This window comes from Rhizobium bangladeshense, assembly GCF_001662075.1.
In the GTDB taxonomy this organism is placed as follows: domain Bacteria; phylum Pseudomonadota; class Alphaproteobacteria; order Rhizobiales; family Rhizobiaceae; genus Rhizobium; species Rhizobium bangladeshense_B.
Map to the genome: position 1 here is coordinate 1 of NZ_LYPL01000021.1, position 55,525 is coordinate 55,525.

Here is a 55,525-nt window from a genome sequence, read left to right on the forward strand (position 1 = left end):
CTGGTGCGCGCCAATCTCATGCACCGCCGCAGGATCGACCGCCTGCTGCAACCCACCGCCACTCCGCCACACCATCTCCACCAGATGAGCCTCCAATGGTGACGAATTTAAACCGGACAGCAGTGGCCTTGAGCCGAGGATCCATGCCTGCTGCTGATGGAGACCGGCGTGGATCCTCGGGTCAAGCCCGAGGATGACGGAGTGTGGGGCAATCTCCGCGGCAAGCACCGTGACGTTTGATGAAATAGCGGCGGAACTGCCAAGGCCCGACGCACCTCTGACATCAAAGAATGTTCACCCGCCGCAGCAGCCACCAGGCGAATGCGATCGAGGCGATGATGATGATGAAGGCGTATTCCGTGCCGTAGTCGCCGACGGCGAAGGGCAGGTTGGCGGTGTTCATGCCGAAAAAGCCGGTCACCAGCGTCGGCGGCAGCAGGAAGGCGGTCATGATCGACAGCAGATAGAGGTGGCGGTTGGTTTCGGAGGATTGTTTCGAATCGATTTCTTCGTGCAGCAGGCGCGCCCGGTCCTGCAGCGCATAGATATCGTGGTCGACCGTTTCCAGCCGGCTCGTCAGCCGCCGCGCCACGTCGTCGAAGCCGAAGGGCATCTCGTCTTCATCGGCCGCCGCCGCCCGGCGCATCAGCGCCAACACCGTGCGCAGATGGCGATGCAGCCGCACCACGGTTCGCCGCACCGGCGCCAGCCGGCGGCGCTCGTCGCGCGGGGCGTTGTCGTAGACGATATCCTCGATCTGGTTCAGCTCTTCGGTGAGTTCGATGACGATGGCGATCAGCGTGCGCTGAAACTCGATCACCAGCAGTTCGAAGAGATCGACCGGCCGCGCAAATTTGCCCGGATTCTTCTCGATCAGCCCGCGCGCCCGCTCGACGCTGCGCAGCGGCTGCAGCCGCGTGGTGATGATGAAGCGGTCGGACATGGCGAAATGCAGCCAGCCGAGATTGTTGGTGTCCTGGGCGAAATCGCGCTGGCAATCGACGAGCGTGCCGTAGAGCATCTGCTCGTCGACAGTCAGCGCCGCATGCGTGTCATGCGTCGTCAGCGCCGATTTGGCGTCCTCGGTCAGCCCGTCGAGCGTCTCGAGCAAGGCCGGCACGCGGGCATCGACCAGGTTGAGATGCAGCCAGTAGAAACAGTTGTCGGCGGTCAGCTCCGCCACCGTCGCGCTGTTGTTCAGCCGTACCGCCGTCTTGTCATCCGGCGAGAAACGATAGGCCCAGACGAAACCGGGGATGTTGACGGGCAATGTATCCATTGTTCGCCGGTCCTTTGCGAAGGCGATGTCATTCTAGAAATTCTCCATGACGTCCATTTGTGCAACTGTGCAAGAGCAAACCGCCATGTCGGGAAACTATCGCACGCAGGCCGGGAAATCGAAATTGACGTTTACGTAAAAATCAATTAGCCCTTGCCTCGGAAGGGCTTTGCGCGAGGTGCAGGCCGGTCCCCATGGAGGAGAAAGCATGTATAAGGCGCCCGTCGAGGAAATCGCGTTCACGTTGAAGCATGTAGCGGATATGGGGGAGGCGCTGTCGAACGGTCTTTTCGGCGATCTCGGCGAAGATCTGGTCGACGCCATCCTCTCCGAGGCGGGACGTTTTGCCACCGAGGAGGTGGCGCCGCTCGCCGACATCGGCGACCGCCAGGGCGCCCGCCTCATCGATGGCGAAGTCAGGTTGCCGGATGGCTGGCGCGATCTCTACCGCAACTGGATCGCCGGCGGCTGGAACGGCCTGACGGCGCCCGAAGCCTTCGGCGGTCAGGCCCTGCCCGACATGCTGAACGTCGCGGCGTTGGAAATGTGGAATTCCGGCTCCATGGCCTTTGCGCTCGCCCCGACGCTGACGATGGGCGCCATCGAGGCGGTCAGCGCCCATGGCAGTGCTGCGCTGAAAGACAAATATCTGGCAAAGATGGTGTCCGGCGAATGGACCGGCACGATGAACCTGACGGAGCCGCATGCCGGCTCCGATCTCGGCGTGCTGAAGGCCCGCGCCGAGCGGCGCGTCGACGGCAGCTATCGCATCTTTGGCCAGAAGATCTTCATCACCTGGGGCGAGCACGACGCGGCCGACAATATCATCCACCTGGTGCTGGCCCGGCTGCCGGATGCGCCGGCCGGCACACGCGGCATCTCGCTCTTTCTCGTGCCGAAATTCCTGGTGAACGACGACGGTTCGCTTGGTGCCCGCAACGATCTCTTCTGCCATTCGCTGGAGCACAAGCTCGGCATCCACGGTTCGCCGACCTGCACGATGATCTATGGCGACGGCCGGTTCGGCGGCGAGAAGGGCGCGATCGGCTGGCTGGTTGGCGAGGAGAACAAGGGCCTCGCCTGCATGTTCACGATGATGAACAATGCGCGTCTCGCCGTCGGCATGCAGGGCGTGGCGATCTCGGAGGCCGCCACCCAGAAGGCGCTCGCCTATGCCAGGGAACGCACGCAGGGCAGGGCGCCGGGTTCGACCGGCGCCGGCATGAGCCCGATCGTCGAACATCCCGACGTTGCCCGTATGCTTCTCACCATGAAGGCGCTGACCCAAGGTTCGCGCGCCATCTCCTATGCCTGCGCCCATGCGCTTGACATGTCGCGCCGGGCAGGCGATAGCCGCCACTGGCAGGAGCGCGCCGCGCTTTTGACGCCGATCGCCAAGTCGTTTTCAACCGATGCCGGCGTTGAGGTCGCCTCGCTCGGCATTCAGGTGCATGGCGGCATGGGCTTCATCGAGGAGACGGGGGCGGCGCGTTATCTGCGTGATGCCCGCATCGCCCCGATCTATGAGGGCACTAACGGCATCCAGGCGATCGACCTCGTCACCCGCAAGCTGCCGCTTTCCGGCGGCGATCAGGTCATGGGATTCGTCGCCGAATTGAAGGCGATCGCCGAGGCTGTCGGCCGCTCCAATCTCGACGGTTTCGGCGAGACTGCCGCCAGACTCGCCGCCGCGATTTCAGATCTCGAAGAGACGACCGCCTGGCTTCTGGCAGCACTTGCCGATGGGAGGGCTGGCGAGGCGCTGGCCGGCGCCACTCCCTATCAGCGCCTGTTCGGCCTCGTGCTCACCGGCTGTTATCTCGCCAAGGGTGCTCTGGCCGAAAGCGGCGACGGCAAAGGCGAGGGCCGCATCGCGCTCTGCCGCTTCGCCGCCGAAAACCTGCTTGCCGAGACCGCGGCCTTGCGCGATCGGGTCGTCAACGGCGCGGCAAGCCTCGCCGCCGCCCGCATCCTGCTTGCCTGACAGGCCCCATGAGTTCTGAGGAGATCCTATGACCGACCACATCATCGTCGAGCAGCCTTCCGCTCATCCCGGCGTTCAGCTCATTCGCTTCAACCGGCCGAAAAAGAAGAACGCTTTCACACGGGCGATGTATCGCACCATGACCGATGCGCTCACCGCCGCCAATGCGGACGCGAATATCAGAGTGACGGTCTTTCTCGGCACCGAAGGCAGCTTCTCGGCCGGCAACGACATCGGCGATTTTCTTGCCACTGCCATGGGCGGCAGCATGGGAGACGAGCTGATCGATTTCCTCTACGCGCTCGCCAGATCCGAAAAGCCGCTGGTGTCAGGGGTCGACGGCCTGGCGATCGGCATCGGCACCACCCTCAACCTGCATTGCGACCTGACGATCGCCTCCGACCGCAGCCAGTTCCGCACGCCTTTCGTTGACCTGGCTTTGGTGCCGGAAGCGGCTTCCAGCCTGATCGCGCCGCGCGTGATGGGCCACCAGCGCGCATTTGCCATGCTGGCCGCCGGCGAGGCCCTCAGCGCCGAGGAAGCCCGCGAGGCCGGCCTCATCTGGAAGGTAACGACGCCGGACGAGGTGGAGAATGCCGCACTTGCCGCGGCTGCGAAACTCGCCGCCAAGCCACCGGAAGCCTTGAAGATCGCCCGCGATCTCATTTGCGGCTCCCGGGAAGAGGTCATCGCCCGCATCGATGTCGAGGCCCGTCATTTCGCCGCGCGGCTGAAAAGCGCCGAGGCCCGGGCGGCCTTCGAAGCTTTCATGCGCCGCTGAACGGCGCCCCGGGAGCAAACGGACATCGATTAGACCATCGGCACATTGAACACTTCACCGGCTCTGAGCGGCCGGAACCGGTCCGAGGCAATATCATGCTCGCGTATCGCCTCTTGCAACGCTCTTACCGGCGCATCGACCGCTTCATTCGTCAGTTGGAACGTGGCGAAGTGATGCCCGGCCACATAGGCCGCATTCGCGAGCTTCATCCCCATAACCGCTTCCTCAGGATTCTGGTGCTGCCCTTTCATGAACCATCGCGGCTCATAGGCGCCGAAGGGTAAAATCGCCAGGCGAAAGCCGCCGTGTTTCCGTTGCGCCGCTTTGTAATTGATGCCGCGGTGAAAGCCCGTATCGCCGACGTGATAGATCTTGCCGGCTGGTGTCGACAAGACGAACGAGGCCCAGAGCGCCATCCGGCGATCGGCGCCGCCGCGGGCGGACCAATGATGGGCAGGCTCCGCATCGATGCTTATTCCGGCGTGAGAGATGCGCTCGCCCCAATCCATCGATATCGTCTGCAGATCGGGTACGGCGCGGCGGATGATCGTGTCGTTGCCGAGCGGCGTCACGACACGCGGCCGATGCTTCGCATGCAAGCGTTTGAGCGTCGCGATATCGAGATGATCATAATGATTGTGCGATACCAGCACGAGATCGATCGGCGGCAAATCATCGAACGCGATGCCCGGTTCGACGACGCGTCTGGGTCCGGCAAAAGTGAAGGGGCTGGCCCGCTCCGACCACACCGGGTCAGTGAGAATATTGAGACCGGCGACCTGCACCAGCATGGTTGCATGCCCAACCATGGTCACCCGCAGGCCTTCGCCGTCTACGCTTGGATCCGGTTTTGCCGCCGCAAATGGGCTTGGGACCGACCGCGGCCACCGTTCACGGCCGCCGCCGAATTGCCACCGCAAGAGTTCGCGGAAACCCAGCGGCTCGATACCTTCGGGATTGAAGAAGTACGTGCCGTCGAAATGATCGGACACCGGGCCCGCATAGTAAGGATTGCGTCTTTTGGTCTTGCGCATTCGGAATCGGTTTCCCTGGTCGAGGATAGGATGACCATAAGCCTGTCGGCTTGAAATCTGAATCCTATCCTCGATTAACGCGTCAGGCTGAGACCGGAAACTCATTGACCTTACGCAGGAGGCTGTCGACCAGCCGCTCCGGCAGGTAGCGGCGAAGCGAGCGGACCTGAGTTTGCGGCTGGTCCCGAACACGCGGTAGCCGGCCCTCACCAGCGACCCCGCCGTTGCAAGGCCGATGCCTGAGGATGCACCGGTGACCAGTGTCGCGATTTTCTGCCTGTGCTGATGATGATCGGGGCTTGGGCGCACCGCCATTGCGATGGCGAACTCGCCCGCTATATCGACGTCGAGGCACGAGCCGGTCGCAAGCGATGCCGTGACCGGCGCAAAGCTCGGAACGCGACCAATGCGCATGAGTTTGCAGCGGGAAAGCGAGCCGGGCGACCGATAAGGCGGTTTTAACGCTGTGGATATCGCGATCGCATTCACCGCGAAGCGTGAGGCAGCCGCCTATTTCTCCAGCGTCGCCACCACCTCGACATGCGAGCTCCAGAGGAACTGGTCGATCGGCGTCACTCTGGTGATGCGGTAGCCGCCCTCGACGAGAATCTGAAGGTCGCGGGCCAGCGTCAGCGGATTGCAGCTGACGGCTGCGATCTTCTTCACGCCTGAGCGGGCAAGCTCCTTGCACTGAAACTCCGCGCCGGCGCGTGGCGGGTCGAAGACGACCATGTCAAAGGGCTTGAACTCCTGCGTCATCAACGGTCGGCGGAAGAGATCGCGTTTTTCGACGCTCACCGGCTTCAGCCCTTGTGTTTTGCGGGCGGCCTGGTCGAGGGCGGCGAGCGCCGTTGCCTCGGCCTCGACCGCATGCACGCGGCCGATCCGCGCTAGCCGCAGCGTAAACGTGCCGGCGCCGGCGAAGAGATCGGCGATCCGCTTGGCCTTGCCGGCATGGGCAAGCACCAGCTCCGCCATCGCCTCTTCTGCCGGCTTGGTTGCCTGGGCAAAGCCGCCGGGCGGCGGCGAAACCTCGACGCCGCCGAAATCGATAAGCGGCTTGGTCGGCTCGACGAGGATTTCGCCGTTCACGGTCACACGGGCGATGCCGCGCAGGCCGAGCACCGTCTCGATCGCCTTGCGCCGCTGCGGGTCGGGGAGTTTCTTGATGTCGTCGGCTGCTATATCGAGGCCGGAAAGCGTCTCGAGCACCGCGACCCGGAAGGGTTCGGCGCTGGTCGCGAGCGAGGCGGCAATCGCCTTGATCGCCGGCAGCCGGGCGACGATCCCTGCCGACGAGATCGGACATTCCTCGATGGCGACGATATGATGGCTTTCGGCCTGGTTGAAGCCGATCAACATATCCTTCTCGGTCTTGCGCGCCGCAAACACCACGCGCCGGCGCTCGCCCGGCCGAGCCGGAACGATCTCGCCGACCTCAGGCGTCAGCCCCTTGGATTTGAGTGCATCGACCACCAGCTGCCGCTTGAAAGCGCGGTAGGGGGCATCCGCCAGATGCTGCAGCGTGCAGCCGCCGCAGGTGCCGTTGACGCCGTCGGGACCGAAATGCCGGCAAGGCGGCTCCTGCCGGTCGGGCGAGGGCGTCGTGATCGACATGATCGTGCCCTGGCTTTTGACGCGGGCGATCGCCACCGTTTCCCCGGGTAGGGAAAAGGGCACATAGATCGGGCCGGCGGCGCTGCCGGCAATGCCGTCGCCCTGGGCGCCGAGCTTCTCGATGGTGACGGTTTCGGTGCTCACGGTTTCAATCCTGCCAGAAGGAATTCCTGATTGCCGTCGCCGCCGGCAATCGGGGAGGGGATGAGGCCGAGGCTGTTCCAGCCCATGTCCTCGGTGAACCAGCGCTCCAATTCCGCAGCGACGGCGGGCGCAGACGAGGGGTCCTTCAGCAGTCCGCCCTTGCCGATCGCCTCGCGTCCGGCTTCGAACTGCGGCTTGACCAGCAGCACGGCGATGGCGCCCGGCGCGGCGAGATCAAGCGCCGGCGCCAGCGCCAGCTTCAGTGAGATGAAGGAGACGTCGGAGACAATGAAGCTGGCGGGTTGGCCGATATCGTCAGCCGTCAGGTTGCGGGCATTGAGGCCTTCCCGGTTTGTCACCCGCGGGTCGCCTGAGATGCGCGGATGCATCTGCCCATGGCCGACATCGATCGCCGTGACATGCGCCGCACCCCGCTCCAGCAGCACCTCGGTGAAGCCGCCCGTGGACGCGCCGATATCGAGACAGTGATGGCCGGCCGGGTCGAGCCGGAAATGGTCGAGGGCGCTAGCAAGCTTCAATGCGGCGCGCGAGACGTAATCCTGCGCCGGATCGTCGATGGCAATATCGGCGTCGGGGCCGAAGAGCGCGCCGGCCTTCGTCACCACCTGGCCGGCGATCCGCACCGTGCCGCGCTGCACGGCGTCGCGCGCCCGCGAGCGGCTGGCAAAGAGGCCGCGGGAGACGAGCAGCTGGTCAAGGCGTTGGCTGTTTTGATCGGACATCGGCTGTGAATGACCGGCAAAGCCGCCGGTTGCAAGCATTTTGTTCCGAAGGCCGTTATTGTCCTGCAAAACTGTCCGGCCGCCCGAAACGCGATAATCCTTCTCGCTGACAGTTCTTGTGGTGCGCGGTTTAAACAAATTTAAAGCCTGCCCGCATAGGTTCGTCTCGATTGCAGCGGTCGCCCGAACCGCTTGGCGCCATGATGGCGCAGGGCGTCTCTCCGCCGATCATGTTCCCGATTCAAATCCCTCAAGGTTGCGCATTCTGGCGCGACCTGTCTCTCGCCGCGTCGATTGTCGCCAGGAGAAATTCACCGATGTCTGCTAAAAACATATCCTTGAACGGGAAGCTTGCGGCCACGTTCGCAGCCCTCATCCTCATCTTCATGTCCGTCTCGGCCTTCGTCTATTCCAAGGCGACAGCGTCGGCGGCCGCTTCCGCCGAGCAGGAAAAATCGGAGCTGCTCGTCAATCAGATCGACGATGCATTGCAGGCAATGCTCGAGCAGGCGGTCAACCTGCGCGGCTTCATTCTCTTCCGCAGCGACAGCACCTATGGCGACGTCTTCGCCAATCGCGAGCGCATGCTGAAGGCGATCGCCGCCGCCAAGCAGACGGCCGCCGGCGAGCCGCAGCTGGTCGAGATGATCGACGGCATGCAGAAGGCCGCCGACCTCTATTTCCATGAGCTTGCCGAGCCGCAGACCAAGGCGCGCAAGGAGACCGATATGCCGATCGAAGAGGTCGTCAAGATCGGCGTCAACGCCACCAAGGGTCAGCTCGACGGTTTCCGCCAGGCCTCCGCCAAGATCAAGGCCACCGCCCGCGAAAAGTCGAATGCGCTCGCCGCCATCCGCGCCGATGCCAATAGCGAACTGACGATGACGCTGATTGCCGGCGGCATCGTCGCCTCGCTTGCCGCCGCCGTACTCGCCTGGTTGATGTCGCGCACCATCGTTCGCCCGGTCGTCGGCATGACCGCGGCCATGGATCGCCTTGCTGGCGGTCAGAACGATATCGAGGTGCCGGCTGTCGAGCGCGGCGACGAAATCGGCCGCATGGCCCAGTCCGTCCTGGTCTTCAAGCAGGCGGCGATCGAGAAGCTGCGCCTTGCCGGCGAGACCGATCGCATGCGCGGTGACGCCGAGCGCCAGCGCCAGGCAAGCGACGAGCAGAAAGCCCGCGAGGAAGGCGAGCTGCGCTATGCCGTCGACGCTTTGGCCGGCGGCCTTGCCGGCCTTGCCGTCGGCGATGTCGCCGCCCGCATCCAGACGCCGTTCGCGCCGCAATATGACAGCCTGCGCAACGACTTCAACAATGCCGTCGAAAAGCTGCAGGCGGCACTCCAGTCGGTCGGCCGCAACGCTTCGGCGATCAATGCCGGCGCCGGCGAGATCCGCTCGGCCGCCGACGATCTTGCCCACCGCACCGAGCAGCAGGCCGCCGCCGTCGAACAGACTGCAGCGGCGCTCGAAGAGGTGACGACGACGGTGCGCGACAGCGCCAAACGCGCCGAGGATGTCGGCAATCTCGTCGAGCGCACCCGCCTCGGCGCCGAAAAGTCCGGCGACGTCGTCCGCAGGGCGGTCTCGGCCATGCAGCAGATCGAAAAATCCTCGGGCGAAATCTCCAACATCATCGGCGTTATCGACGACATCGCCTTCCAGACCAACCTCTTGGCGCTGAACGCCGGCGTCGAGGCGGCGCGTGCCGGTGAGGCCGGCAAGGGTTTTGCGGTGGTGGCGCAGGAAGTGCGCGAGCTCGCCCAGCGCTCGGCCAAGGCGGCCAAGGAGATCAAGGACCTGATCACCACATCAGGCACGCATGTCCAGACCGGCGTGTCGCTGGTCGGCGAAACCGGCAAGGCGCTCGAGGCCATCGTCGCCGAGGTGCAGGAGATCAACCGCAACGTCAATGCGATCGTCACCGCCACGCGCGAACAGTCGATCGGCCTGCAGGAGATCAACACCGCCGTCAACAACATGGATCAGGGCACGCAGCAGAATGCGGCCATGGTCGAAGAACAGACCGCGGCGAGCCATGCGCTCGCCAGCGAGGCAAGCGCCCTGGATGAACTGCTGCGCCAGTTCAAGCTTGGCACCCAGCTTGCCGCTCCGGCCCAGAAGACCGCCGCCGCAACGCCGGCCTCCCGCCCTGTCGCCTCTCCGGCCCGCGCACTTGCCGGCAAGGTCACCGCGGCCTTCGGCGGAAGACAGGCCACGGCCGCAGCTACGGTGCAGGAGGACTGGACGGAATTCTGACAGCGCTCAGGATGGGACGTTAATGAAGAGGGCGGTGCAGGAATGCGCCGCCCTTTTTAGATGGGGCCTGCCATGATTGGAGAAAAACGCAAAGCTACCAGTTATTTGGATGGTGGGTTTGGCTGCGGGATCTCCTCACTCTCCGTCATCCTCGGCCTTGAGCCGAGGATCCATACCCGCTGATGGTGTGCATGCGGTGTGGATGCTCGGCTCAAGGCCGAGCATGATGGAGGATGGGGGTGGCTGCTGGAGCAAGTACAGCGATGTCGGCGGAATAGAGAGTGTTGCGCCTGCTGCCAGTCGTTCTCGCTAATCTTCTTCAGGACGGGAGTCTTGCAGGTGCCCGCAAGGGTGGATGAGCGGATCGCTATACCAAACACAAGGTAATGTTATCTGTGGCTTAGCGGCGAGTTTGGCTGCGGCATCTCCTCACACGCCGTCATCTTCGGCCTTGAGCCGAGGATCCATTCCCGCTGCTGGTGTGCGTGCGGTGTGGATGCTCGGCTCAGGGCCGAGCATGACGGAGGGTGGGTGGCTGCTGGAGCAAAGTACAGCGATGGACGGGCGCAGGAGATGCGCCGTTTTTTATAGGCTGGAACGGCATCGAGGGAGCAAGCGGCTGCCCGTCACCCTAACCCTCTCCTCGCAAACGGGGCGAGGGGACGTGCCCTGCGAGACGTTAGCGGGGAACGAAGAGGTTGCGGCTATTCCCTTCGCCCCGCAAGCGCGGAGAAGGTGCCGGCAGGCGGATGAGGGGGGCCCCACAGCACACCCTCACAATTCACTATCCCGCAACCCCAACCGCAACTCCGCGCCCCAGCGCCCGGAACACGGTCGAAACGATCCCCGCGCGATCGAGCCCCGCATGGGCGTTCATCGCCTCGGGCTTGGCCTGCTCCATCCAGATGTCGGGCATGACGAGCGAGCGGATCTTCAGGCCGTTGTCGAGCAGGCCTTCACTTGAGAGATACTGCATCATCTGGCTGCCAAAGCCGCCGACGGAGCCTTCTTCGACGGTGATCAGCATCTCGTGGTGGCGGGCAAGCTGGCGGATCAGATCGTGGTCGAGCGGCTTGGCGAAGCGCGCATCGGCGACCGTCGTCGACAGGCCGGCGGCCTCAAGATCTTCGGCGGCAAGCAGACAGTCGGCAAGCCGGGTGCCGAAGGAAAGCAGGGCAACCTTGGTGCCTTCCTTGACGATGCGGCCCTTGCCGATCTGCAGGATCTCGCCACGTGCGGGCATGTCGACGCCGACGCCTTCGCCACGCGGATAACGGAACGAGATCGGCCCGGCGTCATAGGCGGCGGCCGTGCGTACCATGTGTTTGAGTTCGGCCTCGTCGGCCGCCGCCATCACCACGAAGCCGGGCAGGGTGGCGAGGAAGGCGGTGTCGAAGGAGCCGGCATGGGTCGGGCCGTCGGCGCCAACGAAGCCGGCGCGATCGATCGGAAAACGGACGGGCAATCCCTGAATCGCCACGTCGTGCACGACCTGGTCGTAGGCGCGCTGCAAGAAGGTTGAATAGAGCGCGGCGAACGGCTTGTAGCCCTCGGCCGCAAGGCCGGCGGCGAAGGTCACGGCATGCTGTTCGGCGATGCCGACATCGAAGCAGCGCGAGGGGAAGGCCTCGGCGAGCTTGTCGAGGCCGGTACCATTCGGCATGGCGGCGGTGATGCCGACGATCTTGTCGTCGAGGGCCGCTTCCTGCACCAGCGCTTCGGCAAAGACGCTGGTATAGCTCGGCGCGTTCGGCTTCACCCGCGCCTGGGCGCCGGTGATGACGTCGAACTTGTTGACGCCGTGATATTTGTCGGCGGCGGCTTCGGCCGGCGGATAGCCCTTGCCCTTCTGGGTGACGACATGGATCAGCACCGGGCCGCGGGCATTGTCGCGCACATTGCGCAGCACCGGCAGCAAGTGGTCGAAGGAATGCCCGTCGATCGGCCCGATATGGTAGAAGCCCATCTCCTCGAACATCGTGCCGCCGGTGACGTAGCCGCGGGCATGCTCGACAGCGCGGGTGATGGCGCGATCGATGTTCTTGCCGAGATAGGCCGTCAGCTTCTTGCCGAAATCGCGGAAGCCCATATAGGTGCGACCCGAGGCGAGGCGGGCGAGATAGGCGCTCATTGCGCCTGTCGGCGGCGCGATCGACATGTCGTTGTCGTTGAGGATAACGATGAGGCGGGCATCGAGCGCGCCGGCATTGTTCAGCGCCTCATAGGCCATGCCGGCCGACATCGCCCCGTCGCCGATGACGGCGATGACGCGCCGGTCGTTCTTGTCGAGATCTGCGGCAATCGCCATGCCGAGGCCGGCCGAAATCGAGGTCGAGGAATGCGCCGCCCCGAAGGGATCATATTCGCTTTCGGCCCGGCGGGTGAAGCCGGAAAGCCCGTTTTCCTGGCGCAAGGTCCGGATGCGGTCGCGCCGGCCGGTCAGAATCTTGTGCGGATAACATTGATGGCCGACATCGAAGATCAGCCGGTCGTCAGGCGTGTCGAAGACGCTGTGGATGGCGATCGTCAGCTCGACCACGCCGAGACCGGCGCCGAGATGACCGCCGGTGCGCGACACCGCATCGATCATTTCGTCGCGGACCTCGCGGGCGAGCTGCGGCAGGTCGCGATCCTCGAGCTTGCGCAGGTCGGCAGGGTAAGTGACCTGGTCGAGCAGAGGGGTCTTCGGCGGATGTGTCACGGGCGGCGCTCTTTCTTACTTTTCCTTGTACCGCTTTATTCGATTAGAACGAGGCAAAACAAGTGATTTCAGGAACCGAAGGTTTTCACCTTAGAGCATGGCGGAAAAATGTGTGAGGGGTTTCGGGAGTTATCACATTCTATTTCCGTAAGTTGCATTCGCCTGATCTTGGCCCGGTTCCGCCCCGATTTTCCGCCTCGCCGTCGAACGCTGAAAGGGGCGGCGAGCCGCTTGAATATGACACGGAATGGTAGCAATGTTGCCGCACCGACTGGGGGATCAGGTCATGGGAACGATTGTTGCAGCGCATGCTTATGTGAACAACGAGGTCGCCTATGTGGCCTGGGATATTGACGCCAAGATCGACGGATGCCTCGGCTTTGAGGTCGTACGCGTCTATCTCGACGAGCAGGGAAACGTGGCGAAAAAGTCCGATGGCAGCGAAGATCGAGTGACCTGCGCCGCCTGGGTCGCCTTCAAGGGGCAGCGCAATCCGCACTGGCTGCCGCAGACGACGTCGCTCTGGCCGGTGCAGAAGCTGTCCTGGCGCGACCTGACGCTACGCAAGCGGCGCAACGAAATGCGGCGGCGGCCGGACGAGGTCCGGGTGCGTTACGAAATCCGCCCGCTCGGCGATCTGAAGCCGGGCATGCAGGCCGCCCCCGATCCGGCGCCTGATCTTGTCGAGATCAACAAGCGCGACGACAACGGCAGGCCGATCAAGAAGGCGGACGGCACCTTCGAGAAAATCGCCGTCAAGGCCTATGAAGGTCCGCCGCGGCCGCTCGGTTATCTCGGGCCGGCTGTCGCCTCCAACCCGGTCCACGTGACGCGCAAGCGCGGCCAGTTCGAATCGACCTTCACCAACGGCATCCTCGCCGCCCAGTGGCTGCGCAACGTCCTGCTGGAAGACGGTGTGAAGCAGCCGAACGAACTGATCGACATGATTTCCAATCCGGCGAACGGCATCCGCAAATATCTGGCCGGCGATGTCATTCCGATGCTCAGGGATTTCATGAAAGCGCCCGGACGCTTCCTGGTCGCGCTCTACGAGCTCGAGGACAAGGAGCTGCTCGACCTGCTGCTGGCCAACAAGGACAAGCTGCGCATCATTCTCGCCAATACCGGAAAGGTCGGAGACGAGTGGGATGTGCGCAATGCTCACGCACGCCAGGCGCTGATCGACGCCGGCGTCGAGATTCACCATCGGATGTTCAACAATTCGAGCCAGATCGGTCACAACAAGTTCGTCGTGCACATCCCCTCGGACGGGACTGAGCGCAGCGTCTTCACCGGCAGCACCAACTGGACGGCGACGGGGCTTGCCGGCCAATCCAACAACGCCTTGATCGTCCGCAACGATGCGGTTGCCGCGGCCTATGTCGCCTACTGGGAGCGGATGCTGGAAGACAATGCGACGCTGGAAGCGCCCGTCGAATTCGATGACGGCATGCCCGACAACCAGCAGAGCAAGGCGTTCCGGCGTTCCAACGAGACGCCGTCCATTGTGCCGACCGACAATGGCGCTTCGGTGGAAACGTGGTTCTCCCCGAACATGCAAAGCCGGAGAAAGGGCAAGGACACGCCGCCCGATCTTCGCGAGGTTTACCGGCTGATGCGCCGCGCCGAGCACGCTGTGCTGTTTCTCGCCTTCTATCCCGGTCAGTCGGGCAGGGATTGCATCGTCGGCGAGGCGATCGATATCGGCCTCAAGGATCAGAAGCTGATCGTCACCGGCGCCGTTTCCAGCCCGCAGGCGATGCCCAATTATGTCGCCGGCAAGAAGAACGATCCCGACGATGAGGACGACGATACCGAGGCCGTTTCACCCCATACGTTCGACGAGGTCAATGTCTCGATCGTCCGGGCCTCGCGCATCGATGACCGCCAGCTGCTGGCCGATTTCGGCGCCGAGGAACTGACGGCCAAGAAGGTCGGCGCCATCATTCACGACAAGGTGCTGGTGATCGATCCCCTGTCGGACGACTGCGCCGTCGTGCTCGGCAGCCACAATCTCGGCTTCAAGGCCTCCTACTCCAATGACGAGAACATGTTGATCGTCAAGGGCGACCGGGCGCTGGCCGAGGCCTATGCCGTCCATATTCTCGATGTCTATGACCACTACCGCTTCCGCGCCGTCGAGGCGGAGCTGAAGCGTCAGGGCAAGAAGGGCTGGTCGGGCTTTCTCAACGTTGATGACAGCTGGCAGGACCGCTACGTCAACCGCACCAAGGGGGCGCTGATGCGCTATTTCGCGGCGGGTTGATTGCCTGCCGCCGTCAGCCTTCCGGCAGCGGCACGAATTCCTCCTCGTCGCCGGGAACGATATCGAAGCGGCCGGCGCGCCATTCCTCCTTGGCCTTTTCGATCCGTTCCTTGGACGATGAGACGAAATTCCACCAGATATAGCGCTTCGAGTTCAGCGCAGCGCCGCCGAAGAGCATCAGGTGACAGCCGTCGCTGCCGGCTTCGAGCGTGATCGGATCGCCAGGCCGGAAAACCAGCAGCTGGTCGGCGGCGAAACGGTCGCCTGCTATGACGACCTCGCCCGAAAGCACGTAGACGGCGCGCTCCTCATGGGCCGCGCCGAAGGGAAAGCGCACGCCTGGCTGCAGGTTGAGATCGACATAGAGCGTATCGGAGAAGGTGCCGACCGGCGATGTCATGCCTTCGAACGAGCCGATGACGACGCGCCCGCGCACCCCTGAAGTTTCGATCAGCGGCATCTCGGTCTTTTGCGTATGGGCGAAGGACGGATCGATCTCCTCCTTATCGTCGGGCAGCGCCAGCCAGGTCTGCAGCCCCGACATCAGCAGCGGATGGCCGCGCAGATTGTCGGGCGTGCGCTCGGAATGCACGATGCCGCGGCCCGCCGTCATCAGGTTGATGTCGCCGGGTCGGATGACCTTTTCGGTGCCGAGACTGTCAAGATGGCGGATCTCGCCGTCGAAGAGATAGGTGACCGTCGACAGGCCGATATGCGGATGCGGCTTCACGTCGAGCGCCTCGTTCGGCTTCAGGATCGCCGGCCCCATGCGGTCGAAGAAGATGAACGGTCCGACCAGCCGCCGCTGCCGCGTCGGCAGGGCGCGCCGCACCTGGAAGCCGCCGATATCGCTGCTGCGCGGAATGATCAGATTCTCAATCGCGTCGCAGGCGAAAGCATCGCCAGGCAGGGGATCTTTGCCGGGAAAGAAGGACATGTCGGATCTCCGATCGCTACCGTATCGATCACAAATAGTACCTGAAGCGCCGCGCGTCCAATCGGGCGCGGAGCCCGTCTCAGATCGCCGTAAAACCGTTGTCGACGAAGAGGTGGGCGCCGTTGACGAAGTTCGACTCGTCGCTGGCGAGATAAAGGGCGGCCCGCGCCACATCCTCCGGCTCGCCGATCCGGCCCTGCTGGGCGGCGATGGCGGCATCCGAGACATCGACGCCGAGCGCCTGCAGGTCGGCCACCTCGCGCAACCCGTGCGGTGTGCGGATGAAGCCGGGGCAGACGGCGTTGCAGCGGATGTTGCGGTCGCGGAATTCCACTGCAATCGCCCGGGCAAACATATGCACGGCGCCCTTGGTCGTGTCGTAAAGCACCTCCATCGGCGTGGCGGCGACCGCCGAGATCGACGAGGTGCAGACGATCGATCCGCCGCCCGCGGCAATCATCTTCGGCAGCACGGCCTTGGTCATCAGGAACATTGAGCGCACATTGACGGCGTGCAGCCAGTCCCATTCCTGAAGCGTCGTTTCCAGGAAGGGTTTGATGACGATGGTGCCGGCATGGTTGAAGAGCACGGTCACCGCGCCGTAGCGTTCCTCGACGCCGGCGACGGCGGCATTGACGGCGGCTTCGTCGGAAACATCGGCCGTCCAGCAATCGGCCTCGCCGCCGGCATCACGGATCGCCTTGACGGTTTCGGCCGCCGCTTCGCCGTTGCGGTCGATGATCGCCACGCGCGCGCCTTCGGCCGCAAACAGCTTCGAGGCAGCACCGCCCATGCCGGTCGCGCCGCCCGAGATGATGGCGACCTTGCCCTTCAACCTGTCCGTCATGTTTGCGTCCCCTCGTTGTTTTGACAGGGGATCATAGAGCGGCCGTCAGCCGATCGCCAAGCGCCTTCGATCCGCTCAGGCCCCGTCCAGCGGCTCGACGCCCTGCGGCTTGCCGGCGCGGTCGAGCCGGATCTTCTCGATGCGGTTTTCGGCGGCCGAAAGCAGCGTCTCGCAATGTTTCTTCAGCGCTTCGCCGCGCTCATAGATCTCGATCGATTCATCCAGCGCTACGTCGCCGCGTTCCAGCCGGGCAACGATGCTTTCGAGTTCGGCGACCGCCTTTTCGAAGGAAAGGCCGGACACTTCCGGCTTGGCGCTGTCAGTCATTCTCAACCCTTCATCATTCGCAAAATATGCATGCCGGCCGATTCGGCGAGGCCCTCGAGATCATAGCCGCCTTCGAGCAGGCTGACGACCCGGTTCTTCGCGTGCCGGTCCGCGAGTTCCAGCACGCGGGCGGTCGCCCAGTCGAAATCCTCGCCCGTCAGGTTGATCTGCGCCAACGGATCGCGGTGATGCGCATCGAAGCCGGCAGAGATGATGATGAGATCCGGCCGGAAATCGTCGAGCGCCGGCAGCACCCGCGATTTGAACGCCTCGCGGAAATGGTCGCTGCCGACATTCGGCGAAAGCGGCGCGTTAACGATGGTATTGTGCTTGCCCTTCTCTCCCTTGGCGCCGCTGCCGGGATAAAGCGGCATCTGATGCGTCGAGCAGAACAGCACGGAAGCATCGTCCCAGAAGATGTCCTGGGTGCCGTTTCCATGGTGCACGTCCCAGTCGACGATGGCGACACGTTCGGCGCCATGCCTTTTCTGCGCGTGGCGGGCTGCGATCGCTGCATTGTTGAAGAAGCAGAAGCCCATTGCCGTCGTCTTCTCCGCATGGTGCCCGGGCGGGCGGGCGGCGACGAAGACATTGTCGGCGGCGCCGGAAAAGACGTCGTCCACCGCCGCCATCGCGCCGCCGATCCCGGTCAGCGCCGCCTGCAGGCTTTTGACGCTGGCATAGGTATCGGCTTCCAGCTGGTTGATCCGATCCTCCTCTTCGGGGATCTCCCGCATGACGGCGGCAAGATGTTCCTCCGGATGTGCGAGCAGCACCGCATCCTCGCTCGCCTGCGGCGCCTGCCGGCGCTGCAGCCGCTCGAAATTCGGATGTTCCAGCGCCACATTGATGGCGCGGATCCGGTCCGATCGCTCCGGATGGCCGGAAGGCGTCACATGTTCCAGAAAGATTGGGTGTTCATAAAGACGGGTGCTCATGGAAACACTCTATCGGCCGCTTGTGTCATGTTCCACAGCAGATGGGGCATCGACCGACGATTTCAACAAGCGCTGCCCGCAGCGCTTGTGCACCCTCATCGGATCGGAAAGCCTTCTTCGCAGCGTTTGCCTCCGGGAATATCGTCACACCGGCGTTGCGGGCTCTCCCCGACTTGCAAATCAGCCCTAACACTTTGAACCCTCGCATCTTTTGTTGTTAAATCTGTTTCGATCCGATGAAATATGAAGTAGTGTCGGTTCTGGGGAATGTTGTAGGGCAGTATTGTTGATGAGTCAGTCGAAACGCCCTGGGGTGGCGGAAATACGCGTGCCGTTTCGCGATGTCGATATGAATGGCCAGATGTTTCTGGCGTCCTATATTTCTTACGCTGAATCCGTCATTGCGAGCTTCTGGTCGGCACGGCCCGACGTAGACGACGAACCGGTCTATAGCGCCAGCAAGATCTCCTGCATGCTTCACCGCCCGCTGCACCATGACGAGCCGGCAATCTTCACCGCAGCCGTCGACAAGATCGGCGTGCGTTCCATCGGCTTCCTCGTTTCGATCGACACCGGCGAGGAGCGCGCCGCCGAGGTCGAGATCATCTGGCAGGCCCGCAACAGCGAAGATCAGCAGCCGGCCTCGCTGCCGGAGGAAACGCGCGACTGGCTCTATCGGTTTTTGGATTGATCCGTCTGGCGTCCGATCATCTCGCCGCCATGCTTGCCACCAGATCGCTGAACCTCTCCCCCTGAATGCCGACATGGGTTCGCAGCAGGCGGCGGGCTTCATCGCCATCTCCTGTAAAGATCGCATCGACGATGGCGCAATGTTCTAAGAAGGATGTCGACAGGCGGTTGCGCACGCGCAGCTGCAGACGGCGATAGGGACGCAGGCGTCGATGCAGCTGTACGCATTGCTCCTGCAGGAAATCGCTGCGGCTCGCGGCGTAGATCGCCTTATGAAATTCCTCATTGTCGTAATAATAGGCATCGCTGTCACCGGCCGCGGCGGATTGTTCGCAGCGGCTGTGGGTGGCGGTGATCGCCTCGCGTGACGCCTTATCCAGCCGACGGGCGGCGAGCGATCCCGCCAAGCCCTCGAGCTCGGCCATCACCTCGAACATCTCGTAAATGCGGTGCGGGCCCGGATCGATCACGATGGCACCGCGGCGCGGGCGAATTTCGATGAGGCCGATGGCATCAAGCTGCATCAGCGCCTCGCGCACCGGCGTCCGCGAGACACCGAAGCGGTTGGCAAGCACGGTTTCATCCAGCCGTTCGCCGGGGGCGAACTCGTAGGAAAGTATCGCGTTTTCAATCTCATCCCGTAGCCACCGGCCGACATTCTCGGACATTTCTCTCGCTTCCTTCATACATAAATGCCATTCTTGTATACACAAACGTTGACGTCGTGTACGAAGAATGCCAATGTACATACTACAGACGAAGCCCTGCGAGGGGAAGCGGCGTCCGCCGGCGTGAACAGCGGCCGACCTTCAGAAGGAGAATGGCATGCCTGAGGCGTCTTTCTTCACCGACATGCTGCAAAGCATCACGGATCACGGCCGCCAGCTCCTGTTTTCCGGCTCGCGCAATACGCAGGCCGCGGCCAAAGCCGATCTTGAGACCCTCTGTGAGATGCTGTTGTCGAGCCGTGGTGAAGCATCCGGCATGGCCCTTGCCGCCGAGATTCTCGATCGCTGGGGGGCGCTCGAGGACGAGCGCGCGCAGACATTCTTCCATATGCTGCACGAAAAGTTCGGGCCCGACACGGTGAGGCTCGACCAGGCAATGGAAAATTACCGCACCGACAAAAGCTCTGCCGCGGCCATTGCGCTCCATCAGGCCGCGGAGCCGCGGCGCCAGGAGCTCCTGCGCCGGTTGAATCACGCGCCGAACGGCACCGCCAGGCTCGTCCGCATGCGGCAGCAGCTGCTTGCTTCCAAGGACCGATCCGAGGCCTATCACGCGCTCGATGCCGACTTCACGCACCTGTTCGGTTCCTGGTTCAATCGCGGCTTTCTGACGCTGCGACCGATCGACTGGACGACGCCAGCCTATATTCTCGAAAAGATCATCCAATACGAGGCCGTGCACGAGATTGCCGGCTGGGAGGAGCTGCGCCGTCGTCTGGCGCCGGCCGACCGTCGATGCTTTGCCTTTTTCCACCCGCGGCTGGCCGATGAGCCGCTGGTCTTCGTCGAGGTGGCGCTCACCCGATCCGTGCCGAAGGCGATCGCAGATGTGCTCGACGAGGGGAGGGAGCAGATCAATGCCGACGAGGCGACGACGGCCGTCTTCTATTCGATCTCCAACTGCCAGGATGGCTTGCGCGGCATCTCCTTCGGCAATTTCCTGATCAAGCAGGTCGTGGAAGACCTGCGCAAGGACCTGCCGGGCCTCAAGACTTTCGTGACGCTGTCGCCCGTCCCGGGTTTTGCCCGCTGGCTTGCCAAGGTGCACGCGACCGGCGATCGGCCCCTATCCGGAGCGGCCCTGAAAACGCTGACCCTGCTCGACGATCCGAACTGGCCGGGCAGCGAGAGCAGCGCCGCCGAAGTGGAGCGTGTGTTGCTGCCGCTGGTGGCCCGCTATTTCCTGACCGAACGGACGCCGGAAGGCCGCCCCGTCGATCCCGTCGCCCGCTTTCATCTCGGCAATGGCGCCCGGCTCGAAAGGGTGAATTTTCTCGGCGACCGCTCGCCCAAGGCGCTCCAACAGGCGCACGGTCTGATGGTCAACTACCTCTACAAGCTCGATGACATCGTGGCCAACCACGAGGCCCTGGCGCAACGCGGCGAAGTGATCGCCTCGCCCGCCGTCAAAAGCCTGCTCAGCCAGAGCGACGAAGGCCGCCGTGGCGGCAATGGCCAGCAAGGTTCTCGAGCATTCGCGCAACTGATGAATTCCACGCTTGGAGGAGGGCGAAAGTGAGCAACCATCTTTTCGACGCCATGCGGGCCGCCGCACCCGATAACGCACCGTTCATCCGGATCGATGGCACCCGCACATGGACCTATGACGAGGCCTTCGCCCTTTCCGGCCGCATTGCCGGCGCGATGGATACGCTCGGCATCCGCCCCGGCGACCGGGTTGCAGTGCAGGTGGAGAAAAGCGCCGAGGCATTGATCCTCTATCTCGCCTGTCTTCGCAGCGGCGCCGTCTACCTGCCGCTCAATACCGCCTATACGCTGGCTGAGCTCGACTACTTCATCGGCGACGCCGAGCCACGTCTGGTGGTCGTTGCCTCGGGCGCTCGCGACGGCGTCGAGATGATCGCCAAGCGTCACGGCGCGATCGTCGAAACGCTCGACGCCGATGGCAGCGGCTCTTTGCTGGATCTCGCACGCGACGAGCCGGCCGACTTTGTCGATGCCTCGCGCGCCGCCGAGGACCTGGCCGCGATCCTCTACACCTCGGGAACGACGGGACGCTCCAAGGGGGCGATGCTCACGCATGGCAACCTGCTCTCGAACGCCCTGACCCTGCGGGACTACTGGCGCGTCACCGCCGACGACCGGCTGATCCATGCCTTGCCGATCTTCCATACGCATGGGCTGTTCGTCGCCACTAACGTGACGCTGCTCGCCGGCGCTTCGATGTTCCTGCTTTCGAAATTCGACGCCGATGAGGTCGTTTCACTGATGCCGCAGGCAACGATGCTGATGGGCGTGCCGACCTTCTATGTGCGCCTCCTGCAAAGCCCGCACTTCGGCAAGGAGGCGGCAGCCAACATCCGCCTCTTTATATCAGGCTCGGCGCCGCTGCTTGCAGAAACACATAGCGAGTTCCAGGCCCGGACCGGTCACGCGATTCTCGAGCGCTACGGCATGACGGAAACCAACATGAACACCTCCAACCCTTATGAGGGCAAACGCATCGCCGGAACCGTCGGCTTTCCGCTGCCCGACGTGACGGTGCGCGTCACCGATCCCGCCACGGGGCAAGTGCTGCCGCCGGAGGAGACCGGCATGATCGAGATCAAGGGGCCGAACGTCTTCAAGGGCTATTGGCGCATGCCGGAGAAAACCGCGGCTGAATTCACCGCCGACGGGTTCTTCATCAGCGGCGATCTCGGCAAGATCGACCGCGACGGCTATATCCATATCGTCGGCCGCGGCAAGGATCTGGTGATCTCGGGTGGCTACAACATCTATCCGAAAGAGGTCGAGAGCGAGATCGACCGGATCGAGGGTGTGGTCGAGAGCGCCGTGATCGGCGTGCCGCACCCGGATTTCGGAGAAGGCGTCACGGCCGTCGTCGTGCGCAAGCCTGGCGCCGTGCTTGATGAAAAGAGCATTGTCAGCGCCCTGCAGGATCGTCTCGCGCGCTACAAACAGCCCAAACGCATTATCTTCGCCGACGACTTGCCGCGCAACACGATGGGCAAAGTCCAGAAGAACATCCTGCGGCAGCAATACGCCGATCTTTATACCAGGACGTAAGGCGACCGCCCTCTGGGAGGAGGGTCGGCGGTCTCTGCATCAATCTTGCAAACAGCAACCACGGCGCTGGAGGCGTCGGAGGGAGGGGAATCATGGGTATTGAAATACTGGCCATAGGCATGCTCGTCGCCATGTTCGTCGTTGCGACGATCCAGCCGATCAACATGGGCGCGCTCGCTTTCGCCGGCGCCTTCGTGCTCGGCTCCATGACCATCGGCATGAAAACCACCGATATTTTCGCCGGCTTTCCGAGTGACCTGTTCCTGACGCTCGTCGCCGTCACCTACCTCTTCGCCATCGCGCAGATCAACGGCACCATCGACTGGCTGGTCGAATGCGCCGTCCGGCTGGTGCGTGGACGCATAGGCCTGATCCCCTGGGTGATGTTCCTCGTCGCAGCCGTGATTACCGGTTTCGGCGCTCTTGGACCGGCTGCGGTCGCCATCCTCGCGCCGGTCGCGCTGAGCTTTGCCATCCAGTACCGCATCCACCCCGTCATGATGGGGCTGATGGTGATCCACGGCGCACAAGCGGGCGGCTTTTCGCCGATCAGCATCTATGGCGGCATTACCAACCAGATCGTTGCCAAGGCCGGTCTGCCTTTCGCGCCGACATCGCTGTTTCTCTCCAGCTTTTTCTTCAATCTGGCGATTGCGGTGCTGGTCTTCTTCGTTTTCGGCGGTGCAAAGGTCATGAAGCAAATGCCCGCGGCATCGCTTGGCCCCTTGCCAGAACTGCACCCCGAGGGCGTTTCGGCGTCGATCAGAGGTCACGGCGGCACGCCGGCAAAACCGATCCGGGAGCATGCCTACGGCACGGCGGCCGATACTGCTGCGACGCTACGTCTGAACAATGAGCGAATGACCACGCTGGTCGGCCTGATCGCGCTCGGCATCGGCGCGCTGGTTTTCAAGTTCAATGTCGGCCTCGTCGCCATGACCGTCGCCGTCGCCCTCGCGCTCTTGTCCCCGAAAACCCAGAAGGCGGCAATCGACAAGGTCAGCTGGTCGACCGTGCTGCTGATATCAGGCATCATCACCTATGTCGGCGTCATGGAGAAGGCCGGTACGGTCGATTACGTGGCGAACGGCATATCCAGCCTCGGCATGCCGCTGCTGGTGGCGCTCCTGCTTTGCTTTACCGGTGCCATCGTTTCGGCCTTCGCATCCTCGACCGCGCTGCTCGGCGCCATCATCCCGCTGGCCGTCCCCTTCCTCATGCAGGGACATGTCAGCGCCATCGGCGTCGTCGCCGCCATCGCGATCTCGACGACGATCGTCGATACCAGCCCATTTTCCACCAATGGTGCGCTCGTGGTCGCCAATGCGCCGGATGACCGGCGAGAGCAGGTTCTCAAGCAATTGCTGGTCTATAGCGCGCTGATCGCCATCATCGGCCCGATCATCGCCTGGCTGGTGTTCGTCGTGCCGGGGCTGGTTTGACGACAGTCCGGCGAGACCGTCGCTTCCGCCGCGAGCAATCGCCCGCGGCGTCAAGGCAGTCACGCCGTGGGGGAGGGATTCCGAGTTACAAATTTCCTTGGCGCCGAAGGCGTCAACCGCAAGATATAATGCGCGTGAAGCAATAACATGCTGAGGTTGTAGTATTCATTGCTGCACGGAAAAGAGAAACCGTCGCTGTTAGTGTTCGAATTCCATTGCATTTGCGAAGACAACACTATTCAATATTCGAAGATGCTTTCATTCGCTCAGGTTGAAAATCACTCATGATTCTATCGACTGACGTTTCGTCTCTGTTGACGGATATGATTTATGGAAGTCTGTTCGGAGAGTGCAGCTGGCAGGATTTCCTGGACCGCCTTGCGCAGACGTCGCCGGGCGGCAAGGCGGCGCTTCACTATCACGACCTGAACTCTTCCGTCGCCCATGTTCCCTTCATGTCGGGGTTTTCGCAGTCCGAGATCGATCAGTTCATGAGCCACTTCGCGTCGGTCAATCCCTGGATTCCGAGATTGGATCGCGTGCCCGTCGGCCAGGGCCTGTGCGGCGACGAGATCGTTCCACGCGAGGAGCTGGTCAAATCGGAGTTTTACAATGACTGGCTGAAGCGGCAGACCGGATGCGAGACGAGCGTCGGCGTCTCGATCATTCGCGAGGAAAACCGCACCTTCATCCTGTCGGCCTGCACGACGTCGGCGGACCCCGATCTCAACAGCGAGGCGGCCAAGCTTTACACGCAGCTCGCGCCGCATCTGAGAAGGGCTTTCGACTTCATTCGCAAGCGCGATCTGTTCGCACCGCACGAACAGGCGACGCAGACCCTGTTCGACAGCATCGGCGTTGGACTGATCTATGTCTCGGAGCAACGCAAAGCCCGTCGCTGGAATAAAAGCGCAGAGGCCTTGCTGGCCGCCGGCTTGCCTGTGTGGATCGGCGCCGACGGCACGCTCGCACTTCAATGCGAGAAGTCGGCTGCGGTTCTCGAATTCCTGACCTCCAGAAACGGCGTGCAGACCAAACCACACACCGCGATCGTCAAGGGCGGGAACCAGGATAACTATCGCATCACCCTTGTCCGGCTGCGCTCAGATACGTTCACAGAGTGTCTGGAGGGGCCGACCGTGGCGGTGATCGTCGAGCCGATCGTGGCGACGCCGCTCAATGAGCGGCGCGATTTGCTGATGCAGCTTTATAAGCTGACCGCGACGGAAATCAGGATCGCCTCGAGCATCGCATCGGGTCATTCGCCGAGAGAAGTGGCGATGGCCGACGATATCAGCTACGAAACCGTCAGAACCCACCTGAGAAACATCTATGCCAAACTCGGGGTCAATTCCCGGGTCGGCCTGGTGTCACTGCTGATGCGGTGAATTCTGGAGGCGCAAACCCGGCGTGATGCGGGCGCCGGACGCCTGGCTCAATATTCCGAACCGCTTCCATTGTTCAGGTCGCGACGTTCCGTCCCTTTCAGCGGCGGATTGAAGACGCTGATAAGTGAACGACCCGTGGGCAAACCGTTTGCCTGACCAAACATGGATTGTCACGAAAGTTTCATATTGAAGCTCTTGCGGAAATCGAAAAATAATCTACAGTTTCTATCAGGAAACAAGATTTCCTGAAGCAGATGAAAGGAGACCGATTGAATTCATTTTTTCCGGAGGCCATGCTCTTCGCATGTTTCGCCCTGGTTTTTGTCGTGATATTTGCGAGTGGCAGGCGCAGGTCAAAAAGCTCCGGCGATGGCGGGGGAGGCTGGTTCGACGCCTCGGACGATGGCGGCTGTGACGGCGGCGGCGACGGAGGTGGAGGAGACTAGATCAAACTGAAATCGATAGAATGCCCGACCGCCTCAAGGCGGTTTTTTGTTGCCTGTGTTCCAGGCCGTCCCCTTGCTCGCAGCAAGGCTTTCTCCCTCAATTCATCAGCATGGAAACGCGGAGCTTTAGCCGGACGGCAAGCGTGGTGGCCGGAGTAAAAAGCACAATGGCCGCCTTCAGGTGAAGACGACCATCGCACGTAATCGGATCGTGGCGGTTATGCGCGCGCCGGCAGCAGGGGATAACCAACCATGACGGCGCGGCCGAGGAGGGCGGCGACGAAGGCCTTGACGACGTCGCCCGGAATGAAGGCCATCGAGCCGACGAAGGCCTTGGTGAAGCCGAGACCGGCGACGGTCGCGAGATAGGCGATGCCGAACGCATAGAGCACGACGATGCCGCCGGCCATGGCGGCGAGGAAGAAGCTCACCGTCTGCACCAGACCGGATTGGCCGTGATTGACCAGGCGCTCGCTGAGATAACCGGTGACGAAGGCGCCGAAGATCCAGCCGACGAGGAAGCCGGCCGTCGGCGAGGCGAAGATGGCAAGCCCGCCGCGGCCGCCGGAAAGCACCGGCAGGCCGATGGCGACGAGCAGCAGTACGATCAGCACGGCAATCGCGCCGCGTCGGGCGCCGAGCACGGCACCGGCCATCATGACGCCGAGCGATTGGGCGGTGATCGGCACCGGGATGAAGCCGAGCGAGATCGGCGGCAGCAGGCCGAGCGCCACGATGATCGCGGCAAAGAGGGCGGTAAGGACGAGGTCGCGGGTGCTCATCATGAACTCCGTGGTTAAAATTCGTTAACTTCCATGCCGTCGAATGCGGCGCGCGTCAATCGCGGCGGCGACATTATCCGCATCCCTGAGCGTCAGGATGATCAGCGGCGCCAGCAGGCTCGTCGGCCGGACCTTCAGCCCGCGCGCCTTGTGGGCCTCGCGGATCGCCTGGTAACGGCCGACAATCTCGGGCACGAAACGCAGGACCAGCCCGAGCGCCAGGCCGATATCGTCGGCCTGCACGAAGCCGGTGCGTTCGAGCGGGCGGGCGAGCGCCGTCACCTCGTCGATGAAGGCGGCGATCGACGTCGTCGCCGTCACGGCGGCGGCAAGAAGCATCAGCGCCGTCAGCCGCAGCACCGGCACGAGCGCTGCCTGCCAGGGGTTGAAGAGCAGGTTGAAGAGCGCCACGACCGCGATCGTCAGGAAGACCGGCCGTAGCCGCCGCAGCCCCTCGCCGAGCGGCAGGCCGGTGGTGCGATAGACAACCGCCGTCAGCAGCACGAAGCCGGACAGCAGGGCGATATTCTGGCTGACGAACAGCAGGACGCCGAAGGCCGCAAGCGATACCAGCTTGAAGCGCGGCGAAAGCCGGTGCATCGGGCTGTTGCCTTCGACATAAAGCGACTGCATCAGGCGGCGATCTCCCTGTAGCGGGCGATCGCTTCAGCCGCCGGCGCATCGGCGGCAAGCCGCCCTTCGTGAAACAGCAGCACCCGTTCAAAACCGGCGATCAGCTCCAGATCATGGGTGATGACGATGGCGCTTTCCGGCAGCCCGGCGATAATCCGCTCGACCAGCGCCCGGTTCTTGAGGTCGAGCTGGTTGGTCGGCTCGTCGAGGATGAGAGTGCCGGGCCCGGTCACCAGCACCGAGCAGAGGGCCGCCACCTGCAGCTCGCCGCCGGAAAGCTCGTGCGCCCGGCGGTCGGCGAGCGCTTCGGCGCCGAAACGGGCGAGAATGCCCGCGACCTTCGCCTCGATCTCCGCCTTGCTGAGGCCGCGCCGCTTGAGCCCGAAGGCGATGTCGTCGCGGACGATCGGCAGGATGATCTGGTTCTGCGGCGACTGGAAGATGAAGCCGACATCGGCCGCCGCCGCCTTCTCATCGGCCGTATCGCGGCCGTTGACGGTGACGCGGCCGACCGTCGGCTTGGTCAGCCCGTTGATCAGCCTTGCGAACGTCGTCTTGCCCGAGCCGTTGAGCCCGATGACACCGATGCGTTTGCCGCTGATGCCGAGTGTCAGCGGCGCCAGCGCCACCCGCGCCCCGAAACTGACCCCGGCGCCTTCGAATTGTATGTCCAAACCAGTTCCTCGCATCCGGCCGCGTTTGGAATACGCGTAGGAGATGAATGTCATCCGGCATCAGAACATCACTGGCGCCAACCTGACAGCAGTGCTTCTACAAAGAGCAAACCTCGCTGTCGACATCCGTTGGTGGATACCGGGTGGCTAGGAAGATTTTCCGCGGTATGATGCGCCCATGACGAATCTGCTCTCCAATTCCGACGCCCGCCGTGTCTTCCTCGCCAAGCAGGGCCTCAGCGCCCCACCGAACCGCGCCTTGACCAAGCAAGGACTGTTGCAGCTCATCCACGATCTGGGATTCGTCCAGGTGGACAGCATCCAGACGGTGGAGCGGGCGCACCACCAGATCCTGTTTTCCCGCAACCAGACCTACAGGCGAGAGCATCTGAAAGCACTGCTCGAAAAGGAACGCGCGCTGTTCGAGCACTGGACGCATGATGCCTCAATCCTGCCGAGTGCCTTCTTTGTCTATTGGAAGCACAAGTTCCGCCACCAGGAGAAAGTCTTGATCGAGCGCTGGCGCAAGTGGCGCGGGGAGGGCTTCGAGGCGGCCTTCGAGGAGACCTATGAGCGCGTGCAGCGCGACGGCGCGATGCTGGCGCGCGACGTCAAGGCCGATGGCCACGTGTCCGGCGGCTGGTGGAACTGGCATCCGAACAAGACGGCGCTCGAATATTTCTGGCACACCGGCAAGCTGGCCATTGCCGGCCGCTCGAACTTCCAGAAGATCTATGATCTCACCGAGCGCGTCATCCCGGCCGAATTCCGCGAGCCGGAGGTCACCCGTGAAGACTTCGTCGATTGGGCCTGCCGGAGCGCGCTCACCCGCCTCGGTTTTGCCACCCATGGCGAGATCGCAGCCTTCTGGAACCTCGTCTCGCCTGATGAAGCCAAGGCCTGGGTATCAGCCCATCGCGACGAGCTGACCGAAGTGCTGATCGAGCCGGCGCTCGGCGACAAGGCGCGCGCCTCCTGGGCCTTTGCCGATTTCTTCGCAACGCTCGACAGCTATCCGGCTGCACCGCCCCGCATCCGCGTGCTGAGCCCCTTCGACCCGATGATCCGCGACCGCAACCGTACCGAACGTCTGTTCGGCTTCTTCTACCGCATCGAGGTCTTCGTGCCCGAAGCCAAGCGCGAATATGGCTATTACGTCTTCCCCCTTCTCGAAGGCGACAGGCTGATCGGCCGCATCGACATGAAGGCGGACCGGAAGAAATCGACGCTCGATGTCAGGCGGCTCTGGCTGGAACCGGGCGTGAAGCCGTCGGCAGGGCGGCTGGAGCGGCTGGAAGCGGAGCTCGAGCGGGTGGCGCGGTTTGCCGGTGTGGAGAAGGTGGTGTTGCTGGAGGGGTGGAGGGGGTAAGCGAAGTATCCTCGCCCATTACTGCGCCCCCACAAGGGAGGCCGTCGTAAGTGCCGGCCGAATGTAGCACCAGCAGCGGTGCGTCTCTCTACGCCGACGGCGAGTTTGGCATCAACGCCAACCACACTCTCCGTCATCCCAGGCCTTGAGCCTGGGATCCATGCCACGACTGCCGGTGGACGCGGCGTGGATGCTCGGCTCAAGGCCGAGCATGACGGAGAGTGGGGTGCGCAGGAGAAACCCATTCACCGCAAATGCCCGTGTCAGCCGCCATTCGCTAGCGAAATCAGGCAGTCGGTCACGGCTTGAATTGATCGTGATGAGCGAGGAAAAGTCTCAGCAAATCTCCGTCTTGCTGATCTTGATGCCGAACCCTTCCAGGCCGACATAGTGGCGCTCGCGGCTGGTCAGCAGCTTGATCGAGCTGACGCCGAGGTCCTTGAGGATCTGGGCGCCGAGGCCGATTTCCAGCCATTCGCTTTCGCGGTTCTGCGCTTCGGCATGGGCCTCGCGGCCCTGGCTGCGGGCCTTGCGGCCGTTGTCGTAGTGGCCGACGCCGACGGAGCCCTCGCGCAGATAAACGATGACGCCGCGCCCTTCGGCAGCGATCTTCTCCATGTAGAAATCGACCGGGCTCTTCTTGCCGAACAGGTCCTCGGCGACATTTTCCGGATGCAGGCGCACCGGGATGTCGATGCCGTCGCGGATATCGCCGAAGACGACGGCGAGATGCTGCATCGGGTCCCAGGGCAGGGCATAGGTATGGGCCTTGGCCTTGCCGAAGGCCGTGTCGATGTCGAAGCTTGCGCCGTGCTCGACCAACGTTTCCTTGCGCTGGCGATAGGCGATGAGATCGGCGACAGAGACGAGCTTCAGCCCGTGCTTTTCGGCAAAATCGACCACCTGCGGCCCGCGCGTGACGGTGCCGTCATCGTTGACGAGTTCGGAGATGACGCCGATCGGCGGCAGGCCGGCAAGCCGGCAGAGGTCGACCGCGGCCTCCGTATGGCCGGAGCGCATCAGCACGCCGCCTTCGCGCGAAACCAGCGGGAAGATATGGCCGGGACGGACGAAATCGGCAGCCCCGACATTCGGATTGGCGAGGTTACGCACCGTCAGCGTCCGGTCGTCGGCCGAGATGCCGGTCGTCGTGCCGTGCTTGAAATCGACCGAGACGGTGAAGGCGGTCGTGTGGGCCGAATCGTTTTCCGCCACCATGGCGTTGAGGTTGAGGCGTTTGGCCTCTTCCTTCGGCATCGGCGCGCAGACGATGCCGGAGGTGTGGCGCACGATGAAGGCCATCTTTTCCGGCGTGGTGTGCACGGCGGCGACGATCAGATCGCCCTCGTTCTCGCGGTCATCGTCGTCCATGACGACGACGATTTCGCCGGCCTCGAAGGCCCTGATGGCGTCGACGACGCGTTTCTGATCGTAAGACATGGACGCTCCTATTTCAGACGGCCGGTCTGGCCGCGGTCGCGAAGATAATGATCGGCGATGGCGCAGGCGACCATCGCCTCGCCGATCGGCACGGCGCGAATGCCGACGCAGGGGTCGTGCCGGCCCTTGGTGCGGACATCGACATTCTTGCCGTCGGCGTCGATCGACTGGCGTTCGGTCAGGATCGAGGAGGTCGGCTTGACGGCGAAACGCGCCACAACAGGCTGCCCGGTCGAGATCCCGCCAAGAATACCGCCGGCATTGTTGGAAAGAAAGATCGGCGTGCCGTCATTGCCCATGCGCATCTCGTCGGCATTGTCTTCGCCTGATGTCTCGGCGGCGGCAAAACCATTGCCGATCTCCACGCCCTTGACGGCGTTGATCGACATCAGCAGCGAGGCGATATCCTGGTCGAGCTTGGCATAGATCGGCGCGCCGAGGCCGGCCGGCACACCCTCGGCGATCACTTCGATAACCGCGCCGATCGAGGAGCCGGCCTTGCGGATGCCGTCGAGATACTCCTCCCAGACCGGGACGATCGCCGCATCGGGGGAGAAGAACGGGTTCTGGCCGACCTGGTCCCAATCCCAGTTGCGCCGGTCGATCTTGTGCTTGCCGATCTGCACCAGCGCGCCGCGCACGGTCACACCGGGCACGACGAGGCGGGCGATGCCGCCGGCTGCAACGCGCGCGGCGGTTTCACGCGCCGAGGAGCGGCCGCCGCCGCGATAATCGCGGATGCCGTATTTGAGGTCATAGGTATAGTCGGCATGGCCGGGGCGGTATTGCCGGGCGATCTCGCCATAATCCTTCGAACGCTGGTCGGTGTTTTCGATCAGCATCGAGATCGGCGTGCCTGTCGTCGTCATCGTCTCGCCGTCGGCATCGAGCATGACGCCGGATAGCACCTTCACCAGGTCGTCCTCGCGGCGCTGGGTGACGAAGCGGGATTGGCCCGGCTTGCGCTTGTCGAGCCAGACCTGGAGATCGGCGAGCTTGAAGCGCAGCCCCGGAGGGCAGCCGTCGACGACGCAGCCGAGCGCCGGACCATGGCTTTCGCCCCAGGTGGTTACGCGGAAGAGGTGACCGAATGTATTGTGCGACATGTGTTCCCACGGTGGCGTCAGGGCCGGTCGCCGCCGGCCGCGCCATTGCTTGAAAAAGGCGCGACACTCATAGGCCAAAAAGCCGCCGGGGCAAAAGCCTTTCTTTGCGTCAAACCGGCCGCTGCCGAAATGCTGTACCCGGACTTGCGACCCATGGCCGTCACCAAGCGGGCCGCGAGGCGGACGCTGGGGTTAACGCGTGATTTTGATTATATTTAAAATCCTATTCATCAATTGGGCGGGAAAAGCCATTCTTACGGGCAATTTTCGCCATATTCAGGAGCTTATCTGTGGCCAGTGTTCTCGTGCAGCGTTTCAAAAGGATTGTTGCCATGCGTTTCGTCGTCGCCACGCTTTTGGCCACAGCAAGTTTCCTGTCGCCGATGAGCGGCTTTGCCGAGAGCGCCGATGTCGAGGCGACGATCAAGAAGGTCGATACGGCCAATCTCGTGCTGACCCTCGACGACGGCAAGACCTATCAGGCACCTGAGGAATTCAACTTCGACGGCCTCGAAGCCGGCGTCAAAGTGATCGTCTTCTATACAGAAGTCGACGGCAAGCGCGTCATCAACGATCTCGACATCGTCAAATAGGCGCCTAACGCCGAGATCGGCGTATAAAATTCACTTTCATTCAATTCTGATCGAAACGCGGCGACGACCTACAGCCAGACGATCGTCCGGTCATTGGTGTCGATCCTGACGATCTGGTCCTGCGGAATGCCGCCTTCGGCCGCGCTGCTCTTCGGCAGGTCGGCGATCATCTGGAACAGCGTGCGAATGACGCCGCCATGGGTGACGCAGACGGTCGGGCGATCGACGGAGCGCAGCCATGCGCCGGTGCGCCAGGAGAGGATCTCATAGCTTTCCGCATCGTCGCCGGGCGGGATGAAATCCCATTTCGAGGCATTGCGTTCGGCCACCCGCTCACGCTGCGTCGCCTTCAGCTCCTTGAGCGTCGAGCCCTCCCAATCGCCGAAGGAAATCTCCACCAGCCGGGGATCGGTGCGATAGGCAAGGGGCGGCAGGCCCATGGCGGCGCGCATGATTTCCATGGTCGCGCGCGTGCGCCCGAGCGGGCTGGCGACGAAATCGAACGCCCCGACCGTCTCACCGAGAATCTCAGCCAGCGCAAGACCGTTCCGCCGGGCCTGTTCCAAGCCCGTGGCGTTCATCGCGATGTCCTTCTGACCCTGCAGGCGGCGCTCGGCATTCCAGTCCGTCTGACCGTGTCTGATCACATAGATAAGCACGGTGCAGACTCCGGAGGCATTTAGTCCTTGACGACCGAAATATCCGGCGCGTCGACCGCCTTCATGCCGATGACATGATAGCCGCTGTCGGCGTGGTGCACTTCGCCGGTGACGGAGCGCGACAGGTCGGACAGCAGATAGAGGCCGACATCGCCGACTTCTTCGATGGTGACGGTGCGCCGCAGCGGGGCGTTATATTCGTTCCACTTCAGAATGTAGCGGAAATCGCCGATCCCGGAGGCGGCGAGCGTCTTGATCGGTCCGGCCGAAACGGCGTTGACGCGGATGTTCTGCGGCCCAAGATCGACGGCGAGATATTTGACGCTGGCTTCGAGCGCGGCCTTGGCCACACCCATGACGTTATAGTTCGGCATCACCTTTTCGGCGCCGTAATAGGTCAGCGTCAGCATCGAGCCGCCTTCCGTCATCAGCTTCTCGGCGCGGCGTGCAACCGAGGTGAAGGAATAGACGGAGATCTGCATCGTCTTGGTGAAATTGTCGGGCGAGGTGTCGATGTAGCGGCCAGTCAGCTCGTCCTTGTCGGAAAAGCCGATCGCATGCACGAGGAAATCGATCTTGCCCCACAGCTTTTCGACATTTTCGAAAACCGCGTCGATGGTGGATTCATCGGCGACGTCGCAGTGGCCGACGAGCGTCGCCTCGATTTCGGCGGCGAGCGGCTCGACACGCTTCTTCAGCGCATCGCCCTGATAGGTGAGCGCAACTTCTCCGCCCTGCGCATGAATGGCCTTGGCAATACCCCACGCAATCGAACGATTGTTGGCGACACCCATGATGACGCCGCGTTTGCCTGCCATGAGGCCGGATGCTTGAGCCATATTTCGCTCCCTAGGATTCTGATCGATCCTGCCTATGGCATAGGCCGTTAATCGGTTCAAGCTTGGCCTGGATCATCAACTGTTAGGGATCGTAACAAAGGGTGCGAATGTCGTAAAAATTTCACAGAAACAGGCCTTCACGCATGCTGCGCATGAGATCGGTGATCTTATCGTCGGGTTTTTCCCACAGGATGATGCGCAATTCGACGACGAGATCGCCTCTGCTGCCGTCTTCCCGGGGCAATCCCTGGCCGGAAATCCGGATCGTCTTGTCCGAGCCCGACCAGGCGGGCACGGTGATATCAAGCGGCCCGGCCGGTCCGTCGATGCGCGCCTCGGTGCCGAGCACGGCGTTTTCGATGCTGAGCGGCAGTACGGCGTGCAGGTCGAAACCGTCGACGGTGAAACGCGGATCGGGGGCGATGCGGATATTGACGACGGCGTCGCCGCGCTGCATGCCCGGCAGCTTGAAGCCCTGTCCCTTGAGCCGGATCTCGTGACCATCCGTCGTGCCCGCCGGCAAGGCGAAGCCGATTTCGCGACCCTCCGGCAGCGCTGCGGTGATCCAGCCGCTCTTCAGCACCTCGTCGATCGTCACCGTCGCCGTCGTCACCTCGTCAGGCGCTTTTTCGAGGCCGGTATCCTTGGCGCCGGTGAAACGGCGCACCAGCGATGTCAGAATGCTGAGCGGCAGCGACAGGTTGGCGCCGGCATTATTTGATGCCTCGGCTTCCTCCTCGGCTTCGGCGGCGTCGCCATCGGCGCGCTTGCCCGCTTCGGCCTGTGTCTGGCCCTGGGTCTGCTGATTGTGGGTCTGCTGATATTGGGTTTGTTGATTCTGGGCCTGCTGGGCGCGACCCTGCGCCTGGCCGCCCGCCGCAGTGCGGGCCTGCGCGCCGAAAATGCGCTCCACCATCTCCTCGGCGCCTTCGCCGGTGCCGGCCTGCTGCCTGGAGCCGTCGGCCGCGGCTTTCTGGGCAGCCCGGGCAAGCTCTTCCATCACCCGCTCGGCATTGGCCTGGGCCGCCTTGGCGCGGGCTGCAGCCTCGCGCGCGGCTTGGCGTTGCTGCATGATCGTCTGTTCCTGCTTCTTGGCTTCCGCCATCCGCACGGCATTGTCGAACAGGCTGCGTTTGCGCGGGTCACGCAGCGTTTCATAGGCGCGGCCGATCTCGGCGAATCGGGCCGTCGCCGTCGGATCGTCCTGATTGTGGTCGGGATGCGCGGCCTTGGCCATGTTGCGCCAGGCCGCCTTGATCTCCTCCGCCGCCGCGTCGCGCTTGACGCCCAGAATTTTGTAAGGATCGCGCATGTCAAAACCGCCGGTGTTGCGATGCGGGCGCCTGTCCTTGCCCTGCATCCCCGCCCAATATCAAAGTCCAATATCAACGCCGTGAGGCGCCACCGGCCGCAAAGGCAGGGGGAGCCACTCTCAACGCCGATCGTGCGGCCGAGTTGCTAATCACTTGTTATTTCTGTGAGGGGATGCGGAGTGTTTCGCCGCAAATGGTTAGCTCTTTGCTAAGCATTCGCCGCAAAGCCGGCGGCCGTTAACCTGTCCGCGCCGAATCGGTTCTCCCCGCGGGGATCCCCGCCGGGCCAATTTCCCGAGAAGGTCAATTCCCGCCGGATCAGCTCTCCGGCTGGAAGCTCAGAAGCTGCCAGTTGCCGCCGCCGACGAGGCAGGTCTTGCCGTAGAATTTGGCGATGCCGACATAGGAGTGCCGGGTGGTGCGGAACTGCCGGCAGACCTGGCCCGCCTCATTGTTTTCGACGATCGTATCGATGACGCCGGCGCTGCCGGTCGATGCATTCGCCCAGGGAAGCGGCTGGCCTTCGAGCCTGTTCACATCGGCCGACGTCACGGCGTTGCGCACCGTCATCTCGTCAGACAGAGTGTCGGTGCTCGGCGGCGGCTGCGGCACCGTGCCTGTTGCCACCGACCGGTCGACCTTGGCTTCGCTGAAGAAATCCATGCCGCCGCCAACGCAACCGGAAAGCGACAGCATTGCGACTCCGATGATCAGGAAGGCGCTGCTGCGTTGCCGCAGACCCTTTGTATGGCGATATGACTTTGCTATGACTTCCACCCTGCATCCTGTCCAGTTATGAAAAGCTGGGCGAGTTTTGAACAATCCGGGGCATTTGAACCAATATGTCGGCAAACGAGTTAACAAGCGGTGACTTTACCGAAAGTGGCGAGCCCTTCAAGCTCTTTGCCGAGTGGCTGAAGGAGGCGGAGGCCTCGGAACCGAACGACCCCAATGCCGTGGCGCTGGCAACAGTCGATGAAGATGGCCTTCCCAATGTCCGCATGGTTCTCCTGAAGGGATTCGATGATGACGGTTTCGTCTTCTACACGAATTTCGAGAGCCGGAAAGGTCAGGAAATCTTGGGGCAGAGGAAAGCCGCCATGTGTTTCCACTGGAAAAGCCTGCGCCGCCAGGTGCGGCTGCGCGGCCCTGTCGAGATCGTCAGCGACGCCGAAGCCGACGCCTATTTCAAGACGCGGGCGCGCGGCAGCCGCATCGGCGCCTGGGCCTCGAGGCAGTCCCGCCCGCTCGAAAGCCGTTTCGCGCTGGAGAAGGCGGTGGCCGAATATACCGCCCGTTATGCCCTCGGCGACATTCCCCGCCCGGCTCACTGGTCTGGCTTCCGCATCCGGCCGACCTCGATCGAATTCTGGAAGGATCAGGCATTCCGCCTGCATGACCGCATCGAATTCCGCCGGCCCACGCCGGTCGGAGCGTGGGAAAAGGTGCGGATGTATCCGTGATCGGCTTACCTGCCCATCAGCCTCAGCGGAATGCCAGAGGCAAGCGCCGAGACGTAGCGTCGCTTCTGGTAGAAGCCGTTCAGCGACATGCGCGGGAGATAGCCGGTTTTTCCCGCCGCCGGCAGCCCCGGCTGGGTGGTGACGGCGACCGAAAAGCCGAGCCGGCCGGCAATCGCCGCCTCGCGGCCGGTCGCTGCCTCCGGCGTGCCGTAGGGATAGGCGATCGTAACGGGACGGATGCCGGTCACCGCCTCGAGGTAATCGGCCGAAACTTCCATCTCGATTCGCGCTTCGGCTTCCGGAAGGCGGGCGAGCGCCCGATGGCTGATCGTATGAGCGCCGAGAGCGGCGAGCGGGCGCCGGGCGAGCCACTGCAACTGCGCCGGCCCCATCACCAGGTCGCGCACGATATCAGTCGGCTCGATGCCGTTTTCCCGCGCCAGCATATCGAGGGCGGCAATGGCGCGCGCCTCGTCGGAGCGGTGGATGTAGGCCGCGAAGCGGTCGAAGGCGTCCCATTGCTGCTGCGGGCTTTCGAGCGCCAGCCGCTCGCTGCCGCGGCCGAAATCGAAGCGGATTTCGGTTGCCTGACGCAGGAGAACGGCGAGCGTCTCCCACCAGATGCTGTGGGAGCCCTCGGCAAAGCCCTTGGTGACGAACACCGTGAACGGCGCCCGATGCCGCTCGAACACCGGCAGCGCATGCTCCAGATTGTTGGTGTAGCCGTCGTCGAGCGTAAAGGCCGCAAACGGCCTGCCGCCCACAGGCTCGGCCAACAGTGCCGGCAGCGCATCGAGCGGCACGAAGCGATAGCCCTCCCGCTTGAGCCGCCCGAGCGCCGTGTCGAGAAAGTCAGGCGTGATTTCGAGATGCGCGTTCGGCGCGAAGGTTTGGGCGACGTGCGGGCGGACGTGATGCAGCGTGAAGATGACGCCGCGCCCGCGCGCTTGCCGCATCAGTCCGGCCGCGGCGATCAGCCAGGATGCCTCGAGCCCGGCGCCGATCGCCGCGCGTTTTGCCAGTCGCTTCAATTGTCCCGTCATGCGCCGCCCATTGCCTTTTGCGGCAAACTAGCAACCGCGGCTTAAGCCTTGCTGAATCCCGATTTCGCACAGCTTCTTTGGTTTTTTGTTAACCAAGACGATGAAAAGGCTAGAAAAATGATAGGCGTTGCCGCAAAGTCGCGCCAAACTTACGGCTTCTGTTACATTACGACACAGCCGGCCCATCGAGAGCCGGCGCATCAGGGGGATTCCATGAGAAAGCTATTGGCGGCTGTTTTGACCGTAACGCTGGCGGTTTCGGCGCCGCTTGCGGCTCTTGCCGGCAACGCCTCGCTGATCCTCGATGCCCGCACCGGCAAGGTCCTTGCCGCCGAAAACGCCGACACGCTGAACCACCCGGCCTCGCTGACGAAGATGATGACGCTTTATCTCACCTTCGAGGCCTTGAAGCGCGGCAAGATCGCCTGGGATACGCCGATCAAAATGTCGAAATATGCCGCCGCCCGACCGCCGACCAAGCTCGGCGTCAAGGCCGGCGGCACCATCACGGTGCGCGAGGCGGTCTATGGGATGATCGTCAAATCCGCCAATGACGCCGCCGCCGCCATGGCCGAGACGCTCGGCGGCTCGGAGAGCGGTTTTGCCCGGATGATGACGGCAAAAGCCCGCCAGCTCGGCATGAGCCGCACCGTCTTCCTCAACGCATCCGGCCTGCCGAACAGCAGCCAGGTGACGACGGCGCGCGACATGTCGACGCTTGCCGTGGCGCTGATGAAGAATTACCCCAATGAATACCGCCTGTTTTCGGTGGCAAGCTTCAATTTCCGCGGTAAGACCGTGCGCGGTCACAACAATCTCATGTACCGCTACCAGGGCATGGACGGCATCAAGACGGGCTATACCAACGCCTCCGGCTTCAACCTCGTCAGCGCCGTCAGGGACGGCAACCGGCGCGTCGTCGGCGTCGTGCTCGGCGGCCGCACCGCCCGCAGCCGCGACGCCAAGATGGCGGCGCTGCTCGACCGCTATCTCGGCCGCGCCTCGTCTTCCGGCGGCGCCAGGCTGGTGGCGAGCGTCGGCGCCAAGGAGGCCGTCGAAGTCGCTTCCGCCGCTGATGCTTCCGATGTTCCGGTGCCGCTCAACGCGCCGCGCCCGGCCGACGACCTCGCGTCAAAGAGCCTGGCCTATGCCGACGACGCCGTCGTGCCGTTGGACCGTCCGGTCGCGATGGATGAGATCCTGAACGCCGGCAAGGCGCCGAAGATGTCGGCCGAGAAGGCTGATGGCGACTGGCAGATCCAGATCTCGGCCGCCCCGAGCGCCGATGCGGCGCGCGCGCTTCTCGCCCAGGCGAAGTCGGAAGGCGGCGCGCCGCTCGTTTCCGCTTCGCCCTATACCGAGGCGGTTGGGGAGGGCGCCAATAGGATCTACCGCGCCCGCTTCGGCGGCTTCGCCAGCAGGGATGCCGCCGTCTCGGCTTGCGATGCGCTGAAACAGCGCTCCTATGACTGCATGCTGCTGCCGGACCACGGCTGATCGTCGCCCGGCACTCAAGGCAATCCACTCTGGACAAGCATCGGGAATCAGCGTCTCTTCCATAAACAAAAGGAGAACGCCGATGTTGCGTCGTCTTGCCGATCAGTTCGAAACCTCGTCCGCCGCCCATGTCGCCGCCAACGGCATCGAACGCGATGCCGACTGGTTCCTCCTGAAGCTGCAGGAAGAAATGGGCGAGCTGACACAGGCGTGGAACCGACTGACCGGCCGGGGCCGTGCCAAAGGCCGCTCGCCCGAGGAAATGCGGCGCGATCTCGCCGACGAAACCGCCGACCTGCTCGGCCACATCCTGCTCTTTGCCCGCCGCAACGACATCGACCTTGCCGCGGCGATCGAGCGGAAGTGGCGGTTTCAGCCGGCGGAGCTGCCGAAGAGCTGAGGCATGCCGGCTGCGTGAAATCAGCCGAGCTTGTAGCGATAGAACTTGTTGTCCACCGCCATCAGCGGGAATGCGCGGGGCAGGGCGCTCTTGGCAATCTCGGTAAAGCCGTTCTTCTCGTAGAAGCGATGAGCGGCGACGAATTTGTCCGTCGTGCCGAGGAAGATATCGGTGAGACCGGCATCCCTGGCATGGGCGAACATGCGCTCGAGGAGCAGCGCCGCCACGCCGTGTTCGCGGCCGCGAACCTCGGCGGCGACGAACATCTTGCGCAGCGCCGCCTGATTGTGGCCGATATCCTTCAAGCCCAGCGTGCCGACGATGGCGCCGTCCTTGACGGCGACCCAGAACTGGCCTTTGCCGGACTGATAGAAATCCGGGATGACCCTCAGATCCGGCTGCGCATCGGCGGTGATGTCGATGCCGAATTCTTCGCGCTGGATCGGCAGAATCACCGACAGCACGTCGTCGGCGTCGCCCTCGGTAAAAGGTCTGATCTCGATCTCCGCCATCGGGCTTCCCTCAGGTCTGCGTGCCGCCGACCGTGATCTGATCCATGCGCAGATGCGGCTGGCCGACGCCGACCGGAACCCATTGGCCGGCCTTGCCGCAATTGCCGATGCCGGTGTCGAGCTTCATGTCGTTGCCGATCATCGTAACCCGCTTCATCGCATCCGGGCCGTTGCCGATCAGCATCGCGCCCTTGATCGGCGCGCCGACCTTGCCGTTCTCGATCAGATAGGCCTCGGTGCAGCCGAAGACGAACTTGCCGGAGGTGATGTCGACCTGACCGCCGCCGAAGGAGACGGCATAAATGCCCTTCTTCACCGAGGCGATGATTTCATCAGGCGTCTTGTCGCCGCCGAGCATATAGGTGTTGGTCATGCGCGGCATCGGCACATGCGCATAACCCTGGCGGCGGCCGTTGCCGGTAGGCGCCATGCCCATCAGCCGGGCATTCTGCCGGTCCTGCATATAGCCGACGAGCTTGCCGTTCTCGATGAGCACGTTGTAGCCGGAGGGCGTGCCTTCGTCGTCGATGGTGATTGAGCCGCGGCGGTTGTCGATCGTGCCGTCGTCGACGACGGTAACACCGGGTGCTGCCACCATCTGGCCGAGAAGGCCGGCAAAGGCCGACGTCTTCTTGCGGTTGAAATCGCCTTCCAGCCCGTGACCGACCGCTTCGTGCAGCATCACGCCCGGCCAGCCGGAGCCGAGAACGACATCCATCGTGCCCGCCGGCGCATCGATCGCCTCGAGATTGACGAGCGCCTGGCGCAGCGCCTCGTCGGCGCCGTATTGCCAGCTGCCCTCGGTGATGAAATCGCCGAAGCCGATGCGCCCGCCGCTGCCGTAGGAGCCGCTCTCCTGGCGCTCGCCTTGCCCGACCACGACGGAGATGTTGACGCGGGTCATGGGGCGGATGTCGCGGACGCGATGCCCGTCGGCGCGCAGGATGTCGACGACCTGCCAGCTCGCCGCCACCGAGGCCGTCACCTGCCGCACCTTGTCGTCCTTGCCCCTGAGATAGGCGTCGATGTCCTGCAGGACTTTGACCTTTTCCTCAAAACTCGGCTGGCCGATCGGGTTCTGGTCACCGTAGAATTTCTTGTTGGTGCCCTGGGGGGCGGCGGCATAGGAGCCTGAATAGCCGCGCGTCACCGCGCCGACCGCATCCGCCGCCCGCTTCAGCGCCGCCACCGACAGATCGCCGGCATGGGCATAACCGACCGCCTCGCCGGCAACGGCGCGAAGCCCGAAGCCCTGCTCGGTATTGAAACTGCCGCCCTTCAGCCGGCCATTGTCGAAGGTCAGCGCTTCGGCCTGCGCATGCTCGATGAAAAGCTCGCCATCATCGGCGCCGGCGAGCGCCTCGGCGACAAGGCCGCGCATGGTGGCTTCGTCGGCATCGAAAAGCGGCAGGAGATCGGTGGTCATGGTCTGGCTCCAATGGGCATGCGTTCGGGAATGCGCTTACTCCCTAGATAGGGCTCTACCTTATAAGGAGTGAAGCCCTGCGGCCGAATTATTCTTTGTCGGGTAGGACAATCTCCGTCATCACAGCCATCGCGCCTGGACTCTTGCTCGCCGCAGGACGTCGCGCGGATGCTCGGGTCAAGCCCGAGCAGGACGGAGTACGGGGAAACGTTCGAGCAAGCATAGCGCACGGCGATGATGAGTCGATCCATGCGCTGCCGGCAAGTTTGGCGGAAGTCCACCCCAACCTCCGTCATCCCAGGCCTTGAGCCTGGGATCATGATGGATGCCGTGCGGATGCTCGGCTCAAGGCGGCTCAAGGCCGAGCATGACGGAAGGTGGGTGGGCGCCTGAGGAGGTACAGCGATGGTGACGGAATACGAGCGAAGCTGCGCTCTGCCGTCGCAGCTCATGCCCTTACGGCAGCGCGTCGAAACCCTCGGCAAAACCCTTGAGGTCGACAGGAATGCCGATGCCTTCTTCCGGTGTCTGGAAGACGATGAAGGTTGCCTGGGCGCCGCTGCGGAAGGTTTTCAGCAGCTCGTCCTCGAGCACGACCTCGGCATAGCAGCCGTCGGCAAAGCAGCGCACGAAATAGGCGCGGCCGATATCCTTGCCGTCGACATTGAGTCCGAGGCCGTTCGGCAGGAGCACGCCGAGCGGTGCGAGCACGCGCAGGATCTTCGACTTGCGGTCGGCCGTCTTCAGGACGACGACGGAAAGCCCGACTTCCGGCCGGTCCTCGGCGATGACGTTCTGCATCAGCGCGCATTGTTCGGCCGATGCGCCGGCCGGCTTGTCGCAGACAACGGACCAGGCGCCATGATTGGATTTCACCGTGCCCGGCGCCTGCGGCTGCGTCTGGCCTGGCGTCGCCGGTTCGACTTTCGGGCTGGCGGCGTTCGGCTGCTGCGGGGTGGGGGCAGGGGCAGCCGGGGCTGGCGCTGTGGGCGCGGCCGGGGAGGGGGCGGGTTGCTGTGCGAATACGGGCGTCGCCGCGGCAGCCGCGATACTGGCAGTCACGACGAGCGCCTGCGCGAGGGAACGGAAACCCATGAAAACCTCTGGATATCGAATCATTGCGGCTATTGTTGAAGCTGCCCACCGAAAATGAAAAGCCCCACCCCGTGAAAACCGGGGGACTGCGGCAGAAATTGGACCTTTCGGCAAGAATGTGCGGCGGCCGGATTGGCCGGAAAGGCGTTTTTTCATATGCTGATGAAAATCTTGGGATGTTTTGCCGTCCGGGGCTGCCTATGCTTTGAGCAAAAATGCCGCATAGACAAATGCTCTGGCCTGTTGCGGCAAATGCCAAACTGTGGTTTGAAGCGCTGAAGATGGCAAGGATTCTGCATCCGTTTTTGCAGGTCAAGCGCTCGAGGGAGATAATAAGGTGATGAAGAAGGCTTATGCAGCTCTGACCGCGCTGGTCTGTCTGCTTTTTGCTTCCGGTACATATGCCGACCAGCCGCAACCGTGGCAGGCAACGCTGCAGCCGGCGGCGACGCCGATCATGCGGGAAATCCAGTGGTTCGAACAATATACCCTGTGGTTTATCGTTCCGATCACGCTCTTCGTTCTGATCCTGCTCATCGTCGTCTGCGTCAAGTTCCGCGCCAGCGCCAATCCGGTGCCCTCGAGGACGAGCCACAACACCGTGATCGAGGTCATCTGGACCGTGGGGCCGGTCCTGGTGCTGCTCCTTCTCGCCATTCCCTCCTTCAATCTTCTGACGGCGCAGCTGACGCTGCCGGAAAACCCCGACGTGACGATCAAGGCGACCGCCACGCAGTGGCAGTGGAACTATGAATATGAGGGTTCGGGCGACAGCCCGCTGGCCTTCGATTCCTACCTCTTGAAGGATCAGGACCGCGCGGCTGCCGGCAAGGAAGACAAGTCCGTCTATCCCCGGCTTCTGGCCGTCGACAACGAGCTGGTCCTGCCTGTCAACAAGACGGTGCGCGTCCTCGTGACCGCAGCGCCGACCGACGTCATCCACGCTTTCGCCATGCCGTCCTTCGGCATCAAGATCGACGCCGTGCCGGGTCGCCTCAACGAAACCTGGTTCAAGGCCGAGCGCGAAGGCCTGTTTTACGGCCAGTGTTCCGAGCTCTGCGGCAAGGACCATGCGTACATGCCGATCGCCATCCGCGTCGTCTCCGAGGACAAGTACAAGCAGTGGCTGAGCGCAGCCGCCAGCGACCTGCCCGGCGCCTACAAGACACTCATGGCCGCAACCGATGGTCCCGCAAAGACCGTCGACGTCGCCGAAGCACAGTAATTAAAGGGGATCGGGACAATGGCTGGACCTTCCGCTCACGACGATCATTCTCACGGTCATGCCCATGATGACCACGCCCATGATCATGACCACGATCACGGGCACACGCCGAGCTTTGTCAATCGCTGGCTGTTTTCGACCAACCACAAGGACATTGGCACGCTCTACCTGATCTTCGCGATCATTGCCGGCATCATCGGCGGCGCGCTGTCGGTGGCCATGCGCATGGAACTGCAGGAGCCGGGCATCCAGATCTTCCACGGCCTGGCCTCGATGGTCTACGGCTACGAGGGCGATGCCGCCATCGACGGCGCCAAGCAGATGTTCAACATGTTCACGACCGCGCACGCGCTGATCATGATCTTCTTCATGGTCATGCCGGCGATGATCGGCGGTTTCGCCAACTGGATGGTGCCGATCATGATCGGCGCCCCCGATATGGCCTTCCCGCGCCTGAACAACATCTCCTTCTGGCTGATCGTCCCTGCCTTTATCCTGCTGCTGCTGTCGATGTTCGTCGAAGGCCCGGCCGGCGCCTATGGCACCGGCGGCGGCTGGACGATGTATCCGCCGCTGGCCACAAGCGGCACGCCGGGACCGGCGGTCGATCTGGCGATCTTCGCGCTGCACATTGCCGGCGCCTCGTCGATCCTCGGTGCGATCAACTTCATCACCACGATCCTCAACATGCGTGCTCCCGGCATGACGCTGCACAAGATGCCGCTCTTTGCCTGGTCCGTGCTGATCACCGCCTTCCTGCTGCTCTTGTCGCTGCCGGTTCTGGCAGGCGGCATCACCATGCTGCTCACCGACCGCAACTTCGGCACCTCGTTCTTCTCTCCCGAAGGCGGCGGTGATCCGATCCTCTACCAGCACCTGTTCTGGTTCTTCGGTCACCCCGAGGTCTACATCCTCATCCTGCCGGGCTTCGGCATGGTCAGCCACATCATCTCGACCTTCTCGAAGAAGCCGATCTTCGGCTACCTCGGCATGGCCTACGCCATGGTCGCGATCGGCGCCGTCGGCTTCGTCGTCTGGGCCCACCACATGTACACGGTCGGCCTGTCGCTCGATGCGCAGCGTTACTTCGTCTTCGCCACCATGGTCATCGCCGTGCCGACGGGCGTGAAGATCTTCTCCTGGATCGCAACGATGTGGGGCGGCTCGATCTCGTTCACCACGCCGATGCTCTGGGCGATCGGCTTCATCTTCCTGTTCACGGTCGGCGGCGTCACCGGCGTCCAGCTCGCCAATGCCGGTCTCGACCGGTCGCTGCATGACACCTATTACGTCGTGGCCCACTTCCACTACGTTCTGTCGCTCGGCGCCGTCTTCGCGATCTTTGCCGGCTGGTACTACTGGTTCCCGAAGATGACCGGCTACCTCTACAGCGAATTCCTGGGCAAGGTGCACTTCTGGATCATGTTCATCGGCGTCAACCTGGTGTTCTTCCCGCAGCACTTCCTCGGGCTTGCCGGCATGCCGCGCCGCTACATCGATTATCCCGATGCCTATGCCGGCTGGAACTACGTCTCCTCCGTCGGCTCCTACATCTCGGCCTTCGGCGTGGTGATCTTCCTCTTCTGCGTCTTCGAGGCCCTCGCCAAGAAGCGCGTGGCGGGCGACAATCCCTGGGGCGAGGGCGCAACGACGCTCGAATGGCAGCTGCCTTCGCCGCCGCCCTACCACCAGTGGGAACAGCTGCCGCGCATCAAGTAATTTGCGCGGATAACAGGACGCCGCATCTTTATACGGCGTCCTGGCATTGAGACATTCAGGACGAAATGATGACGGTCATCGACAATCACGAGGCGCTTGCAGAGGACGGCGAATTGTCGGAAGCCAGCGCACGCGATTACTTCGAACTCTTGAAGCCACGGGTGATGTCGCTCGTGGTCTTCACTGCTTTTGCCGGCCTGGTGCTGGCGCCGGGCCATATCAATCCGGTCCTCGGCCTGATCGCCATCCTCTGCATCGCCGTCGGCGCCGGCGCCTCCGGTGCGCTCAACATGTGGTACGACGCCGATATCGACGCCATCATGAACCGCACCGCCAAGCGTCCGATTCCGGCCGGCCGCATCGCGCCCTCCGAGGCGCTGGCCTTCGGCCTGGTGCTGTCGGGCTTTTCGGTCGTCATTCTCGGCCTTGCCGTCAACTGGCTGTCGGCCGGCATCCTCGCCTTCACCATCTTCTTCTACGCCGTCATCTACACCATGTGGCTGAAGCGCTCGACGCCGCAGAACATCGTCATCGGCGGTGCCGCCGGCGCCTTTCCGCCGATGATCGGCTGGGCCTGCGTGACGAACACGGTGACGATCGAGAGCACGGTGCTTTTCCTGATCATCTTCCTGTGGACGCCGGCGCATTTCTGGGCGCTTGCCCTCTTCAAGATGCGCGACTACGAGGCCGTCGGCGTGCCGATGCTGCCGAACGTCGCCGGCGAGCGGGTCACCAAACACCAGATCGTCGCCTATGCGGTGCTGACCGCCATCTGCGCGGTCCTGCCGTCCTTCCTGGGTTTTGCGAGCTACGGCTACGGCCTCGTCGCCGCCGCCCTCGGCGCGATCTTCGTCTACTGTTCCATCGCCGTCTGGCGCATGCCGGACGGCGATCTGAAGATGATCCCGGCAAAGAAGCTCTTCGCCTTCTCGATCTTCTATCTGTTCGCGGTCTTCTCCGCCCTGATGATCGACCGGCTGGCCGCCATGCTGGTTTCGCAAGCAGGAGGCTTGTTCTGATGGATCTCGTCAAGCTCACCGAAAAGCAGATGAAGTCGCGCCGCAACCGCAACATCGCCCTCGGGCTGGTGCTCGCCGGCCTCGTCGTTCTTTTTTACGTGATGGCGATCGTGAAGATGGGCGGGGGAGCAGCCGGATGAGCGACAAGGCCGCCGCACCGAGGAGACAGGGGCGCAACAACGGCGCCGTCGTCATGATGTGCCTGAGCTTCGTCTTCGGCATGGGGGCGATGAGCTTTGCCGCCGTGCCGCTCTACCGCATCTTTTGCCAAGTGACAGGCTATAACGGCACGACCCAGCGCGTCGAGCAGATGTCGAGCGTCGTGCTCGACCGCAAGATGCGCGTGACCTTCGACGCCAATGTTGCGCCGGGCCTGCAATGGAATTTCAAGCCGGTCGAGCGCGAGGTCAATCCGAAGATCGGCGAAACCATCCAGGTCAATTTCGTCGCCGAGAACCGGTCGAACGAGATCCAGCGCGGCCAGGCGGTGTTCAACGTCACGCCGGGCGAGGCGGGCGCCTATTTCAACAAGGTGCAATGTTTCTGCTTTACGGATACGGACCTGAAGCCGGGCGAAAAGCTGGAAATGCCGGTGGTGTTCTACATCGACCCTGAAATCGTCAAGGCGGTGGAATCCAAGGATATCCACACGGTGACGCTGTCATACACGTTCTATCCGAAAGAGGGTCCGAAGCCTGTCGCTTCGAATGAGGGTGGAGCGGTGAAGATTGAAAAGAAACTTTGATCAAGGCTCGTTTCCGGCTATGCCGGGAGCGAAGTGAGGAAGACATCCGGGGATAGCTACATGGCCGATGCGCACCAGAAGAATCACGACTACCACATCATCGATCCGAGCCCGTGGCCGATTCTCGCCTCGTTCGGCGCCTTCATCATGGCGATCGGCGGCGTCTGCTACATGCGTTACCTGAACGGCGGCTCCTTCAAGTTCGCCGGCGCCGAGCTCGCCAATCCCTGGCTCTTCTATATCGGCCTCGTGCTGGTTCTTTACGTCATGTACGGCTGGTGGGCCGATACGGTGAAGGAAGCTCACGAAGGCGCCCATACTCGCGTCGTCTCGCTGCATCTGCGCTACGGCATGATCATGTTCATCGCTTCCGAAGTGATGTTCTTCGTCGCCTGGTTCTGGGCCTATTTCGACGCCAGCCTCTATCCGAACGAGGCGATCCAGGCCTCGCGGCTCGCCTATACCGGCGGCGTCTGGCCGCCGAAGGGTATCGAGGTCCTTGATCCCTGGCACCTGCCGATCTACAACACCGTCATCTTGCTGCTCTCGGGCACGACGGTCACCTGGGCGCACCATGCGCTGCTGCACAACGACCGCAGGGGCCTGATCCAGGGCCTGACGCTGACCGTGCTGCTCGGCATATTCTTCTCCGCCGTCCAGGCCTACGAATATGCCCACGCGCCCTTCGCCTTCAAGAATTCCATCTACGGCGCGACCTTCTTCATGGCGACCGGCTTCCATGGTTTCCACGTCCTGGTCGGCACGATCTTCCTGCTGGTCTGCCTGCTGCGGGCGCTCCGCGGCGACTTCACCCCGAAGCAGCATTTCGGCTTCGAGGCGGCCGCCTGGTACTGGCACTTCGTCGACGTTGTCTGGCTGTTCCTGTTCTTCTGCATCTATGTCTGGGGCGGCTGGGGCGCACCCGTCGCAGCCGGCTGATCGGCAAGCGAGCTTCAAACAAAAGGGCGGGCCTCGGGTCCGCCCTTTTTCGTCTTTGGCCCCACGCTCCGTCATTGTCGGGCTTGACCCATGGCGCGGTTCCTTGATTTCCCGCTACGATTGAGTGAGGATCACCAACGTCTCCGGCAATACTCCGTCATACTCCATCGCATCCGCCGCTTGCTTGGACTTCATAAATTCCTCCAGGCGGCCCATGTCGGGAACGTCCATGACCAGGCCAACTCGATTGGACGCCTGTGGATCGACGAACGTACGAATGTTTGTGCAGCCGAGGGGTTCGAAAACCTCTTTGCGGCGTGGTGAATTGAGCCAATGACTGACATCTTTGACGTCGTGATAGGCCAATATGGTAGGCATAGCATCCTCCTCTCAAAGCCAGATAGAACACTACGCCGCGATGGATCACATTGATATTACCCGGATGGGCGGGGCGCATCGTCGTCGGGGGAAACTCCGACAGACGGCGCGAGCGCGCTGAGCCGCCCCAGGTTGAAGGGCGATCGGTCACGCAAGCCATTGAATTGCTGCGGGAGGCAATGTGGCCTTGATCGCCAAACGCCTACCGGCGCTGCAACGACGAATCGTCGTCCTATCCGCTGCCACGATTGGATGACTGAATATCCTTCTCCATGAGCGGGCTGCTTTTGCCGGCATCCACCATGACCCAGCCGAGCTTTTCGTAGAAACGGACGGCATCTGGCGCCGCATGGACCTCCAGGCGGCAGAGGCCGTGCTTGGTCGATAGTCTCTCGACTTCGGACATCAAAATCCGCCCGAGCCCCTGCCTCTGATATTCCGGCATGATGGCGACAAGTCGCACGACGCCGGTCGCGCCATTCGACAGATCGAGGCGCACGGTGCCGAGGGCGACGCCGTCTTTCCTCAGCAGGAGCGGGATATGGCTCGCGTCATGCTCATCCGGGTGATTGTCATCGTAACCGTCGAGGCCGCGCAACTCGAACAATACGTGCCGCCGGATGGCATGATAGGCTTGCCAATCCTCGGCCTCTTTCACCTGCTGAAGCTCAATGGCCATCAACGCCCGCCCGCAATCCGTTCGAACGCCGAAGGTTCGGGAATGCCGAGATCGAGCCGCTGGCGGATTGCCTCGGCGCATTCGCGCGCTGTGAGCACCGACGTATCAACCTCCATGTCGTAGATGCCCGGCCGGTGCACCTCTTGCTGCCAACGCTCCACGGGCTCCGGCACGGGCGCTTCTTCGCTGGCGCGGAGATAAAGCGTCTCGCGTCCTTCCTGTGCGAGTTCCCGCCGCTGCATGATCGTCTCGATCGGACAGCGCACGCCGACGAAAAGCACCGAGAAGCCGTCGAGACGCCGGGCGCAGTCGGCAAGTATGCCGAGCGGGCGCGAATAGCTGTCGTGATGGCCGAGATCGGCGACCACGTTGAGGCCCAGGCCGGCATGGATGGCGATCGATTCGTAAAGGGCGGCATAGAGGAACGGGATCAGCTCTTCCAGCTCCGGCCGTTCGCCGCCGGGCCTGAGCCCGATGCCGGGCAGGTAGCGCTTCGGCGTCATGGCATTGTAGCTGTCGACGCCGAGGTTGATCCACGGCCCCTCGAATTCCTCCTGGATTGCCTGGGCAATGCTGGATTTGCCGCTGCGCGGAGCGCCGTTCAGGATAATGATCTGTCCGGCATGGCTGTCATGGGTCATCAGTTTTCTTCTTCTGTTTGGCGCGAATCGCTGAGGGAGGCCGCGCGGGCATTTCCATTCGGGATGCGAATACTTTATGGGAGAGTTAAGGCAGCATGGAATTGTCAGAAGGAATGGCATGAACGAGGACAGCGCGCATTTTCCCCCTGTCGACCCGGTTAAAACGGGCATCAAGGGCTGCTGCCCGCGCTGCGGCCAAGGCAAGCTCTTCGATGGCCTGCTCGGCCTGAAGCCGCGTTGCGCATCCTGCGGTCTCGATTACGCCTTCGCCGATTCCGGCGACGGTCCGGCCGTCTTCGTCATCCTTATCGTCGGCTTTATCATCATCGGCATGGTGCTATGGCTGCAGGTGAATTACGGCCCGCCGATCTGGGTTCATATCCTGCTGTTCGCGCCGCTGACGATCATCCTGTCTCTCATGACGTTGCGCTGGTTCAAGGGCATCCTGATCGCCATGCAATACCGCCACAATGCCCGCGAGGGACGCCTGAGTGACTGAAGCAGAGCATGTAATGCCGCGCCGCCGGCTGCCCGTGATAACAGGCATGCTGGTGCTGATTGCGCTTGCAATCCTGATTTCGCTCGGCACCTGGCAGCTCGAGCGCCTCCACTGGAAAGAGGGCCTGCTCGCCGATATTGCCACGCGCCAGGCTGCCGCCCCGGCGCCGCTGTCCGACATCGAGGCGATGGCGGCATCCGGCGGCGATATCGAATACCGCAAGGTCACCGCCACCGGCCGCTACATCAACAACAAGGAGCGTCACTTCTTCGCCACCTGGCGCGGCCAGACCGGCTTTTACGTCTATACCCCGCTCGAGCTTGCCGACGGGCGCGTCCTCTTCGTCAATCGCGGCTTCGTTCCCTATGAGAACAAGGAGCCGGAAATGCGCGTGCAGGGCCAGCTGACGGATCAGCAGACCGTCACCGGCCTGGCGCGGGGAAAACTTCCGGGCAAGCCCTCCTCGCTGGTGCCCGACAATGACGTCGCCAAGAACATCTTCTACTGGAAGGACCTCGACGTCATGGCCGAGAGCGTCGGGCTGGACAAGGCGCGTGTCCTTCCCTTCTTCGTCGATGCCGATTCCACCCCCAATCCGGCCGGCCTGCCGATCGGCGGCGTCACCCAGGTCGATCTGCCGAACGACCATCTGCAATATGCCCTGACCTGGTACGGCCTGGCCGCCGTGCTCGTCGTCGTGGTGGCGATCTCCTGGTTCCGCAAGTCAGGGAAGTCGCCTCGGCAATAGTATCGCTTCAATTCTTGGCCATATTGGGCTAGAGGTCCCTTACCCTCTCAATCCGGAACAGACATGAATATTGCGGCGAAACCTCCCTTGACGATCAGGCTCTGCGGGCCGCGCGGCTTCTGCGCCGGCGTCGACCGCGCCATCCAGATCGTCGTGCTGGCGCTGAAATCCTATGGCGCGCCGGTCTATGTGCGCCACGAGATCGTCCACAACCGTTATGTCGTCGAGGGGCTGGAGGCCAAGGGCGCCGTCTTCGTCGAGGAGCTGGACGAGATCCCGGCCGAGCATCGCGCCCAGCCGGTCGTCTTCTCCGCCCATGGCGTGCCCAAATCCGTGCCGGAGGATGCGGTAAACCGCAACCTCTTCTATCTCGACGCCACCTGTCCGCTGGTTTCCAAGGTCCACAAGCAGGCGATGCGCCATAATCGCCTCGGCCGCCACGTCGTCCTGATCGGCCATGCCGGCCACCCCGAGGTGATCGGCACCATGGGCCAGCTGCCGGAGGGATCGGTCTCGCTGATCGAGACGATCGAGGATGCCGACGCCTATGCGCCCGCCGATCCGGACAATCTAGGCTATGTCACGCAGACGACGCTCTCGGTCGACGACACCGCCGGCGTCATCGCCCGCCTGCACGAGCGTTTTCCCAATCTGACCGCGCCGGCGGCCGATTCGATCTGTTATGCGACGACCAACCGCCAGGAAGTGGTGAAGCAGGCGGCCCCCGGCTGCGATCTCTTCATCATCGTCGGGGCGCCGAATTCCTCCAATTCCAAGCGCTTGGTAGAAGTGGCGCTGCGGGCAGGGGCGAAGAAATCGATCCTCGTACAGCGCGCCGCCGAACTCGACTGGGACGAGATCGGCGCGATCTCGACGCTCGGCCTTTCCGCCGGCGCCTCCGCCCCCGAGGTCATCGTCAACGAGATCATCGAGGCGTTCCGCGCCCGCTTCGACGCCCGTGTCGAACTGGCCGAAACGGTGCAGGAAACCGAGAATTTTCTGGTCAACCGCGAATTGCGCAGCATCGAGCTGACGGCGGCCGACATGGCCTTCGTCAACGGCTAGGCCGTCATCGCGGCCCCGGCCAGCCACCATCCATAAACAAGACGAGACCTCACTTGGCAGTCTATACCGATATCGCCGAAGACGATTTGAAATGGTTCCTGACCGAATATGACGCAGGAAGCCTGCTCTCCTACAAGGGCATCGCCGAAGGTGTGGAAAATTCCAATTTCCTGCTGCACACCTCCAAGGAACCGCTGATCCTGACGCTCTATGAGAAGCGCGTGGAAAAGAGCGACCTGCCGTTCTTCCTCGGCCTGATGCAGCATCTTGCCGCCCGCGGCCTCTCCTGCCCATTGCCGCTGCCGCGCCGCGACGGCGCGCTGCTCGGCTCGCTCTCCGGCCGCCCGGCGGCGCTGATTTCCTTCCTCGAAGGCATGTGGCTGCGAAAGCCGGAGGCGAAACATTGCCGCGAGGTCGGCCGGGCGCTCGCCCAAATGCATGTGGCAGGTGCCGGTTTTGAGCTGAAGCGCCCGAACGCACTGTCGCTCGACGGCTGGCGGACGCTCTGGGAAAAATCCGAGGCGCGCGCCGATGAGGTCGAGCCCGGCCTGCAGGATGAGATCCGCAGCGAACTCGATTTCCTCGCTGCCGCCTGGCCGAAGGGTTTGCCGGCCGGCGTCATCCACGCCGACCTCTTTCCCGACAACGTCTTCTTCCTTGGTGATCAGCTCTCGGGCCTGATCGACTTCTATTTCGCCTGCAACGACCTGCTCGCCTATGACGTTTCAATCTGCCTGAATGCCTGGTGCTTCGAAAAGGACGGCGCGTACAACATCACCAAGGGCACGGCGATGCTCGAGGGTTACCAGAGCGTGCGTCCTTTGAGCGGCGAAGAGATCGCCGCTTTGCCGGTGCTGTCGCGTGGGTCCGCGCTGCGGTTCTTCCTGACGCGGCTCTATGATTGGCTGACGACGCCCGAGGGCGCCATGGTCACCAAGAAGGACCCGCTCGAATATCTGCGCAAGCTGCGCTTCCACCGCCAGATCGGCTCGGCCGCCGAATACGGATTGAGCCTATGAAACACGTCGATATCTTCACCGACGGCGCATGCTCCGGCAATCCCGGCCCCGGCGGCTGGGGCGCCGTGCTGCGTTATGGCGACGTCGAAAAGGAGCTTTGCGGCGGCGAGGCGGACACCACCAACAACCGCATGGAACTGCTGGCGGCGATCTCCGCCCTGCAGGCGCTGAAGACCCCTTGCGAGGTCGATCTTTATACCGACAGCGCCTATGTCAAGGACGGCATCTCCAAGTGGATTTTCGGCTGGAAGAAAAACGGCTGGAAGACATCGGACAAGAAGCCGGTGAAGAATGCCGAACTCTGGCAGGCCCTGGAAGAAGCCCGCAACCGCCACAAGGTGACGCTCCACTGGGTCAAGGGCCACGCCGGCCATCCCGAGAACGAACGTGCCGATGAGCTTGCGCGCCGCGGCATGGAGCCGTTCAAGAAGCGCAAGGCGGTTTCGTTTTAAGGGTGTGTGGTTTTGCCGCCTCGCACCTATCGCTATCCTAGCGCTCGCGGCATGAATGTGCCGTCGGTCCAACCCAATCTCCGTGATGCTCGGGCTTGACCCGAGCATCCACGCCGACACCCACCAGCAGGGGCGTGGATCCTCGGCTCAAGGCCGAGGATGACGGAATGTGTGGTGACGTCCCAGCCAATTCGCCCCCGAAGACCAACAATGGGCGGAGGCGGATCCCCGCTTGCTCATCCTAATGACGAGCACGGAAGTGGGTCGGACAGGCTTTGCATCTCACTGCCGCGGCGCCACCGCCGCTCCCTGGATCAGCCGATGCAGATATTCGAGCTTGGCCACAACGGGCGAAGAGAGCACGAACGGGTAGGAGTCCGGCTGGCCCATGCTGCGCTGGATGGCGTTGATCGCCAGGCTGAGGGGCACCCAGGCGCTGACCAGCTGCTCGGCGTTTTTTGCCCGATAGGGGATGAAATCGACCTCGCCTGCTATTTCTTCATGTCCGCGCGGATCGATGGCGATGCCGAAGGCGCGGGCGGTTTCCAGCGTATCGACGATATGGAGGTAATGTGCGAAGCATTCGGCGAAATCCTCCCAGGGATGTGACGAAGCATAGGCGCTGATGAAATTATCCTGCCATCCCAGGGGCGGGCCGGCGGCATAGTGTTTCTGGAGGGCCACTAGATAATCCTGCCGCTCGTCACCGAAGACGGTGCGGAAATTGTCGAGGTCGTTCTGGTCGCGCACCAGCTTGTTCCAGATGAAATGGCCGGCCTCGTGGCGGAAATGGCCGAGCAGCGTGCGATAGGGTTCGTTCATCGAGCTGCGCGCCTGTTCGCGCGTCGCATCGTCGGCTTCCGCCGCGCGGATGGTGATCAGGCCTTCCTCATGGCCGGTCATGGCAGGCACGACATTGCCGTTGCCCTGCAGCGAATCCTCGAGGAAATCGAAGACGAGCCCGCCCTGCGGATCTTCCGCACGGTCGGGATGCGGCAGCTTCCAGCGCAACAGCGAATAGAAAAGATGGCGCTGCGCCTGACCGATGCGCCGCCAGCGGCCGATGCCGTCCTCAGTATCGGTGTTGGGCACCAGCCGGTTATGGCGGCAGGCGGCGCAGAACTCGCTGTCGCTGTCGCCCTCCACCAGCCAGTTGCAGATGTCGAGCCCGGCATTGGCGCAGAAGCGCACCTGCCGCTCGGGATTGGACACGAGCTGCCAGACCGTCTCGTCGCGCGGCTCCAGCGCATGCATGGCGAGATCGCCGGGCAGGAAACCCAGGCGATGATTGCAGCGCACGCAGTGGCGGTTGTCGAAATGGACGACTTGATCGCAATTGTCGCAGGCGAAAAGCTTCATCGTATTGATCTCAGCAAAGCAGGGCGGATGAAAAATGCCCGCCGCGCGAAGCGCAGCAGGCATGGTTCATCAAGGATGCGCTTGTGGTTCAGAGCCGGTCGACGGCGCCCTTGAGCTTGTCCTTGACCTTGCCGGTTGCGACCTGTCCCTTGCCTTTGGCCTCCTGGACGGCGCCCTTGGCCTGCATGTCGCGATTGCCGGTGGCCTTGCCGACGGCCTGTTTCGTCTTGCCGGCAATTTCGTTGGTCTTGCCTGAAATCTTGTCGCTGGTGCTACCCATAGGTGATGTCTCCTTGGTCGGCGTCGGACCTCTCGTCCGCGCCGGAAGGAAACGTCACTTGCGGCTATTCGTTCCAGCGCGCGTCAAGCCCGCCGCCGCCTGATGTCAGGCGTGTCCGGCCTCGGCCGAAAGCATGGCGGCGGTCACGCCCATGCCGGCGAGCGCCCGCTCGTATTTGTCCTCGAGGCTGCGGTCGAAGATCAGTTCTTCATTGGCCGGGCAGGTGAGCCAGCCATTGTTGGCGACCTCGTTTTCGAGCTGGCCGGCCCCCCAGGAGGAATAGCCGAGCAGCATCGTCGCCCGCTTCGGCCCGGCACCCTTGGAGATGGCG

54 protein-coding genes and 1 pseudogene (1 of these 55 cut by a window edge) are annotated in these 55,525 nt (G+C 63.0%); 26 read left to right on the forward strand and 29 right to left on the reverse strand.

Features of this window, described 5'->3' with window-relative positions:
• Positions 1 to 283 precede the first annotated feature (283 nt).
• Positions 284 to 1,279, reverse strand: coding sequence for a transporter (locus tag A7X77_RS28405; protein WP_064686177.1), 996 nt, complete (start codon positions 1,277 to 1,279; stop codon positions 284 to 286).
• A 208-nt stretch (positions 1,280 to 1,487) separates the two neighbouring features.
• Between A7X77_RS28405 and A7X77_RS28410 the strand changes: the two genes are divergently transcribed.
• Positions 1,488 to 3,263: an acyl-CoA dehydrogenase gene (locus A7X77_RS28410; RefSeq protein ID WP_064686178.1), complete on the forward strand. Its 1,776-nt coding sequence runs from the start codon at positions 1,488 to 1,490 to the stop codon at positions 3,261 to 3,263.
• A gap of 28 nt (positions 3,264 to 3,291) precedes the next feature.
• A complete protein-coding gene (locus A7X77_RS28415) occupies positions 3,292 to 4,044 on the forward strand; it encodes a crotonase/enoyl-CoA hydratase family protein (RefSeq protein WP_064686179.1) in 753 nt (250 codons plus the stop codon).
• 29 nt (positions 4,045 to 4,073) lie between these two features.
• Here A7X77_RS28415 and A7X77_RS28420 read toward each other — a convergent pair whose 3' ends face one another.
• Positions 4,074 to 5,078, reverse strand: a complete 1,005-nt coding sequence (locus tag A7X77_RS28420; protein WP_064686180.1) for an MBL fold metallo-hydrolase — start codon at positions 5,076 to 5,078, stop codon at positions 4,074 to 4,076.
• Between the two features lie 264 nt (positions 5,079 to 5,342).
• Here A7X77_RS28420 and A7X77_RS34125 point away from each other — a divergent pair.
• Positions 5,343 to 5,529: pseudogene (locus A7X77_RS34125) on the forward strand (winged helix-turn-helix transcriptional regulator); the annotation flags it as partial.
• A 59-nt stretch (positions 5,530 to 5,588) separates the two neighbouring features.
• On the opposite strand, the gene A7X77_RS28425 reads toward A7X77_RS34125, so the two are convergent.
• Both A7X77_RS28425 and A7X77_RS28430 read right to left on the reverse strand, forming a co-directional pair.
• Positions 5,589 to 6,839 (reverse strand): class I SAM-dependent RNA methyltransferase, encoded by a 1,251-nt coding sequence (locus A7X77_RS28425; RefSeq protein WP_064686181.1) that lies wholly within the window; start codon positions 6,837 to 6,839, stop codon positions 5,589 to 5,591.
• Entirely contained in the window at positions 6,836 to 7,582 is a 747-nt protein-coding gene (locus A7X77_RS28430; RefSeq protein WP_064686252.1) for a TlyA family RNA methyltransferase, read from the reverse strand. The genes A7X77_RS28425 and A7X77_RS28430 overlap by 4 nt, the downstream gene beginning before the upstream one ends.
• 317 nt (positions 7,583 to 7,899) lie before the next feature.
• Between A7X77_RS28430 and A7X77_RS28435 the strand changes: the two genes are divergently transcribed.
• On the forward strand, positions 7,900 to 9,843 hold the full coding sequence (locus tag A7X77_RS28435; RefSeq protein WP_064686182.1) for a methyl-accepting chemotaxis protein: 1,944 nt from the start codon (positions 7,900 to 7,902) through the stop codon (positions 9,841 to 9,843).
• A 784-nt stretch (positions 9,844 to 10,627) separates the two neighbouring features.
• On the opposite strand, the gene dxs is transcribed toward A7X77_RS28435, so the two are convergent.
• Positions 10,628 to 12,544, reverse strand: coding sequence for a 1-deoxy-D-xylulose-5-phosphate synthase (gene dxs / locus A7X77_RS28440; RefSeq protein WP_064686183.1), 1,917 nt, complete (start codon positions 12,542 to 12,544; stop codon positions 10,628 to 10,630).
• 286 nt (positions 12,545 to 12,830) lie between these two features.
• On the opposite strand from dxs, the gene A7X77_RS28445 reads away from it, so the two are divergent.
• Positions 12,831 to 14,810 carry a phospholipase D-like domain-containing protein gene (locus A7X77_RS28445; RefSeq protein ID WP_064686184.1) on the forward strand — a complete coding sequence of 660 codons (1,980 nt, stop codon included), beginning with the start codon at positions 12,831 to 12,833 and terminating at the stop codon, positions 14,808 to 14,810.
• A gap of 13 nt (positions 14,811 to 14,823) precedes the next feature.
• Here A7X77_RS28445 and A7X77_RS28450 read toward each other — a convergent pair whose 3' ends face one another.
• From A7X77_RS28450 to A7X77_RS28465, 4 genes are all read right to left on the reverse strand, one after another.
• Entirely contained in the window at positions 14,824 to 15,747 is a 924-nt protein-coding gene (locus tag A7X77_RS28450) for a pirin family protein (protein WP_064686185.1), read from the reverse strand.
• A 79-nt stretch (positions 15,748 to 15,826) separates the two neighbouring features.
• Complete coding sequence (locus tag A7X77_RS28455; protein WP_064686186.1) at positions 15,827 to 16,594, reverse strand: SDR family NAD(P)-dependent oxidoreductase; 768 nt, start codon at positions 16,592 to 16,594, stop codon at positions 15,827 to 15,829.
• Positions 16,595 to 16,669: 75 nt separating this feature from the next.
• On the reverse strand, positions 16,670 to 16,921 hold the full coding sequence (locus tag A7X77_RS28460; RefSeq protein ID WP_003545921.1) for an exodeoxyribonuclease VII small subunit: 252 nt from the start codon (positions 16,919 to 16,921) through the stop codon (positions 16,670 to 16,672).
• A gap of 2 nt (positions 16,922 to 16,923) precedes the next feature.
• Positions 16,924 to 17,859 carry a histone deacetylase family protein gene (locus tag A7X77_RS28465; protein WP_064686187.1) on the reverse strand — a complete coding sequence of 312 codons (936 nt, stop codon included), beginning with the start codon at positions 17,857 to 17,859 and terminating at the stop codon, positions 16,924 to 16,926.
• Between the two features lie 289 nt (positions 17,860 to 18,148).
• Here A7X77_RS28465 and A7X77_RS28470 point away from each other — a divergent pair, with 289 nt between their 5' ends.
• Entirely contained in the window at positions 18,149 to 18,550 is a 402-nt protein-coding gene (locus tag A7X77_RS28470) for an acyl-CoA thioesterase (RefSeq protein WP_064686188.1), read from the forward strand.
• Positions 18,551 to 18,566: 16 nt separating this feature from the next.
• Here the strand turns inward: A7X77_RS28470 and A7X77_RS28475 are convergent, their stop codons facing one another.
• Entirely contained in the window at positions 18,567 to 19,217 is a 651-nt protein-coding gene (locus A7X77_RS28475) for a GntR family transcriptional regulator (protein ID WP_064686189.1), read from the reverse strand.
• A 157-nt stretch (positions 19,218 to 19,374) separates the two neighbouring features.
• On the opposite strand from A7X77_RS28475, the gene A7X77_RS28480 reads away from it, so the two are divergent.
• The 4 genes from A7X77_RS28480 (at position 19,375) to A7X77_RS28495 (ending at position 25,137) form a co-directional block, all read left to right on the forward strand.
• The gene (locus A7X77_RS28480) at positions 19,375 to 20,796 is read left to right on the forward strand and encodes a malonyl-CoA decarboxylase (RefSeq protein ID WP_064686190.1); all 1,422 of its coding nucleotides are present in this window, start codon (positions 19,375 to 19,377) and stop codon (positions 20,794 to 20,796) included.
• Positions 20,793 to 22,307: a malonate--CoA ligase gene (locus A7X77_RS28485; protein WP_064686191.1), complete on the forward strand. Its 1,515-nt coding sequence runs from the start codon at positions 20,793 to 20,795 to the stop codon at positions 22,305 to 22,307. The genes A7X77_RS28480 and A7X77_RS28485 overlap by 4 nt, the downstream gene beginning before the upstream one ends.
• Positions 22,308 to 22,399: 92 nt before the next feature.
• Positions 22,400 to 23,749, forward strand: a complete 1,350-nt coding sequence (locus A7X77_RS28490; RefSeq protein WP_064686192.1) for an SLC13 family permease — start codon at positions 22,400 to 22,402, stop codon at positions 23,747 to 23,749.
• Positions 23,750 to 24,033: 284 nt separating this feature from the next.
• Positions 24,034 to 25,137 carry a helix-turn-helix transcriptional regulator gene (locus A7X77_RS28495; RefSeq protein WP_064686193.1) on the forward strand — a complete coding sequence of 368 codons (1,104 nt, stop codon included), beginning with the start codon at positions 24,034 to 24,036 and terminating at the stop codon, positions 25,135 to 25,137.
• A 664-nt stretch (positions 25,138 to 25,801) separates the two neighbouring features.
• On the opposite strand, the gene A7X77_RS28500 is transcribed toward A7X77_RS28495, so the two are convergent.
• The 3 genes from A7X77_RS28500 to A7X77_RS28510 are packed head-to-tail and all read right to left on the reverse strand — an operon-like array spanning position 25,802 to position 27,672.
• Positions 25,802 to 26,365, reverse strand: a complete 564-nt coding sequence (locus A7X77_RS28500; protein WP_064686253.1) for a biotin transporter BioY — start codon at positions 26,363 to 26,365, stop codon at positions 25,802 to 25,804.
• A gap of 24 nt (positions 26,366 to 26,389) precedes the next feature.
• Complete coding sequence (locus A7X77_RS28505) at positions 26,390 to 26,998, reverse strand: energy-coupling factor transporter transmembrane component T family protein (RefSeq protein WP_064686194.1); 609 nt, start codon at positions 26,996 to 26,998, stop codon at positions 26,390 to 26,392.
• Positions 26,998 to 27,672 (reverse strand): energy-coupling factor ABC transporter ATP-binding protein, encoded by a 675-nt coding sequence (locus tag A7X77_RS28510; protein WP_064686195.1) that lies wholly within the window; start codon positions 27,670 to 27,672, stop codon positions 26,998 to 27,000. The genes A7X77_RS28505 and A7X77_RS28510 overlap by 1 nt, the downstream gene beginning before the upstream one ends.
• 178 nt (positions 27,673 to 27,850) lie before the next feature.
• Here A7X77_RS28510 and A7X77_RS28515 point away from each other — a divergent pair, with 178 nt between their 5' ends.
• Positions 27,851 to 29,041, forward strand: coding sequence for a winged helix-turn-helix domain-containing protein (locus A7X77_RS28515; RefSeq protein ID WP_064686196.1), 1,191 nt, complete (start codon positions 27,851 to 27,853; stop codon positions 29,039 to 29,041).
• 336 nt (positions 29,042 to 29,377) lie between these two features.
• On the opposite strand, the gene ribB is transcribed toward A7X77_RS28515, so the two are convergent.
• Positions 29,378 to 30,481: a 3,4-dihydroxy-2-butanone-4-phosphate synthase gene (gene ribB / locus A7X77_RS28520; protein WP_064686197.1), complete on the reverse strand. Its 1,104-nt coding sequence runs from the start codon at positions 30,479 to 30,481 to the stop codon at positions 29,378 to 29,380.
• A gap of 8 nt (positions 30,482 to 30,489) precedes the next feature.
• Entirely contained in the window at positions 30,490 to 31,587 is a 1,098-nt protein-coding gene (aroC, locus tag A7X77_RS28525; protein WP_064686198.1) for a chorismate synthase, read from the reverse strand.
• A 332-nt stretch (positions 31,588 to 31,919) separates the two neighbouring features.
• On the opposite strand from aroC, the gene A7X77_RS28535 reads away from it, so the two are divergent.
• Positions 31,920 to 32,180 (forward strand): DUF1344 domain-containing protein, encoded by a 261-nt coding sequence (locus A7X77_RS28535; protein ID WP_003569889.1) that lies wholly within the window; start codon positions 31,920 to 31,922, stop codon positions 32,178 to 32,180.
• Positions 32,181 to 32,248: 68 nt separating this feature from the next.
• On the opposite strand, the gene A7X77_RS28540 is transcribed toward A7X77_RS28535, so the two are convergent.
• The 4 genes from A7X77_RS28540 to A7X77_RS28555 form a co-directional block, all read right to left on the reverse strand.
• Positions 32,249 to 32,839, reverse strand: coding sequence for a histidine phosphatase family protein (locus tag A7X77_RS28540; RefSeq protein ID WP_064686200.1), 591 nt, complete (start codon positions 32,837 to 32,839; stop codon positions 32,249 to 32,251).
• 20 nt (positions 32,840 to 32,859) lie between these two features.
• Positions 32,860 to 33,678 (reverse strand): enoyl-ACP reductase FabI, encoded by an 819-nt coding sequence (fabI, locus tag A7X77_RS28545; RefSeq protein ID WP_064686201.1) that lies wholly within the window; start codon positions 33,676 to 33,678, stop codon positions 32,860 to 32,862.
• 121 nt (positions 33,679 to 33,799) lie between these two features.
• Complete coding sequence (locus A7X77_RS28550) at positions 33,800 to 34,990, reverse strand: J domain-containing protein (RefSeq protein WP_064686254.1); 1,191 nt, start codon at positions 34,988 to 34,990, stop codon at positions 33,800 to 33,802.
• Positions 34,991 to 35,309: 319 nt separating this feature from the next.
• Entirely contained in the window at positions 35,310 to 35,768 is a 459-nt protein-coding gene (locus A7X77_RS28555) for an RT0821/Lpp0805 family surface protein (RefSeq protein WP_064686202.1), read from the reverse strand.
• Positions 35,769 to 35,833: 65 nt separating this feature from the next.
• Between A7X77_RS28555 and pdxH the strand changes: the two genes are divergently transcribed.
• Entirely contained in the window at positions 35,834 to 36,454 is a 621-nt protein-coding gene (gene pdxH, locus A7X77_RS28560; RefSeq protein ID WP_064686203.1) for a pyridoxamine 5'-phosphate oxidase, read from the forward strand.
• 5 nt (positions 36,455 to 36,459) lie between these two features.
• On the opposite strand, the gene A7X77_RS28565 is transcribed toward pdxH, so the two are convergent.
• On the reverse strand, positions 36,460 to 37,497 hold the full coding sequence (locus tag A7X77_RS28565; protein ID WP_064686204.1) for a polysaccharide deacetylase family protein: 1,038 nt from the start codon (positions 37,495 to 37,497) through the stop codon (positions 36,460 to 36,462).
• Between the two features lie 213 nt (positions 37,498 to 37,710).
• Between A7X77_RS28565 and A7X77_RS28570 the strand changes: the two genes are divergently transcribed.
• Positions 37,711 to 38,994: a D-alanyl-D-alanine carboxypeptidase family protein gene (locus tag A7X77_RS28570; RefSeq protein ID WP_064686205.1), complete on the forward strand. Its 1,284-nt coding sequence runs from the start codon at positions 37,711 to 37,713 to the stop codon at positions 38,992 to 38,994.
• Between the two features lie 82 nt (positions 38,995 to 39,076).
• The gene (locus A7X77_RS28575) at positions 39,077 to 39,394 is read left to right on the forward strand and encodes a hypothetical protein (protein ID WP_064686206.1); all 318 of its coding nucleotides are present in this window, start codon (positions 39,077 to 39,079) and stop codon (positions 39,392 to 39,394) included.
• 20 nt (positions 39,395 to 39,414) lie between these two features.
• Here the strand turns inward: A7X77_RS28575 and A7X77_RS28580 are convergent, their stop codons facing one another.
• The 3 genes from A7X77_RS28580 to A7X77_RS28590 all read right to left on the reverse strand — a co-directional run bounded on the left by A7X77_RS28580 (position 39,415) and on the right by A7X77_RS28590 (position 42,451).
• Entirely contained in the window at positions 39,415 to 39,906 is a 492-nt protein-coding gene (locus tag A7X77_RS28580; RefSeq protein WP_064686207.1) for a GNAT family N-acetyltransferase, read from the reverse strand.
• 10 nt (positions 39,907 to 39,916) lie between these two features.
• Complete coding sequence (gene tldD / locus A7X77_RS28585; RefSeq protein WP_064686208.1) at positions 39,917 to 41,332, reverse strand: metalloprotease TldD; 1,416 nt, start codon at positions 41,330 to 41,332, stop codon at positions 39,917 to 39,919.
• 456 nt (positions 41,333 to 41,788) lie between these two features.
• Positions 41,789 to 42,451 (reverse strand): invasion associated locus B family protein, encoded by a 663-nt coding sequence (locus tag A7X77_RS28590; RefSeq protein ID WP_082928878.1) that lies wholly within the window; start codon positions 42,449 to 42,451, stop codon positions 41,789 to 41,791.
• A gap of 316 nt (positions 42,452 to 42,767) precedes the next feature.
• Between A7X77_RS28590 and coxB the strand changes: the two genes are divergently transcribed.
• The 6 genes from coxB (at position 42,768) to A7X77_RS28615 (ending at position 48,074) form a co-directional block, all read left to right on the forward strand.
• Complete coding sequence (gene coxB / locus A7X77_RS28595; RefSeq protein ID WP_064686210.1) at positions 42,768 to 43,652, forward strand: cytochrome c oxidase subunit II; 885 nt, start codon at positions 42,768 to 42,770, stop codon at positions 43,650 to 43,652.
• An 18-nt stretch (positions 43,653 to 43,670) separates the two neighbouring features.
• Complete coding sequence (ctaD, locus tag A7X77_RS28600) at positions 43,671 to 45,371, forward strand: cytochrome c oxidase subunit I (RefSeq protein ID WP_064686211.1); 1,701 nt, start codon at positions 43,671 to 43,673, stop codon at positions 45,369 to 45,371.
• A 68-nt stretch (positions 45,372 to 45,439) separates the two neighbouring features.
• Positions 45,440 to 46,390 carry a heme o synthase gene (locus tag A7X77_RS28605; RefSeq protein ID WP_064686255.1) on the forward strand — a complete coding sequence of 317 codons (951 nt, stop codon included), beginning with the start codon at positions 45,440 to 45,442 and terminating at the stop codon, positions 46,388 to 46,390.
• Entirely contained in the window at positions 46,390 to 46,530 is a 141-nt protein-coding gene (locus A7X77_RS33605) for a hypothetical protein (RefSeq protein WP_038687313.1), read from the forward strand. The genes A7X77_RS28605 and A7X77_RS33605 overlap by 1 nt, the downstream gene beginning before the upstream one ends.
• Positions 46,527 to 47,135, forward strand: coding sequence for a cytochrome c oxidase assembly protein (locus A7X77_RS28610; protein ID WP_064686212.1), 609 nt, complete (start codon positions 46,527 to 46,529; stop codon positions 47,133 to 47,135). The genes A7X77_RS33605 and A7X77_RS28610 overlap by 4 nt, the downstream gene beginning before the upstream one ends.
• A gap of 60 nt (positions 47,136 to 47,195) precedes the next feature.
• Positions 47,196 to 48,074 (forward strand): cytochrome c oxidase subunit 3, encoded by an 879-nt coding sequence (locus A7X77_RS28615; protein ID WP_064686213.1) that lies wholly within the window; start codon positions 47,196 to 47,198, stop codon positions 48,072 to 48,074.
• Positions 48,075 to 48,188: 114 nt separating this feature from the next.
• Here the strand turns inward: A7X77_RS28615 and A7X77_RS28620 are convergent, their stop codons facing one another.
• The 3 genes from A7X77_RS28620 to A7X77_RS28630 all read right to left on the reverse strand — a co-directional run bounded on the left by A7X77_RS28620 (position 48,189) and on the right by A7X77_RS28630 (position 49,772).
• Positions 48,189 to 48,452 carry a hypothetical protein gene (locus A7X77_RS28620; RefSeq protein ID WP_064686214.1) on the reverse strand — a complete coding sequence of 88 codons (264 nt, stop codon included), beginning with the start codon at positions 48,450 to 48,452 and terminating at the stop codon, positions 48,189 to 48,191.
• Between the two features lie 232 nt (positions 48,453 to 48,684).
• Entirely contained in the window at positions 48,685 to 49,131 is a 447-nt protein-coding gene (locus tag A7X77_RS28625; protein ID WP_064686215.1) for a GNAT family N-acetyltransferase, read from the reverse strand.
• On the reverse strand, positions 49,131 to 49,772 hold the full coding sequence (locus tag A7X77_RS28630) for a chloramphenicol phosphotransferase CPT family protein (protein ID WP_064686216.1): 642 nt from the start codon (positions 49,770 to 49,772) through the stop codon (positions 49,131 to 49,133). Before A7X77_RS28630 ends, A7X77_RS28625 begins: the two co-directional genes overlap by 1 nt.
• Positions 49,773 to 49,890: 118 nt before the next feature.
• On the opposite strand from A7X77_RS28630, the gene A7X77_RS28635 reads away from it, so the two are divergent.
• From A7X77_RS28635 to rnhA, 5 genes are all read left to right on the forward strand, one after another.
• Complete coding sequence (locus A7X77_RS28635) at positions 49,891 to 50,271, forward strand: DUF983 domain-containing protein (protein WP_064686217.1); 381 nt, start codon at positions 49,891 to 49,893, stop codon at positions 50,269 to 50,271.
• On the forward strand, positions 50,264 to 51,019 hold the full coding sequence (locus A7X77_RS28640) for an SURF1 family protein (RefSeq protein WP_064686218.1): 756 nt from the start codon (positions 50,264 to 50,266) through the stop codon (positions 51,017 to 51,019). The genes A7X77_RS28635 and A7X77_RS28640 overlap by 8 nt, the downstream gene beginning before the upstream one ends.
• A gap of 63 nt (positions 51,020 to 51,082) precedes the next feature.
• Positions 51,083 to 52,084: a 4-hydroxy-3-methylbut-2-enyl diphosphate reductase gene (ispH, locus tag A7X77_RS28645; RefSeq protein WP_010032185.1), complete on the forward strand. Its 1,002-nt coding sequence runs from the start codon at positions 51,083 to 51,085 to the stop codon at positions 52,082 to 52,084.
• A gap of 53 nt (positions 52,085 to 52,137) precedes the next feature.
• On the forward strand, positions 52,138 to 53,103 hold the full coding sequence (locus tag A7X77_RS28650) for a homoserine kinase (protein WP_064686219.1): 966 nt from the start codon (positions 52,138 to 52,140) through the stop codon (positions 53,101 to 53,103).
• Positions 53,100 to 53,555: a ribonuclease HI gene (gene rnhA / locus A7X77_RS28655; protein WP_064686220.1), complete on the forward strand. Its 456-nt coding sequence runs from the start codon at positions 53,100 to 53,102 to the stop codon at positions 53,553 to 53,555. Before A7X77_RS28650 ends, rnhA begins: the two co-directional genes overlap by 4 nt.
• Before the next feature lie 282 nt (positions 53,556 to 53,837).
• Here rnhA and A7X77_RS28660 read toward each other — a convergent pair whose 3' ends face one another.
• The 3 genes from A7X77_RS28660 to A7X77_RS28670 all read right to left on the reverse strand — a co-directional run.
• Positions 53,838 to 54,914, reverse strand: a complete 1,077-nt coding sequence (locus A7X77_RS28660) for a zinc-binding metallopeptidase family protein (RefSeq protein WP_064686256.1) — start codon at positions 54,912 to 54,914, stop codon at positions 53,838 to 53,840.
• An 88-nt stretch (positions 54,915 to 55,002) separates the two neighbouring features.
• Complete coding sequence (locus tag A7X77_RS28665) at positions 55,003 to 55,194, reverse strand: CsbD family protein (RefSeq protein WP_064686221.1); 192 nt, start codon at positions 55,192 to 55,194, stop codon at positions 55,003 to 55,005.
• A gap of 105 nt (positions 55,195 to 55,299) precedes the next feature.
• Positions 55,300 to 55,525 carry the 3' end of a YqgE/AlgH family protein gene (locus tag A7X77_RS28670; RefSeq protein ID WP_004673076.1) on the reverse strand. It continues 380 nt past the right edge of the window, so only the last 226 of its 606 coding nucleotides appear in the window; the start codon falls outside the window, past its right edge; it ends in the stop codon at positions 55,300 to 55,302.

Excerpts from the sequence above, each read along its gene's own strand:
- A7X77_RS28405 (WP_064686177.1), bottom strand. The coding sequence starts at position 1,279 with ATGGATACATTGCCCGTCAACATCCCCGGTTTCGTCTGGGCCTATCGT.
- A7X77_RS28410 (WP_064686178.1), top strand. The coding sequence starts at position 1,488 with ATGTATAAGGCGCCCGTCGAGGAAATCGCGTTCACGTTGAAGCATGTA.
- A7X77_RS28415 (WP_064686179.1), top strand. The coding sequence starts at position 3,292 with ATGACCGACCACATCATCGTCGAGCAGCCTTCCGCTCATCCCGGCGTT.
- A7X77_RS28420 (WP_064686180.1), bottom strand. The coding sequence starts at position 5,078 with ATGCGCAAGACCAAAAGACGCAATCCTTACTATGCGGGCCCGGTGTCC.
- A7X77_RS28430 (WP_064686252.1), bottom strand. The coding sequence starts at position 7,582 with ATGTCCGATCAAAACAGCCAACGCCTTGACCAGCTGCTCGTCTCCCGC.
- A7X77_RS28435 (WP_064686182.1), top strand. The coding sequence starts at position 7,900 with ATGTCTGCTAAAAACATATCCTTGAACGGGAAGCTTGCGGCCACGTTC.
- A7X77_RS28445 (WP_064686184.1), top strand. The coding sequence starts at position 12,831 with ATGGGAACGATTGTTGCAGCGCATGCTTATGTGAACAACGAGGTCGCC.
- A7X77_RS28450 (WP_064686185.1), bottom strand. The coding sequence starts at position 15,747 with ATGTCCTTCTTTCCCGGCAAAGATCCCCTGCCTGGCGATGCTTTCGCC.
- A7X77_RS28455 (WP_064686186.1), bottom strand. The coding sequence starts at position 16,594 with ATGACGGACAGGTTGAAGGGCAAGGTCGCCATCATCTCGGGCGGCGCG.
- A7X77_RS28460 (WP_003545921.1), bottom strand. The coding sequence starts at position 16,921 with ATGACTGACAGCGCCAAGCCGGAAGTGTCCGGCCTTTCCTTCGAAAAG.
- A7X77_RS28465 (WP_064686187.1), bottom strand. The coding sequence starts at position 17,859 with ATGAGCACCCGTCTTTATGAACACCCAATCTTTCTGGAACATGTGACG.
- A7X77_RS28470 (WP_064686188.1), top strand. The coding sequence starts at position 18,149 with ATGAGTCAGTCGAAACGCCCTGGGGTGGCGGAAATACGCGTGCCGTTT.
- A7X77_RS28475 (WP_064686189.1), bottom strand. The coding sequence starts at position 19,217 with ATGTCCGAGAATGTCGGCCGGTGGCTACGGGATGAGATTGAAAACGCG.
- A7X77_RS28480 (WP_064686190.1), top strand. The coding sequence starts at position 19,375 with ATGCCTGAGGCGTCTTTCTTCACCGACATGCTGCAAAGCATCACGGAT.
- A7X77_RS28490 (WP_064686192.1), top strand. The coding sequence starts at position 22,400 with ATGGGTATTGAAATACTGGCCATAGGCATGCTCGTCGCCATGTTCGTC.
- A7X77_RS28495 (WP_064686193.1), top strand. The coding sequence starts at position 24,034 with ATGATTCTATCGACTGACGTTTCGTCTCTGTTGACGGATATGATTTAT.
- A7X77_RS28500 (WP_064686253.1), bottom strand. The coding sequence starts at position 26,365 with ATGAGCACCCGCGACCTCGTCCTTACCGCCCTCTTTGCCGCGATCATC.
- A7X77_RS28505 (WP_064686194.1), bottom strand. The coding sequence starts at position 26,998 with ATGCAGTCGCTTTATGTCGAAGGCAACAGCCCGATGCACCGGCTTTCG.
- A7X77_RS28515 (WP_064686196.1), top strand. The coding sequence starts at position 27,851 with ATGACGAATCTGCTCTCCAATTCCGACGCCCGCCGTGTCTTCCTCGCC.
- ribB (WP_064686197.1), bottom strand. The coding sequence starts at position 30,481 with ATGTCTTACGATCAGAAACGCGTCGTCGACGCCATCAGGGCCTTCGAG.
- aroC (WP_064686198.1), bottom strand. The coding sequence starts at position 31,587 with ATGTCGCACAATACATTCGGTCACCTCTTCCGCGTAACCACCTGGGGC.
- A7X77_RS28535 (WP_003569889.1), top strand. The coding sequence starts at position 31,920 with ATGCGTTTCGTCGTCGCCACGCTTTTGGCCACAGCAAGTTTCCTGTCG.
- fabI (WP_064686201.1), bottom strand. The coding sequence starts at position 33,678 with ATGGCTCAAGCATCCGGCCTCATGGCAGGCAAACGCGGCGTCATCATG.
- A7X77_RS28550 (WP_064686254.1), bottom strand. The coding sequence starts at position 34,990 with ATGCGCGATCCTTACAAAATTCTGGGCGTCAAGCGCGACGCGGCGGCG.
- pdxH (WP_064686203.1), top strand. The coding sequence starts at position 35,834 with ATGTCGGCAAACGAGTTAACAAGCGGTGACTTTACCGAAAGTGGCGAG.
- A7X77_RS28565 (WP_064686204.1), bottom strand. The coding sequence starts at position 37,497 with ATGACGGGACAATTGAAGCGACTGGCAAAACGCGCGGCGATCGGCGCC.
- A7X77_RS28570 (WP_064686205.1), top strand. The coding sequence starts at position 37,711 with ATGAGAAAGCTATTGGCGGCTGTTTTGACCGTAACGCTGGCGGTTTCG.
- A7X77_RS28575 (WP_064686206.1), top strand. The coding sequence starts at position 39,077 with ATGTTGCGTCGTCTTGCCGATCAGTTCGAAACCTCGTCCGCCGCCCAT.
- A7X77_RS28580 (WP_064686207.1), bottom strand. The coding sequence starts at position 39,906 with ATGGCGGAGATCGAGATCAGACCTTTTACCGAGGGCGACGCCGACGAC.
- tldD (WP_064686208.1), bottom strand. The coding sequence starts at position 41,332 with ATGACCACCGATCTCCTGCCGCTTTTCGATGCCGACGAAGCCACCATG.
- A7X77_RS28590 (WP_082928878.1), bottom strand. The coding sequence starts at position 42,451 with ATGATTCGATATCCAGAGGTTTTCATGGGTTTCCGTTCCCTCGCGCAG.
- coxB (WP_064686210.1), top strand. The coding sequence starts at position 42,768 with ATGAAGAAGGCTTATGCAGCTCTGACCGCGCTGGTCTGTCTGCTTTTT.
- ctaD (WP_064686211.1), top strand. The coding sequence starts at position 43,671 with ATGGCTGGACCTTCCGCTCACGACGATCATTCTCACGGTCATGCCCAT.
- A7X77_RS28605 (WP_064686255.1), top strand. The coding sequence starts at position 45,440 with ATGACGGTCATCGACAATCACGAGGCGCTTGCAGAGGACGGCGAATTG.
- A7X77_RS33605 (WP_038687313.1), top strand. The coding sequence starts at position 46,390 with ATGGATCTCGTCAAGCTCACCGAAAAGCAGATGAAGTCGCGCCGCAAC.
- A7X77_RS28610 (WP_064686212.1), top strand. The coding sequence starts at position 46,527 with ATGAGCGACAAGGCCGCCGCACCGAGGAGACAGGGGCGCAACAACGGC.
- A7X77_RS28615 (WP_064686213.1), top strand. The coding sequence starts at position 47,196 with ATGGCCGATGCGCACCAGAAGAATCACGACTACCACATCATCGATCCG.
- A7X77_RS28620 (WP_064686214.1), bottom strand. The coding sequence starts at position 48,452 with ATGCCTACCATATTGGCCTATCACGACGTCAAAGATGTCAGTCATTGG.
- A7X77_RS28625 (WP_064686215.1), bottom strand. The coding sequence starts at position 49,131 with ATGGCCATTGAGCTTCAGCAGGTGAAAGAGGCCGAGGATTGGCAAGCC.
- A7X77_RS28630 (WP_064686216.1), bottom strand. The coding sequence starts at position 49,772 with ATGACCCATGACAGCCATGCCGGACAGATCATTATCCTGAACGGCGCT.
- A7X77_RS28635 (WP_064686217.1), top strand. The coding sequence starts at position 49,891 with ATGAACGAGGACAGCGCGCATTTTCCCCCTGTCGACCCGGTTAAAACG.
- ispH (WP_010032185.1), top strand. The coding sequence starts at position 51,083 with ATGAATATTGCGGCGAAACCTCCCTTGACGATCAGGCTCTGCGGGCCG.
- rnhA (WP_064686220.1), top strand. The coding sequence starts at position 53,100 with ATGAAACACGTCGATATCTTCACCGACGGCGCATGCTCCGGCAATCCC.
- A7X77_RS28660 (WP_064686256.1), bottom strand. The coding sequence starts at position 54,914 with ATGAAGCTTTTCGCCTGCGACAATTGCGATCAAGTCGTCCATTTCGAC.
- A7X77_RS28665 (WP_064686221.1), bottom strand. The coding sequence starts at position 55,194 with ATGGGTAGCACCAGCGACAAGATTTCAGGCAAGACCAACGAAATTGCC.